53 protein-coding genes, 2 pseudogenes and 1 riboswitch (1 of these 56 cut by a window edge) are annotated in these 56,047 nt (G+C 69.8%); of the genes and pseudogenes, 36 read left to right on the top strand and 19 right to left on the bottom strand.

Annotation, left to right across the window (positions count from 1 at the left end; genetic code table 11):
- The 8 genes from sigR to ACFZBT_RS30900 all read left to right on the top strand — a co-directional run.
- On the top strand, positions 1-504 hold the 3' portion of the coding sequence (gene sigR / locus ACFZBT_RS30935) for an RNA polymerase sigma factor SigR (protein WP_189723136.1). Its footprint begins 183 nt before the window's first position; 504 of the gene's 687 nt are visible here — the last part of the coding sequence; its start codon lies beyond the left edge, outside the window; its stop codon occupies positions 502-504.
- Positions 501-812, top strand: a complete 312-nt coding sequence (gene rsrA, locus ACFZBT_RS30930; RefSeq protein WP_391110425.1) for a mycothiol system anti-sigma-R factor — start codon at positions 501-503, stop codon at positions 810-812. Before sigR ends, rsrA begins: the two co-directional genes overlap by 4 nt.
- A 153-nt stretch (positions 813-965) precedes the next feature.
- Positions 966-2,297 carry an HD domain-containing phosphohydrolase gene (locus ACFZBT_RS30925; RefSeq protein WP_391110422.1) on the top strand — a complete coding sequence of 444 codons (1,332 nt, stop codon included), beginning with the start codon at positions 966-968 and terminating at the stop codon, positions 2,295-2,297.
- Positions 2,294-3,541 carry an HD domain-containing protein gene (locus ACFZBT_RS30920; RefSeq protein WP_391110419.1) on the top strand — a complete coding sequence of 416 codons (1,248 nt, stop codon included), beginning with the start codon at positions 2,294-2,296 and terminating at the stop codon, positions 3,539-3,541. The genes ACFZBT_RS30925 and ACFZBT_RS30920 overlap by 4 nt, the downstream gene beginning before the upstream one ends.
- A 117-nt stretch (positions 3,542-3,658) precedes the next feature.
- Positions 3,659-4,639, top strand: coding sequence for a tetratricopeptide repeat protein (locus ACFZBT_RS30915; protein ID WP_391110417.1), 981 nt, complete (start codon positions 3,659-3,661; stop codon positions 4,637-4,639).
- Between the two features lie 125 nt (positions 4,640-4,764).
- Complete coding sequence (gene def / locus ACFZBT_RS30910) at positions 4,765-5,415, top strand: peptide deformylase (RefSeq protein WP_391110414.1); 651 nt, start codon at positions 4,765-4,767, stop codon at positions 5,413-5,415.
- A 295-nt stretch (positions 5,416-5,710) separates the two neighbouring features.
- Entirely contained in the window at positions 5,711-6,796 is a 1,086-nt protein-coding gene (gene cyc1, locus ACFZBT_RS30905) for an epi-isozizaene synthase (RefSeq protein ID WP_391110411.1), read from the top strand.
- Entirely contained in the window at positions 6,793-8,160 is a 1,368-nt protein-coding gene (locus ACFZBT_RS30900) for a cytochrome P450 (RefSeq protein WP_391110408.1), read from the top strand. Before cyc1 ends, ACFZBT_RS30900 begins: the two co-directional genes overlap by 4 nt.
- A 13-nt stretch (positions 8,161-8,173) precedes the next feature.
- Here ACFZBT_RS30900 and ACFZBT_RS30895 read toward each other — a convergent pair whose 3' ends face one another.
- From ACFZBT_RS30895 to ACFZBT_RS30885, 3 genes are all read right to left on the bottom strand, one after another.
- Entirely contained in the window at positions 8,174-9,136 is a 963-nt protein-coding gene (locus ACFZBT_RS30895; RefSeq protein WP_391110405.1) for a helix-turn-helix domain-containing protein, read from the bottom strand.
- Between the two features lie 248 nt (positions 9,137-9,384).
- Positions 9,385-10,398, bottom strand: a complete 1,014-nt coding sequence (locus tag ACFZBT_RS30890) for a ribonucleotide-diphosphate reductase subunit beta (RefSeq protein WP_391110402.1) — start codon at positions 10,396-10,398, stop codon at positions 9,385-9,387.
- On the bottom strand, positions 10,398-12,773 hold the full coding sequence (locus ACFZBT_RS30885) for a ribonucleoside-diphosphate reductase subunit alpha (RefSeq protein WP_391110398.1): 2,376 nt from the start codon (positions 12,771-12,773) through the stop codon (positions 10,398-10,400). The genes ACFZBT_RS30890 and ACFZBT_RS30885 overlap by 1 nt, the downstream gene beginning before the upstream one ends.
- A 123-nt stretch (positions 12,774-12,896) precedes the next feature.
- Positions 12,897-13,040, bottom strand: a riboswitch (cobalamin riboswitch).
- Positions 13,041-13,230: 190 nt separating this feature from the next.
- On the opposite strand from ACFZBT_RS30885, the gene ACFZBT_RS30880 reads away from it, so the two are divergent.
- The gene (locus ACFZBT_RS30880) at positions 13,231-16,824 is read left to right on the top strand and encodes an ATP-binding protein (RefSeq protein ID WP_391110395.1); all 3,594 of its coding nucleotides are present in this window, start codon (positions 13,231-13,233) and stop codon (positions 16,822-16,824) included.
- Between the two features lie 64 nt (positions 16,825-16,888).
- On the opposite strand, the gene mctP is transcribed toward ACFZBT_RS30880, so the two are convergent.
- The 3 genes from mctP to ACFZBT_RS30865 all read right to left on the bottom strand — a co-directional run bounded on the left by mctP (position 16,889) and on the right by ACFZBT_RS30865 (position 19,669).
- Complete coding sequence (gene mctP, locus ACFZBT_RS30875; protein WP_391110392.1) at positions 16,889-18,517, bottom strand: monocarboxylate uptake permease MctP; 1,629 nt, start codon at positions 18,515-18,517, stop codon at positions 16,889-16,891.
- Complete coding sequence (locus tag ACFZBT_RS30870) at positions 18,514-18,768, bottom strand: DUF3311 domain-containing protein (protein WP_391110389.1); 255 nt, start codon at positions 18,766-18,768, stop codon at positions 18,514-18,516. The genes mctP and ACFZBT_RS30870 overlap by 4 nt, the downstream gene beginning before the upstream one ends.
- Positions 18,769-18,904: 136 nt before the next feature.
- Positions 18,905-19,669 carry a UTRA domain-containing protein gene (locus ACFZBT_RS30865; RefSeq protein WP_391110386.1) on the bottom strand — a complete coding sequence of 255 codons (765 nt, stop codon included), beginning with the start codon at positions 19,667-19,669 and terminating at the stop codon, positions 18,905-18,907.
- Between the two features lie 266 nt (positions 19,670-19,935).
- Between ACFZBT_RS30865 and ACFZBT_RS30860 the strand changes: the two genes are divergently transcribed.
- The 6 genes from ACFZBT_RS30860 (at position 19,936) to ACFZBT_RS30835 (ending at position 25,522) form a co-directional block, all read left to right on the top strand.
- A complete protein-coding gene (locus ACFZBT_RS30860; protein WP_391110383.1) occupies positions 19,936-21,216 on the top strand; it encodes an extracellular solute-binding protein in 1,281 nt (426 codons plus the stop codon).
- Between the two features lie 72 nt (positions 21,217-21,288).
- Complete coding sequence (locus ACFZBT_RS30855; protein ID WP_391110380.1) at positions 21,289-22,275, top strand: ABC transporter permease subunit; 987 nt, start codon at positions 21,289-21,291, stop codon at positions 22,273-22,275.
- Entirely contained in the window at positions 22,272-23,111 is an 840-nt protein-coding gene (locus ACFZBT_RS30850) for an ABC transporter permease subunit (protein WP_391110376.1), read from the top strand. The genes ACFZBT_RS30855 and ACFZBT_RS30850 overlap by 4 nt, the downstream gene beginning before the upstream one ends.
- 9 nt (positions 23,112-23,120) lie before the next feature.
- Positions 23,121-24,695 carry a glycoside hydrolase family 3 N-terminal domain-containing protein gene (locus ACFZBT_RS30845; protein WP_391110373.1) on the top strand — a complete coding sequence of 525 codons (1,575 nt, stop codon included), beginning with the start codon at positions 23,121-23,123 and terminating at the stop codon, positions 24,693-24,695.
- A 30-nt stretch (positions 24,696-24,725) separates the two neighbouring features.
- Positions 24,726-24,974, top strand: a complete 249-nt coding sequence (locus tag ACFZBT_RS30840) for a helix-turn-helix transcriptional regulator (RefSeq protein ID WP_184590604.1) — start codon at positions 24,726-24,728, stop codon at positions 24,972-24,974.
- Complete coding sequence (locus ACFZBT_RS30835) at positions 24,971-25,522, top strand: hypothetical protein (RefSeq protein WP_391110371.1); 552 nt, start codon at positions 24,971-24,973, stop codon at positions 25,520-25,522. The genes ACFZBT_RS30840 and ACFZBT_RS30835 overlap by 4 nt, the downstream gene beginning before the upstream one ends.
- A 31-nt stretch (positions 25,523-25,553) precedes the next feature.
- Here ACFZBT_RS30835 and nagB read toward each other — a convergent pair whose 3' ends face one another.
- Positions 25,554-26,339 carry a glucosamine-6-phosphate deaminase gene (gene nagB / locus ACFZBT_RS30830; protein ID WP_391110368.1) on the bottom strand — a complete coding sequence of 262 codons (786 nt, stop codon included), beginning with the start codon at positions 26,337-26,339 and terminating at the stop codon, positions 25,554-25,556.
- Between the two features lie 247 nt (positions 26,340-26,586).
- Between nagB and ACFZBT_RS30825 the strand changes: the two genes are divergently transcribed.
- The 3 genes and pseudogenes from ACFZBT_RS30825 (at position 26,587) to ACFZBT_RS30815 (ending at position 29,692) form a co-directional block, all read left to right on the top strand.
- Complete coding sequence (locus ACFZBT_RS30825; RefSeq protein WP_391110365.1) at positions 26,587-27,660, top strand: SIS domain-containing protein; 1,074 nt, start codon at positions 26,587-26,589, stop codon at positions 27,658-27,660.
- A 72-nt stretch (positions 27,661-27,732) separates the two neighbouring features.
- Positions 27,733-27,849, top strand: a pseudogene (locus tag ACFZBT_RS30820) (TetR/AcrR family transcriptional regulator); the annotation flags it as partial.
- 376 nt (positions 27,850-28,225) lie between these two features.
- Entirely contained in the window at positions 28,226-29,692 is a 1,467-nt protein-coding gene (locus ACFZBT_RS30815) for a histidine kinase N-terminal domain-containing protein (protein WP_391110567.1), read from the top strand.
- Between the two features lie 185 nt (positions 29,693-29,877).
- Here the strand turns inward: ACFZBT_RS30815 and ACFZBT_RS30810 are convergent, their stop codons facing one another.
- Together ACFZBT_RS30810 and ACFZBT_RS30805 are read right to left on the bottom strand one after the other, a co-directional pair.
- On the bottom strand, positions 29,878-30,135 hold the full coding sequence (locus ACFZBT_RS30810; RefSeq protein WP_016639615.1) for a WhiB family transcriptional regulator: 258 nt from the start codon (positions 30,133-30,135) through the stop codon (positions 29,878-29,880).
- A gap of 322 nt (positions 30,136-30,457) precedes the next feature.
- Positions 30,458-31,426, bottom strand: coding sequence for a diacylglycerol kinase family protein (locus ACFZBT_RS30805; protein ID WP_215118593.1), 969 nt, complete (start codon positions 31,424-31,426; stop codon positions 30,458-30,460).
- A gap of 115 nt (positions 31,427-31,541) precedes the next feature.
- On the opposite strand from ACFZBT_RS30805, the gene ACFZBT_RS30800 reads away from it, so the two are divergent.
- On the top strand, positions 31,542-31,988 hold the full coding sequence (locus ACFZBT_RS30800; protein WP_391110361.1) for a hypothetical protein: 447 nt from the start codon (positions 31,542-31,544) through the stop codon (positions 31,986-31,988).
- Positions 31,989-31,991: 3 nt separating this feature from the next.
- Here the strand turns inward: ACFZBT_RS30800 and ACFZBT_RS30795 are convergent, their stop codons facing one another.
- From ACFZBT_RS30795 to ACFZBT_RS30785, 3 genes are all read right to left on the bottom strand, one after another.
- A complete protein-coding gene (locus tag ACFZBT_RS30795; protein WP_391110358.1) occupies positions 31,992-33,128 on the bottom strand; it encodes a SigB/SigF/SigG family RNA polymerase sigma factor in 1,137 nt (378 codons plus the stop codon).
- A 17-nt stretch (positions 33,129-33,145) separates the two neighbouring features.
- Entirely contained in the window at positions 33,146-33,559 is a 414-nt protein-coding gene (locus tag ACFZBT_RS30790) for a hypothetical protein (protein WP_003992877.1), read from the bottom strand.
- A gap of 260 nt (positions 33,560-33,819) precedes the next feature.
- Positions 33,820-34,080, bottom strand: a complete 261-nt coding sequence (locus ACFZBT_RS30785; protein ID WP_391110355.1) for a UBP-type zinc finger domain-containing protein — start codon at positions 34,078-34,080, stop codon at positions 33,820-33,822.
- Positions 34,081-34,144: 64 nt separating this feature from the next.
- Between ACFZBT_RS30785 and ACFZBT_RS30780 the strand changes: the two genes are divergently transcribed.
- Positions 34,145-35,743, top strand: a complete 1,599-nt coding sequence (locus ACFZBT_RS30780) for a Na+/H+ antiporter (protein ID WP_391110353.1) — start codon at positions 34,145-34,147, stop codon at positions 35,741-35,743.
- Positions 35,744-35,875: 132 nt separating this feature from the next.
- Here ACFZBT_RS30780 and ACFZBT_RS30775 read toward each other — a convergent pair whose 3' ends face one another.
- Positions 35,876-36,793, bottom strand: a complete 918-nt coding sequence (locus ACFZBT_RS30775; RefSeq protein ID WP_391110350.1) for a pyridoxal-phosphate dependent enzyme — start codon at positions 36,791-36,793, stop codon at positions 35,876-35,878.
- Positions 36,794-37,083: 290 nt separating this feature from the next.
- Here ACFZBT_RS30775 and ACFZBT_RS30770 point away from each other — a divergent pair, with 290 nt between their 5' ends.
- The 11 genes from ACFZBT_RS30770 (at position 37,084) to ACFZBT_RS30720 (ending at position 46,539) form a co-directional block, all read left to right on the top strand.
- The gene (locus tag ACFZBT_RS30770) at positions 37,084-38,490 is read left to right on the top strand and encodes a family 2B encapsulin nanocompartment shell protein (RefSeq protein WP_391110348.1); all 1,407 of its coding nucleotides are present in this window, start codon (positions 37,084-37,086) and stop codon (positions 38,488-38,490) included.
- 111 nt (positions 38,491-38,601) lie between these two features.
- Positions 38,602-39,792: a family 2 encapsulin nanocompartment cargo protein polyprenyl transferase gene (locus tag ACFZBT_RS30765; protein ID WP_391110345.1), complete on the top strand. Its 1,191-nt coding sequence runs from the start codon at positions 38,602-38,604 to the stop codon at positions 39,790-39,792.
- 342 nt (positions 39,793-40,134) lie between these two features.
- Entirely contained in the window at positions 40,135-40,752 is a 618-nt protein-coding gene (locus ACFZBT_RS30760) for a GNAT family N-acetyltransferase (protein ID WP_391110342.1), read from the top strand.
- Positions 40,719-41,303, top strand: a complete 585-nt coding sequence (locus ACFZBT_RS30755; RefSeq protein ID WP_391110339.1) for a dihydrofolate reductase family protein — start codon at positions 40,719-40,721, stop codon at positions 41,301-41,303. The genes ACFZBT_RS30760 and ACFZBT_RS30755 overlap by 34 nt, the downstream gene beginning before the upstream one ends.
- 26 nt (positions 41,304-41,329) lie before the next feature.
- Positions 41,330-41,638: a hypothetical protein gene (locus ACFZBT_RS30750; protein WP_391110336.1), complete on the top strand. Its 309-nt coding sequence runs from the start codon at positions 41,330-41,332 to the stop codon at positions 41,636-41,638.
- A gap of 84 nt (positions 41,639-41,722) precedes the next feature.
- Positions 41,723-42,136: a YciI family protein gene (locus ACFZBT_RS30745; protein ID WP_391110334.1), complete on the top strand. Its 414-nt coding sequence runs from the start codon at positions 41,723-41,725 to the stop codon at positions 42,134-42,136.
- A 34-nt stretch (positions 42,137-42,170) separates the two neighbouring features.
- Complete coding sequence (locus ACFZBT_RS30740; RefSeq protein ID WP_391110331.1) at positions 42,171-43,391, top strand: sigma-70 family RNA polymerase sigma factor; 1,221 nt, start codon at positions 42,171-42,173, stop codon at positions 43,389-43,391.
- Between the two features lie 10 nt (positions 43,392-43,401).
- Entirely contained in the window at positions 43,402-43,632 is a 231-nt protein-coding gene (locus ACFZBT_RS30735; RefSeq protein WP_391110328.1) for a hypothetical protein, read from the top strand.
- Positions 43,633-43,832: 200 nt separating this feature from the next.
- Positions 43,833-44,564, top strand: coding sequence for a transposase (locus tag ACFZBT_RS30730; RefSeq protein ID WP_391110325.1), 732 nt, complete (start codon positions 43,833-43,835; stop codon positions 44,562-44,564).
- Positions 44,565-44,689: 125 nt separating this feature from the next.
- Positions 44,690-45,214, top strand: a complete 525-nt coding sequence (locus ACFZBT_RS30725) for a MarR family transcriptional regulator (RefSeq protein ID WP_391110322.1) — start codon at positions 44,690-44,692, stop codon at positions 45,212-45,214.
- A 77-nt stretch (positions 45,215-45,291) separates the two neighbouring features.
- Positions 45,292-46,539: a Bcr/CflA family efflux MFS transporter gene (locus tag ACFZBT_RS30720; protein WP_391110320.1), complete on the top strand. Its 1,248-nt coding sequence runs from the start codon at positions 45,292-45,294 to the stop codon at positions 46,537-46,539.
- Between the two features lie 4 nt (positions 46,540-46,543).
- On the opposite strand, the pseudogene ACFZBT_RS30715 reads toward ACFZBT_RS30720, so the two are convergent.
- A pseudogene (locus tag ACFZBT_RS30715) lies at positions 46,544-47,278 on the bottom strand (VOC family protein).
- 105 nt (positions 47,279-47,383) lie between these two features.
- On the opposite strand from ACFZBT_RS30715, the gene ACFZBT_RS30710 reads away from it, so the two are divergent.
- Positions 47,384-48,538 carry an inorganic phosphate transporter gene (locus ACFZBT_RS30710; RefSeq protein WP_391110317.1) on the top strand — a complete coding sequence of 385 codons (1,155 nt, stop codon included), beginning with the start codon at positions 47,384-47,386 and terminating at the stop codon, positions 48,536-48,538.
- A gap of 16 nt (positions 48,539-48,554) precedes the next feature.
- Positions 48,555-48,788 (top strand): hypothetical protein, encoded by a 234-nt coding sequence (locus tag ACFZBT_RS30705; protein ID WP_391110314.1) that lies wholly within the window; start codon positions 48,555-48,557, stop codon positions 48,786-48,788.
- Positions 48,789-48,890: 102 nt separating this feature from the next.
- Here the strand turns inward: ACFZBT_RS30705 and sodN are convergent, their stop codons facing one another.
- Positions 48,891-49,286, bottom strand: coding sequence for a superoxide dismutase, Ni (gene sodN / locus ACFZBT_RS30700; RefSeq protein WP_030928916.1), 396 nt, complete (start codon positions 49,284-49,286; stop codon positions 48,891-48,893).
- Positions 49,287-49,431: 145 nt separating this feature from the next.
- Here sodN and sodX point away from each other — a divergent pair, with 145 nt between their 5' ends.
- On the top strand, positions 49,432-49,863 hold the full coding sequence (gene sodX / locus ACFZBT_RS30695) for a nickel-type superoxide dismutase maturation protease (protein ID WP_391110311.1): 432 nt from the start codon (positions 49,432-49,434) through the stop codon (positions 49,861-49,863).
- Here sodX and ACFZBT_RS30690 read toward each other — a convergent pair.
- Positions 49,749-50,396 (bottom strand): ABATE domain-containing protein, encoded by a 648-nt coding sequence (locus ACFZBT_RS30690; protein WP_391110308.1) that lies wholly within the window; start codon positions 50,394-50,396, stop codon positions 49,749-49,751. The two genes, sodX and ACFZBT_RS30690, sit on opposite strands and share 115 nt — an antisense overlap.
- Before the next feature lie 89 nt (positions 50,397-50,485).
- Here ACFZBT_RS30690 and ACFZBT_RS30685 point away from each other — a divergent pair, with 89 nt between their 5' ends.
- The gene (locus ACFZBT_RS30685; protein ID WP_391110305.1) at positions 50,486-51,256 is read left to right on the top strand and encodes a methyltransferase domain-containing protein; all 771 of its coding nucleotides are present in this window, start codon (positions 50,486-50,488) and stop codon (positions 51,254-51,256) included.
- 63 nt (positions 51,257-51,319) lie between these two features.
- On the opposite strand, the gene ACFZBT_RS30680 is transcribed toward ACFZBT_RS30685, so the two are convergent.
- From ACFZBT_RS30680 to ACFZBT_RS30670, 3 genes are read right to left on the bottom strand one after another with little or no spacing between them, the layout of a single operon-like run.
- Positions 51,320-52,081 (bottom strand): ATP-binding cassette domain-containing protein, encoded by a 762-nt coding sequence (locus tag ACFZBT_RS30680; RefSeq protein WP_391110302.1) that lies wholly within the window; start codon positions 52,079-52,081, stop codon positions 51,320-51,322.
- Positions 52,078-53,019: an ABC transporter permease subunit gene (locus ACFZBT_RS30675; RefSeq protein ID WP_391110299.1), complete on the bottom strand. Its 942-nt coding sequence runs from the start codon at positions 53,017-53,019 to the stop codon at positions 52,078-52,080. Before ACFZBT_RS30675 ends, ACFZBT_RS30680 begins: the two co-directional genes overlap by 4 nt.
- 32 nt (positions 53,020-53,051) lie before the next feature.
- Positions 53,052-54,005, bottom strand: coding sequence for a transporter substrate-binding domain-containing protein (locus ACFZBT_RS30670; RefSeq protein WP_391110296.1), 954 nt, complete (start codon positions 54,003-54,005; stop codon positions 53,052-53,054).
- A 594-nt stretch (positions 54,006-54,599) separates the two neighbouring features.
- Between ACFZBT_RS30670 and ACFZBT_RS30665 the strand changes: the two genes are divergently transcribed.
- Positions 54,600-55,832, top strand: a complete 1,233-nt coding sequence (locus ACFZBT_RS30665; protein WP_391110293.1) for a malic enzyme-like NAD(P)-binding protein — start codon at positions 54,600-54,602, stop codon at positions 55,830-55,832.
- The last annotated feature ends 215 nt before the right edge of the window (positions 55,833-56,047 follow it).

Below are 56,047 nucleotides of genomic sequence, written 5' to 3'. Positions count from 1 at the left end.
GCCGAGGACCTGGTGCAGGAGACGTACGCCAAGGCGTACGCGTCCTTCCACCAGTTCCGCGAGGGCACCAACCTCAAGGCGTGGCTGTACCGGATCCTCACCAACACCTTCATCAACTCGTACCGCAAGAAGCAGCGCGAACCTCAGCGCTCCGCGGCCGAGGAGATCGAGGACTGGCAGCTCGCCCGCGCCGAGTCGCACATGTCGACGGGCCTGCGCTCCGCGGAGTCGCAGGCGCTCGACCACCTGCCCGACTCGGACGTGAAGGAAGCGCTCCAGGCGATCCCCGAGGAGTTCCGCATCGCCGTGTACCTCGCGGACGTCGAGGGGTTTGCCTACAAGGAGATCGCCGACATCATGGGGACACCCATCGGTACGGTGATGTCCCGGCTGCACCGGGGCCGCCGTCAGCTGCGCGGCATGCTGGAGGACTACGCCCGTGACCGCGGGATGGTCCCGGCCGGCGCCGGAGAGTCGAACGAAGCGAAAGGCTCGGGGTCATGAGCTGCGGAGAGCCGCACGAGACGGATTGCAGCGAAATCCTCGATCATCTCTACGAGTTCCTCGACCGGGAGATGCCGGACTCGGACTGCGTGAAGTTCGAGACCCACTTCGAGGAATGCTCGCCCTGCCTCGAGAAGTACGGGCTCGAACAGGCCGTGAAGAAGCTCGTCAAGCGCTGCTGCGGGCATGACGACGTGCCGGGCGACCTGCGGGCCAAGGTCATGGGACGGATCGACCTGATCCGTTCCGGCCAGGCGGTCCCCGATCAGGACGTGACGGCCTCGCCCGCCTCGCCCCAGGAGTCCTGACACTCCTGCGCTTTTCAACTACCCCGCCTCCTCGGGGGGTAGTCATTTTCGAACGCGTCACTCGAACGTGCTAATCCGCGGGCTATCGGCCCGTGGAGCCCCCCACCGGCGTCCTAGGCTCCGGGCCTGACGGACATGGCCGGGGAGGGGCTCATGGAAGCGGTATCGGCGCGGGCACGGGTGTATGTGGCCTCTGTCGCCGTCGCCGCCCTGTGCTGTCTGCTCCCGCTGCCCGGCGTCCGTACGCCCTGGTGGGCGGTCGCGCTGCTCGCCGCGCTGTACGCCGGGTGCGAGCGCGTCGCCCGGTCCCGGTTCGTCGGCATCTCGCACCCGGCCGGGACCTTCTACCCCGTGCTGCTCGCCGGCGCCTTCCTGCTGCCGGCGCCCGCCGCCGCCCTGGTCGCCGTGCCCGCCTCGCTGCTCTCGCCCGTCGGGCAGCGGCCCGCGGCGCTGCGGCGCGTCTGGCGGGCGGCTCAGCTCGTCCTCGGGGTGTGGGCCGCCGCCAAGGTGCACTGGCTGCTCGGCGGGCGGGACGCGGTCGTCGCGGGCGACGTCCCCTACGCGCTCGGGCCGGCCGGGGCCGCCGTGCTGGCGTTCTGCCTGGTGCTCGCGCTGCTGGACGGCGGGATCCTCGCCGTTGCCGAGCGCGTGCCGGTGCGGCGCGCCTGGCGGGGGCTGGTGGCGCGTTCGCTCGCGCCGATCGCCGTGCACGGGCTCGCCGGGCTGATGATGGCCGTCCTGTGGCGCAGCCCGTACGGTCCCGTGGCCGCGCTGCTCGTGCTGCTGCCGATGTGCGTCTCGTGGTGGGCGTTCGCCCAGTACCACCGGGAACGGGCCGCCCACCAGGCGACCATCCGGGCGCTGGTCCAAGCCGTCGACATCAAGGACGGGTACACGCGCGGGCACAGCGAGCGCGTCGGACAGGCCTCCATGATGATCGCGCGCGAACTGGGCATGGCCGACGAGCGCGTGGAGGTGCTCCGCTTCGCCGGGATCCTGCACGACGTCGGCAAGCTGGGCGTGCCCACCCGGCTGCTCAGGAAGAACGGGCCGCTGACCCCCGAGGAACGGCGCGTGATCGAGCTGCACCCCGAGTACGGGCACGAGATGGTGCGCGGCATCGGCTTCCTCGGCGAGGCCCGCGCCGCCGTACTGCACCACCACGAGCGGCTGGACGGCAGCGGGTACCCGTACGGACTGGTGGGCCGTCAGATCCCGGAGTCCGCACGGGTCGTGGCCGTCGCCGACGCCTTCGACGCCATGACCTCCACCCGGAGCTACAGCAGGGCCCGCCCCGTCCCGGTGGCCCTGGAGGAGCTGGAGCGGTGTGCGGGCAGCCACTTCGACCCCGTGATGGTCACCGCCCTGGTCGAGGCCGTACGGCGGGCGGGCTGGCACCCCGCGGTGACCGCCGACGACGCCCACCCGCCCCTGGTGCCCCCGCCCGCCCCACCGGTCTCCAGCCGGCCCGGAGCACACCGATGAGCGCGTGCGGGGCGCCTCACCTGCGCACCCTCGTCCACGCGTCCGCCGCCCTCCTCGCCACCGGCTCCCTCGCCGTCACGCTCTACAACGGACTCGAGGAACGCCGGGTCGCCCTCGCGTTCGGGGTCCTCGTCACCGTCGGGGAGCTCACCCGGCAGGGCGGCGCGCGGATCCGGGAACCGGCACCGCTCGGGGCCGCGGCGGCACTGTCGTACGCGCTGCTCGGGGAGGCCGGCGGGCAGGCCACGCACCACGGCGTCGCCCAGGTCGTCGCCGTCGTGCTGGCCGCCTCTCTGCTCGGCAGCGTGCCGCACGTCGCCCGCGGACAGGGGCCCACCCTCGACCACCTGGCGCGCCGCATGCTCACCGTCGGATTCGTCGCCGTGTGCTTCCAGCCCCCGTACAACCGGGGGATGTTCGACGACTGGGGCGGACTCGCCTACGCGCTGCTGCTCCTCGCGCTGCTCTCCCTGACCGCGCTGTGCGACGCGGTGCTCGCCGCCGCCCTGGCCCACTCGCGCACCGGCTGGCCCTTCGGCCCGGTACTGCGGGACGAGCTGCGGGCCGTGTGCGGCATCGGGTCCGCCGTCATCGCGACCGGGGCCGTGATGGCGCTCGCGGTCGCCGTCGTCGGGCTGTGGGCGCTGCCCGTCTTCTCCGTGCCGCTGCTGCTCGCCCAGATGTCCTTCCGGCGGTACGCCGCGGTCCGGGCCACCTACGGGCAGACCATCGCCTCCCTCGCACGGGCCACCGAGGTCGCCGGCTACACCCCCTGCGGGCACGCCCGGCGGGTCGCCGCGCTCGGCCAGGCGGTGGGGCGGGACCTGGGCCTGACCGAGCCCGAACTGGCCGTCCTGGAGTACGCCGCGCTCATGCACGACATCGGCCAGCTGAGCCTCGTCGACCCGGTGCCGGCGGGCGCCACCGCCGACCTGCCCGCCGCGGAACAGCGGCGGATCGCGCTGCTCGGCGGTGCCGTCGTACGGCAGACGGGGGTCCACGAGGCGGTCGCCGTGGTCGTGGAACGGCAGGCCGACCCCTACGCCGAGCAGCCGCTCGCCGCGCGAATCGTCCGGGCCGTGAACGCGTACGAGGAGAAGTCCAGGGAAGGCGGGCCCGGCGGGCCGCTGACGGCGCTGGAGGAACTCCGGCTCGCCACCGCCGGGAAGTACGCGCCGGAGGTGGTGGAATCAATGGCCCGGGTACTGGCAAGGGGCAGTCTGACTCCGCCCATGGCTGGGTAACCCATGGGTAATGAGCGCCTCGGAGGCCGTACGTGGTTGGATGCGAAGGAGAAGGTGTCCGGGGGCTCGAAACACAGGTACGGCCAGCCCACCGCACGGAACTGGCAGGCGGGAATCGTGAGGATCTTCGGCAAGGGACGGCACCGGCCCTCCGCCTCCTGGCGGCAGGCCACAGACCGGGCGTTCACACTTATCGGCGACGGTAGGTACGAGGACGCGGGCGCACTGTTGACACGTGCCGCCGACCTCGAGCCCTGGTTGTCCGAGTCGTGGTTCAACCTGGCCCTGCTGCACAAGTTCCGGCACGACTGGGAGCAGGCGCGGGCGGCGGGCCTCAGGGCCGTGGCCCTGCTCGACCGGGACACCGGTGCGCCCGACTGGTGGAACGTCGGCATCGCCGCGACCGCCCTCCAGGACTGGCCACTGGCCCGGCGCGCCTGGCAGGCCTACGGGCTGCGGATGCCGGGTTCCGCCATGGCCGCCGGCGAGCCCGTCGGCATGGATCTCGGCAGCGCGGCCGTACGGCTGTCCCCGGAGGGGGAGGCCGAGGTCGTGTGGGGGCGGCGGCTGGATCCCGCGCGGATCGAGGTGCTGTCCATTCCGCTGCCGTCGTCGGGGCGGCGCTGGGGCGAGGTCGTCCTGCACGACGGAGTGCCGCACGGGGAGCGGACCACGGCCGCCGGGCACACCTACCCGGTGTTCGACGAGATCGAGCTGTGGGCGCCGTCGCCGGTGCCGACGTGGGTGGTGCTGCTGGAGGCGGCGACCGAGTCCGACCGGGACGCGCTGGAGCAGCTGGCGGGTGACGCCGGATTCGCGGCGGAGGACTGGTCTTCCTCGGTGCGGTTGCTGTGCCGGATGTGTTCCGAGTCCCGGATGCCGTCGGACGAGGGTGACGGGGAGCACCTCGATCCGCATGATCACAGTGAGCCGGGGCATCCCGGGCCGCTGGGGCACCGGACGGACGGGCAGCTGTGGGTTCCGGAGCGGGAGTGCGGGTTGGCTGCGCCGGCTTCGCTGGTGAGGGGGTTGCTGGACGGGTGGGTGGCCGACAGTCCGGATTCCCGGGGCTGGCGGGATCTGGAAGAGGTCTGCTAGGCCGTCGGCGAGTGCGGGCGCGTCGTGGCTGGTCGCGCAGTTCCCCGCGCCCCCAAAAGCCGATACCCGCGTAACCTGTATCAGCATCTCAGCCCGGTCAGTTTCAGGAAGGCGTACGTAACGTCATGGCTCAGCAGGACACCGATCAGCAGCACGCGGGCGTGCTCCCCGTCGATGACGAGGGGTACGTGATCGACACGGAGGACTGCGAGGAGCGCGAGGCGGCCTGGCGGGAGCGGGGGAGCTCGCGGCCGATCACGGTGGTCGGTAACCCGGTGCTGCACAAGGAGTGCAAGGACGTCACCGAGTTCGGCGAGGAGTTCCAGCAGCTCGTCGCGGACATGTTCGCCAGCCAGCGCACCGCCGAGGGCGTGGGCCTGGCCGCCAACCAGATCGGTGTCGACCTGAAGGTCTTCATCTACGACTGCCCCGACGACGAGGGCGTCCGGCACACCGGCGTGGTCTGCAACCCGAGGCTCGTCGAACTGCCCGCCGAGAACCGCCGGCTGGACGACAGCAACGAGGGCTGCCTGTCCGTGCCCACCGCGTACGCCCCGCTCGCCCGGCCCGACTACGCCGAGGTGACCGGGCAGGACGAGAAGGGCAACCCGATCAAGGTGCGCGGCACCGGATACTTCGCTCGGTGTTTGCAGCACGAGACCGACCACCTCTACGGCTACCTGTACATCGACCGGCTCTCCAAGCGGGAGCGCAAGGACGCGCTGCGCCAGATGGCCGAGAACGAGCCCCGCTACCCCGTGGTCGCGAACGACTGAGACCTCACGAGCACCAGACGAACGGCGTCTGTCCGGGAATCCCGTCCCGAACGGACGCCGTTCGTCTGTGTCGTTCGCCTGTCCGTCGCACGTTCGATCGCTTCTGCTCTCCTGGCGATCCGTCGCCAGTCACACACCGGGAGGATCCCGGCACTGTGGGGTAGTGAATGAAGCAAATACGTTCCCAGAACGGTCAGTTGTAGTGCTGAATGGGATGAGCGGGGTATGCAACGGCGCACGCCCGGCACGAAGGGAGGGGCGCCCGCGCCAACTGGCGGCTGAGAGGGGTTAGTTCGTGCATGCTTTGCCAGACGGCACCACATCGGCACCGACCACCATCGCAGTTCCACCGTCGCTCTCTCTACCAGTGATCGAGGCGGCGTTTCCCCGGCAACTCCACCCGTATTGGCCGCAGTGCCAGGACAAGACCCGGGCCTGGCTGCTCGAAAAGCGGCTCATGCCCGCGGACAAGGTGGAGGAATATGCCGACGGCCTTTGCTACACCGACCTCATGGCCGGGTACTACATCGGTGCCCCCGACGAGGTCCTCCAGGCGATCGCCGACTACAGCGCCTGGTTCTTCGTCTGGGACGACCGGCACGACCGTGACATCGTGCACGGCCGTCCGGTCGCCTGGCGGCGGCTGCGGGACCGGCTGCACACGGCCCTCGACTTCCCCGGGGCGCATCTGCACCACGAGGACCCACTGGTCGCCGGGTTCGCGGACAGCGTGTCCCGGCTGTACGCGTTCCTGCCGAGGACGTGGAACCTCCGGTTCGCCCGGCACTTCCACGCGGTGGTCGACGCCTACGACCGGGAGTTCCACAACCGCACCCATGGAATCGTGCCCACGGTCGACGAATATCTCCGGTTGCGCCGGCTCACCTTCGCTCACTGGATATGGACGGACCTCCTGGAGCCGGCCGCGGGGTGTGAGATACCCGACCCCGTCCGGAAACACCCGGCATACCGACGTGCGGCGCTGCTGAGCCAGGAATTCGCGGCCTGGTACAACGACCTCTGCTCCCTTCCCAAGGAACTGGCGGGCGACGAGGTGCACAATCTCGGAATCAGTCTCATCGCCCATGAGGGACTGACTCTGGAAGAGGCTGTCGTCGAACTCAGGAACCGTGTCGAGAATTGCATCGAGGAATTCATCGACGTCGAACGGGAAGCATTACGGTTCGCCGACGACCTCGCCGACGGCACCGTGCGGGGAAAGGAACTGAGCGCCGCCGTGCGGGCCTGTCTGAGCAATATGCGCAACTGGTTCAGTTCCGTCTACTGGTTCCACCACGAGTCCGGCCGGTACACGGTCGACAGCTGGGACGACCGGTCCACGCCCCCGTACGTCAACAACGAAGCGGCAGGTGAGAAATGACCGTCGAGTCCGTGCAACCCGAAGCCCTGGCTCCGGATCTGCGTGAGCCGCCCCGGGCGGGCGGCGGTGTCCCCGGCCTGGGCCACGGCTGGAAGCTCGTGCGCGACCCGCTGGCGTTCATGTCCCGGCTGCGCGACCACGGCGACGTGGTCCGCCTGAAGCTCGGGCCGAAGACCGTGTACGCCGTCACCACCCCCGACCTCACCGGCGCACTGGCGCTGAGCAACGACTTCATCATCGCCGGGCCGCTCTGGGAGTCCCTGGAGGGCCTGCTCGGCAAGGAAGGCGTGGCCACGGCGAACGGGCCGCGGCACCGGCGTCAGCGGCGCACCATCCAACCCGCCTTCCGGCTCGACGCCATCCCCGCGTACGGGCCGATCATGGAGGAGGAGGCGCACGCGCTCACCGAGCGCTGGAAGGCCGGCGAGGTCGTCGACTGCACCTCCGAGTCCTTCCGGGTGGCAGTGCGCATCGCGGCCCGCTGTCTGCTGCGCGGCGACTACATGGACGAGCGGGCGGAGCGGCTGTGCGTCGCGCTCGCCACCGTCTTCCGCGGGATGTACCGGCGGATGGTGGTTCCGCTCGGGCCGCTCTACAAGCTGCCGCTCCCCGCCAACCGTGAATTCAACCGGGCATTGGCCGATTTGCATCTCCTGGTCGACGAGATCGTCGCCGAGCGCCGGGCATCCGGTCAAAAGCCGGACGATTTGCTGACGGCATTGCTGGAGGCGAAGGACGAGAATGGCGACCCCATCGGGGAACAGGAGATCCACGATCAGGTCGTCGCGATCCTCACCCCCGGCAGTGAAACCGTCGCCTCCACGATCATGTGGCTGTTGCATATGCTCGCGGAACACCCTGAACAGGCGGACCGGGTGCGTGACGAAGTGGAAGCCGTCACCGGTGGGCGGCCGGTGGCATTCGAGGACGTCCGGGGACTCCGGCACACCAACAATGTCGTCGTCGAGGCTCTGCGTTTGCGGCCCGCCGTCTGGATTCTGACGCGCCGGGCGGTCCGGGACACGGAACTCGGCGGATACCGGATTCCGGCCGGGGCGGACATTGTGTACAGCCCGTACGCGATCCAGCGCGACGCGAAGTCGTACGAGCGGAACCTCGAGTTCGACCCCGACCGGTGGCTGCCGGACCGGGTCAAAAACATCCCGAAGCACGCCATGAGCCCGTTCAGCACGGGCAACCGCAAGTGCCCGAGCGACCACTTCTCGATGGCCCAGCTGACGCTGATCACGGCGGCGCTGGCCGCCAGGTACCGCTTCGAACAGGTAGCCGGTTCGGACGACGCCACGCGGGTCGGCATCACGCTCCGGCCGAACGACCTGCGGGTGCGGCCGGTGCCGAGGTGACAGGCCGTGATCGTCAGGCCGCTTCGGGGCCCCTGAACGTGCGCCGGTAGGCGTTCGGCGTGGTGCCCACCGCCCGGACGAAGTGGTGGCGCAGTGTGGCCGCGTTGCCGAACCCCGTTCGGCCGGCGATCGCGTCCATCGTCTCGTCCGTCGCCTCCAGCAGCCGCTGGGCCAGCAGCACCCGCTGGCGCAGGACCCAGCGGTAGGGAGTCGTCCCCGTCTCCTGCTGGAAGCGGCGGGCGAAGGTGCGCGGGGACATGTGGGCGTGGGCGGCGAGCTGCTCGACGGTGACCTCGTCGTCGAGATGGTGCTCCATCCACGCCAGCACCTCGCCGATCGTGTCACCCTCGGGGTGCGGCAGCGGGCGCTCGATGTACTGGGCCTGTCCGCCGTCGCGGTGCGGCGGCACCACCATCCGCCGGGCGATCTTGTTGGCGACCTCGGAGCCCTGCTCCTTGCGCACCAGGTGGAGGCAGGCGTCGATCCCGGCGGCCGTCCCGGCGGAGGTGATCACCGGGTCCTCGTCGACGTAGAGCACGTCCGGCTCGACGACCACGCGTGGGTACTGCCGGGCGAGGTCCTTCGCGTGCTTCCAGTGTGTGGCGCAGCGGCGGCCGTCCAGCAGACCGGCCGCGGCCAGCACGAAGACGCCGGAACAGACGCTGAGCACCCGGGCGCCGCGGTCGACACCACGTCGCAGGGCGTCCAGCAGTTCCGGCGGGAAGTCCCGGGACGCGTAGGTGTGCCCGGCCGGCACGGCGATCAGGTCGGCCGTCTCCAACCGCTCCAGGCCGTGTTCGACCTGGAGCGAGAAGCCCGAGTTCATGCGCAGGGCCGGACCCTCGGCCGAGGCGACGGCGAAATCGTAGACCGGCAGGCCCTCGTCGCTGCGGTCGGTGCCGAAGACTTCGCACACCACGCCCAGTTCGAAGGGGTTCACGCCGTCGAGCAGGGCGACGGCCACGTTCTGGAGCATGTCTCCAGTGTGCCTCGCCGATGGCAGTAATTCGAGGGTCTACGGCAGTACTGCCACTGACGGTAAGGAGTCATCGGCGCGACAGTGGTGTCCATGGAAACGAACCAGGCACAGACACTCATCGCAATGATCTTCGTACTCGGGACGCTGGTCCTCCTGGTCCTCCCGTCAGTGATCGGCATCGCGCGCGACAGGCGCGTCGACCGTCAGATCCGGGAGGCCCAGGAGGCCAGGGAGAGCGAGCCGGCTCAGAAGTCCTCGTCCAGGTCGACGGTGCCCTCCACCGCCACCTGGTACGCAGAGGGGCGCCGCTCGAAGAAGTTGGTCAGCTCCTGAACGCCCTGCAGCTCCATGAAGGAGAAGGGGTTCTCGGAGCCGTACACCGGAGCGAAGCCGAGCCGGCTGAGCCGCTGGTCGGCGACGCACTCCAGGTACTGCCGCATCGACTCGGTGTTCATGCCCGGGAGGCCGTCACCGCACAGGTCGCGCGCGAACTGCAGCTCGGCCTCGACGGCCTCCCGCAGCATGTCCGTTACCTGCTGCTCCAGCTGGTCGTCGAAGAGCTCCGGCTCCTCCTTGCGGACGGTGTCGACCACGTCGAAGGCGAAGGACATGTGCATCGTCTCGTCCCGGAACACCCAGTTGGTGCCGGTGGCCAGGCCGTGCAGCAGACCGCGGCTGCGGAACCAGTAGACGTAGGCGAAGGCACCGTAGAAGAACAGGCCCTCGATGCACGCGGCGAAGCAGATCAGGTTCAGCAGGAAGCGACGCCGGTCGGCCTGGGTCTGCAGGCTCTCCAGCTTCTCGACCTCGTTGATCCACTTGAAGCAGAACTCGGCCTTCTCACGGATGGACGGGATGTTCTCGACCGCGTCGAAGGCCGCCGCCCGGTCCTCCGGGTCGGGAAGGTAGGTGTCGAGCAGCGTCAGATAGAACTGGACGTGCACGGCCTCCTCGAAGAGCTGGCGCGACAGGTACAGGCGCGCCTCCGGGGAGTTGATGTGCTTGTACAGCGTCAGCACCAGGTTGTTCGCGACGATCGAGTCGCCCGTCGCGAAGAACGCGACCAGCCGGCCGATCATGTGCTGCTCGCCCTCGGACAGCTTCGCGAGGTCGGCGACGTCCGAGTGGAGGTCGACCTCCTCCACGGTCCAGGTGTTCTTGATGGCGTCCCGGTAGCGCTCGTAGAAGTCCGGGTAGCGCATGGGGCGCAGGGTCAGCTCGAAGCCCGGGTCGAGGAGATTGGCGTTACGGGTGGTCATTACTGGCAGGCCTCGCAGGACTCGGGGTTTTCCAGGGAGCAGGCGACCGCGTCGGGGTCGGCGGTCTGCTGGACGGGGATGGTCTTCTCGGGCTGCGCCTGGGCCTGTGCGGCGCGGGCGATGCGGGTCGCCGGGCGCGAGCGCAGGTAGTACGTCGTCTTCAGCCCGGCCTTCCAGGCGTAGGCGTACATCGAGGAGAGCTTGCCGATGGTCGGCGTCTCCATGAAGAGGTTCAGGGACTGGGACTGGTCCAGGAACGGCGTCCTGGCCGCCGCCATGTCGATCAGGCCGCGCTGCGGGACCTCCCACGCCGTGCGGTAGAGCGCCCGTACGTCCGCGGGGATCCAGGCGAAGTCCTGCACCGAGCCGTTCGCCTCGCGCAGCGCCTCCCGGCTGCGGGCGTCCCACACGCCGAGCCGCTTCAGCTCGTCCACCAGGTAGGAGTTGACCTGGAGGAACTCGCCCGACAGCGTCTCGCGCTTGAACAGGTTGGACACCTGCGGCTCGATGCACTCGTACACGCCCGCGATGGAGGCGATCGTGGCCGTGGGCGCGATGGCGAGGAGCAGGGAGTTGCGCATGCCGGTCGCGGCGACGCGCTCGCGCAGGGCCGCCCAGCGCTCGGGCCAGGTCAGCTCCACGTCGTAGTGGTCGGGGTGCAGCACGCCCCTGGCCGTACGGGTCTTCTCCCAGGCCGGCAGCGGGCCGTTGCGCTCGGCCAGGCCGGCGGAGGCCTCGTACGCGGCGAGCATGATCCGCTCGGCGATACGGGTCGAGAGCGCCTTGGCCTCGGGCGAGTCGAAGGGCAGGCGCAGCTTGAAGAAGACGTCCTGCAGACCCATGGCCCCCAGGCCGACCGGACGCCAGCGGGCGTTGGAGCGGCCCGCCTGCTCGGTCGGGTAGAAGTTGATGTCCACGACCCGGTCGAGGAAGGTCACGGCGGTGCGGACGGTCTCGTCCAGCCGCTCCCAGTCGATGTCCCCGCGGGTCTGGTCGACGAAGGCGCCGAGGTTGACCGAGCCCAGGTTGCAGACCGCCGTCTCCCCGTCGCTGGTGACCTCCAGGATCTCCGTGCAGAGGTTGGAGGAGTGGACGACGTGGCCCGGCTCGGCCGTCTGGTTGGCGGTGCGGTTGGCGGCGTCCTTGAACGTCATCCAGCCGTTGCCGGTCTGCGCGAGGGCGCGCATCATGCGGCCGTACAGCTCACGGGCCGGCAGGGTCTTCTTCGCCAGGCCCTTCGCCTCGGCCGCCCGGTACGCGGCGTCGAACTCCTCGCCGAACAGGTCGACCAGCTCGGGCACGTCCGAGGGGGAGAACAGCGACCACTGCCCGTCGGCGTTGACCCGCCGCATGAACTCGTCCGGCACCCAGTGCGCGAGGTTCAGGTTGTGCGTACGGCGGGCGTCCTCGCCGGTGTTGTCGCGCAGCTCCAGGAACTCCTCGATGTCGGAGTGCCAGGTCTCCAGGTAGACCGCGGCCGCGCCCTTGCGGCGGCCGCCCTGGTTCACGGCGGCGACCGAGGCGTCGAGGGTCTTCAGGAACGGGACGATGCCGTTGGAGTGGCCGTTGGTGCCCCGGATCAGCGAACCGCGGGAACGGATACGGGAGTACGAGAGACCGATGCCGCCCGCGTGCTTCGACAGCCGCGCCACCTGGTGGTACCGGTCGTAGATCGAGTCCAGCTCGTCCTGGGGGGAGTCCAGGAGGTAGCAGGACGACATCTGGGGGTGCCGGGTGCCGGAGTTGAAGAGGGTGGGGGAGGAGGGGAGGTAGTCGAGGCGGCTCATGAGCCCGTAGAGCGCGGCGACCTCGTCGACGGACTGCGCCGTGTCGTTTTCGGCGAGACCGGCGGCGACGCGCAGCATGAAGTGCTGGGGCGTCTCGACGACCTTGCGGGTGATCGGGTGGCGGAGCAGGTAGCGGCTGTGCAGGGTCCGCAGGCCGAAGTAGCCGAAGCGGTCGTCGGCGGCCCGGTCGATCAGCGCGTCCAGCCGGGCGGCGTGCAGGCGCACGAACTCGGCGGTCCGGTCGGCGATCAGGCCCTCCCGGTGGCCGACCGCGACGGACTCGGTGAAGGACGTGACACCCTGCGAGGCGGCCTCTTCACGGATGCCGATCGTCAGCAGCCGTGCGGCCAGCCGGGAGTAGGCGGGGTCCTCGGAGATGAGGCCGGCGGCCGACTCCGTCGCGAGCTCGCGCAATTCCGTCTCGTCCGCCCGCGCGGACCGGCCGCGCAGCGCGGCGGCGGCGACCCGGCCGGGGTCGGCGTCGGGGAGATCGGCGGTCAGCTCGGTCAGGGTCCGCAGCAGCGCGGCACCGGGGCCGTCGTGCTCTTCTTCGGAAGCTGAGACCGGTTCGGCTGGCGCGATGGTCACGTGGGGCTCTCCCTCGCTCGGCAAGGGGCCTCGCGCAGGGCGGGGGGGCAGCACACGAGCGCACACGGCGTCGCGTCCACCGGCCCATTCCACGAGGCCCGGACGTCAGGGCACCCCGGCCGGACGGCCGGGTGCGCTGTCGGCAGGTCCTCGGACTGACGCTTGTGCATGAAACATGCACAAGTACACCGTTGCGGGACAGTTCCGGATTCGCACCGGATTCCCCTGCGACGACAGCGAGCACGAGCATACATCTTGTGCCGGGTACGGGTGGCACCCCCAGATGTTGTGTCGCGCTGGTGTCGGAGCGTCAGCTGACAGGTGAGAAGAGTGATGCCCTGTCGGCGTTTCCCCATCGGGTTGCGCGGCGTGCGGGGAGTGCTTCCATGGAAGTAGGTGCCGACGTCCGCGGGTCCTCCGTACTGGGAAGCAGATCGCCCTCGGAGGGAGTACTCACATGACGAGGGTCGTCCGTCGCACACCGGGCAAGGAGCGGCCGCGCAACGCGCCGATGGCCACGCTGGATCTGCGACGGGCGGCGAGACGGACCAGTCGCGTCGTCGTCGGCCACTGGCACAGCCTGACCATCCGTCTCGAGGCCCGCCGCGGCACCACCCGGCCCAGGAAGTGGCGCAGGTGGTTCTCCTACACCAACGTGCTCCGGATGGTCTGGGCGGTCGGCGCCCTCGTGGTCTTCGGCTGGATCGGGGCCGGCGTACACATGCTGGTCACCGACCAGCAGACCACGGTCGAGAGATGGCAGAAGGAGCCGGGGCTCGACGCCCTGCTCCGTTTCATCGGTCCGGTCCTCACCGCTTCGGTCGCCGCCGCGCTCTTCATGTTCTGGTGGTACAGCTGGAACAAACGGCGATACCTCGTGAAGGCGCGCAGGGACCCGCACAAGCTCGTGCTCACGGCCGGGCAGGACTCCACCGAGATCGTGGGTCGCGAGGAGCTCGCGCAGGTCATCGCCCAACGGCTGAGGGAGCGCGGCACTCGTCGGCCCTATCTGCTCGTGGGCGGTGTCGGCACGGGGAAGACCGCCGTCCTTGTGCGGCTCACCGAACTACTGGCCCAGGAGCGTGCCGTGCCCGTGCCGATCCGGCTGCGGGACGCCGACGGCGGGACCGATCTGAACTTCGAGCGCATGGCCAAGCAGCGTTTCGCCGAGGTGGCGCCGCAGGGCATTCTGGCCCGCACCAAGACCGATCGGGTCTGGCAGCAACTGCTTGCCGACGACAAGCTGGTCGTCATCGCCGACGGACTCGAAGAGGCTCTTCTCGACGGCGGTGTTCAGCAGAACCGGGACAACATCATCCGCTGTGCCATCGAACGCGCCTATGAGGAGCGGCTGCCGGTGGTCATCGCCTCCCGGCCGCACAGTCCTCTGGACACCACGCCCGCGGCGATCGTGGAGCTGGAACCGCTGAGCGAGGAGGAGGCGCTGCAATTCGTCAAAGACTCCGTACCGGAGACGGACGAGCGCCGCGTGGACTGGATCGTGGAGACGGCCGAGGTGACCGAATCGCCCGTCTATCTGCAGATCGCCCGTGAACTGCACCGGCACGGCGCCCTGGAACGGGACCGTCCGACCGACGACCCGAAGCGTCTGAACACACGCAGCCGGGACCGGAGCACGCTTCGGTTGTGGCTGTTGGACACCTGGGGCCGTGCCTTGCACGAGGGCCGGCTGCGTGAGGACGTCGCGCTGACCCCGCAGGAGCGCCGGGACACCCTTGCGGTGGTCTCCGCTCTGGCCTGCGTGGGACTGCTTCAAGACAAGCTGGAAGTGGACTTCGCGGAGTTGCTCGGCCCGGACGTCCAGCCCGGTGGGCCTCTGTGGGTCAGGGTGCCTGGCACCGACCGGTACGGCGACAACGGGGAGGCCTTCTCCGAGTGGCACCGGGAACGGATCTGGGCAGCGCTCCGCGCCAGGCTCGGCGACGAGGAGGCGAGGCGGCTGCAGATGGGGAACATGGCGCAGTGCCACGCCGTGCTCGCCCGTCTGGTGGGCAACGCGGACAAGCTCGGGCTGTTGGAGAGCTCCGAGACGAAGGCGCGCTTCCCGCACAGCATCCTGCAGGCCTACTTCGGTTTCCGTCTGCTGAGCCACCTGGAGGAGGCCGACGCCGGCGAGCTGATCGAGCAGGCGCTGCGACCGCCCGGCCCCGGACGTGAGCTGCTGGTCGCGGTCGTGTTCATGTCCCGCGGGCGGGTGGGGAGACGTCCTCCCCGAGCCGGCGGCGTCGGGGCCGGGTTCCAGGAGGGGAAGAACGAGCCGTCGCGGAGCAGCCCCGTGCGTGGGCGCGCCCTGTCCGAGCGGCTCTGCGCGGCCGCGCAGCATCGGCCGGACGACCCCAAGACCCTCGACCTCTACGCGGCCGCCCTCGAAGTCGAGAGTGTGGAAGCCGACCCGGGACGACTGGGCGACATCGTCGAGAGGGTGGCGGCCGACTGGTCGGGCATCCAGGGCGATCAGCGCACTCTCGAGGACGCGAAACTGCGGCTGCTCAAGCAGCTGGGCGCGGCGTCGCGGCAGGCCTCCAAGAAGATCGACACCACGGCGATGTACGAGAAGATCTTCGAGCTGGGCATCGCCGAGCCCTCGTACTCCATCCGCCTGGCCGTCGCCCAGGAGTTCGGCAGCGGCGGCAACGAGGCGTTCGCCGTGATCCGTGAGCGGGTCGGTCTCAACAGTGACCCCATAGGGGAGTACAACGCCAAGATCCTCGAAATGAAAGCCGAGAACACGAGGGAATTCGAAGCGTGGACCTCGAGAATGGGGCAGGCCAGATCCGCCCGTGCGTCCTCGCCTGCCGCGTCCGTCGAGGCCATCGACCGGCTGCAGATCGAGCGCGAGGAACTCAACCAGCGGTACGAGAACCAACGGGTCGAACTGCTGCGTGAGTTCGTGATGCGGGCCTGGATGCTGCCCATGCTGCTGGGGTCGGTCGACGACTCCCACCGCGGCGAGGCCCGGGAGCGCCTCACCAAATGGCTCCTCCACCTCGACCCGGCCCATACGGACGGCGCCCCCGATATGCCGCTCGCCCTGGAGGCGGCGCTGGCCCAGGGCTTCAAGTACGCGGCCAACCGGCGCCAACGCCATCCGAACACGGACCCCGGCAGAAGCGTCGACCTGATCCGGCAGGCGGAGACCGTACTGCAGCAGACCCGGTGCTGGTACTCGCAGCTCAGCCTGCTCCAAGCGCTGTGCCTGTGGGAACTTCCCGACCGGCTCGGCCACCATGACCGGAACGGCGACACCACGGCAGGGCCGAGCGACGATCACCACGGGTCGCGCGAGCCGCTCCTGGCGATCGGTGGTTCCACCGCCGTGCAGACCGTGCGGCGCTGGCTGGCGATGGCCGGCACGGTGAACGCACCGCCCGGCCCGCCCGGTGCGAACGGCGACTCGCCGCGGCGGCTGCTGCACCCGTTCGTCGCCGAGGCGGGCGATCTGGTGGCCCTCGCCCTGGAGACCGGCCAGCCCGAACGCTTCCTCTGGATCGACGAGAAGGGCGTCGCCGACAACATCGGTTCCCGTACGGACCACTCCGGCGCCTACCGCAAGCACAACCTGTGGATCCCGCCCTCGGTCGGCTGGAGCACCCTCGACGGGAGGGCCCAACGTCTCGTCGCCGACGTGCTGGTGATGCTGAACCTCATCGAACGGGACGGAAACCCCGACGAGGTCGAGGAGCGCATGGCCCGCGCGGAGCAGTCCGGGATGCCTCTCCCACCGTGCCTGCGCACGAACCGCGAGCCGCTGCGGCCCGGCGCCCGGGTCGGTACCGCGAACCCGCCCGCACCCGGCACCACATGCCTGCCCGACTGCAAGTTCCAGCTCTGCCCGTACCCTCCCCACGACTCCGTGCCCCGGGGAGAGATCCGAGAGCCGTTCTGCCGCCAGCAGCAGGCCCTGCTGCCCGGACGGCTGCGCCGCTGGTTCCCCAGGCTGTTGCGCCGGAAGACGCCGCCCTGGGTGAGCATGCGCGTCCGTGAGCTGGACCGCTTCTGGCATGCGATGGCCGCGCGCACCCGCGACTAGGACGGCGGGCGGACACGCCGACGGGCCGCCGGGTGCTCTCCCGACGGCCCGTGCTGCGCTGGGATCAGTGCGAGGTACCCGCCGTGGCCGGCGGCAGTTCCACCTGCACCCCGGGGTCGCCGGCGTCCGCCGTGTAGTCCTCCGGCTTGGTCTCGTCGATGCCGTCGGGGGCCTTGAGGGCCTTCAGGGCGAAGGTGAGGACCACCGTCACCACCACGTTCAGGACGAACGCCGTGAGGCCGATGTAGCCGATCTCACCGATGCCGGGGATCTCCTTCGAGGAGCCGCCGAAGTGCTTCTGCGTCGGCGAGGCGACCCCGTACGCGGCGGCCGTGCCGTAGATCATGCCGACCGCCCAGCCCGCGAGCAGCGCCCAGCGGTGGAACCAGCGGGTGAACAGGCCGCCGACCAGGGCCGGGAAGGTCTGCAGGATCCAGATGCCGCCGAGCAGCTGGAAGTTGATGGCGACGGTCTTGTCCATAGTGAGGACGAAGGCCAGCGCGCCCACCTTCACCAGCAGGGAGACCAGCTTGGAGACCTTGGTCTCCTGCGCGGGCGTGGCGTCCGGCTTGAGGAAGTCCTTGTAGATGTTGCGGGTGAAGAGGTTCGCGGCCGCGATGGACATGATGGCCGCCGGCACGAGCGCTCCGATGCCGATCGCCGCGAAGGCCACACCCGCGAACCAGTCCGGGAACATCGTCTCGAACAGCTGCGGGATCGCCAGCTGCCCGTTCTGCACCTTGATCCCGGCCGCGATCGCCATGAAGCCGAGCAGCGCGAGCAGGCCCAGCATCAGCGAGTACAGCGGCAGGATCGTGGTGTTGCGGCGGATCACCTCACGGCTGCGCGAGGACAGGGTCGCCGTGATCGAGTGCGGGTACATGAACAGCGCGAGCGCCGAGCCGAGCGCCAGCGTGGCGTACGTCCACTGGCCCGCCTCCGCCGGCACCAGCGCACCGCGCGCCGCGCCCGTCGCCGGGTTGGTCTGGCTGTAAGCGTCGCCCGCCTTGGCGAAGATCTCGTCGAAGCCGCCCAGCTTGATCGGGATGTAGATGATCGCCACCGCGATGACGATGTAGATCAGGGTGTCCTTGACGAAGGCGATCAGGGCGGGGGCCCGGAGGCCGGAGGAGTAGGTGTAGGCCGCCAGCACGCCGAAGGCGATGAGCAGCGGCAGGTCCTTGATGAACCAGTTGGTGTCCTCGCCGCCGCCGACGCCCATCACGTCCAGCACGGCCTGGATGCCGACGAGCTGGAGCGCGATGTACGGCATGGTCGCGAGGATGCCGGTGACGGCCACGGCCAGGGACAGGCCCTTGGAGCCGAAGCGGCCGCGCACGAAGTCGGACGTCGTCACGTACCCGTGCTTGTGGGACACCGACCACAGGCGGGGGAGGAAGGTGAAGATCAGCGGGTACACCAGGATCGTGTACGGCACCGCGAAGAAGCCGGCCGCGCCCGCCGCGTAGATCGCCGCCGGTACGGCCACGAAGGTGTACGCCGTGTAGAGGTCTCCGCCGAGCAGGAACCAGGTGACCCAGGTGCCGAACGACCGGCCGCCCAGGCCCCACTCGTCGAGGCTGTTCTCGTTCTCGGCCTTGCGCCACCGCGAGGCCAGGAAGCCCATGACCGTGACGAGCAGGAAGAAGAAGATGAAGACGGCGAGCGCGACGCCGTTCACGCCGTCCTTCACCGCGCACCTTCCTTACGGGCGCGCTGGTCACGCTGCCACAGCTTGTACGCGGTCATCGTCAGCGCGGTGGAGATGAGCACCCACGCCATCTGGTACCAGTAGAAGAACGGGATGCCGATGAAGGCCGGGTCGGTCTTGGCGTACGAGCCGACCCACAGCATGGCCACGAAGGGCGCTATGAGGCAGACGGCGATGACGACGCGCGTCGGCGTCACCACCGGCCCTCCGCTGGCTTCTGGGGCTTGCGACATCAAGCGACTCCGTCCCCTCAGTGATCACCTGTGTAATGCGCAGGCAATCTAGGTCAGGGTGCGGCGGGAACGGAACCCCCCGTCTGCAATGCGGTACCTAATAGAAACCGGCCTTCACCAGCGGTCCACGCGTGCGCTACTCGACAGGCCGCTTCAGCCGGGCCACGAACTTGTACCGGTCCCCCCGGTACACCGACCGCACCCACTCGACCGGCTGCCCCTCCCGGTCCAGAGAGTGCCGGGACAGCATCAGCATCGGCAGGCCGACGTCCGTGCCGAGCAGGCCGGCCTCGCGCGGGGTGGCCAGCGAGGTCTCGATGGTCTCCTCGGCCTCCGCGAGACGGACGTCGTAGACCTCGGCCAGCGCGGTGTACAGGGACGTGTACTTCACCAGCGACCGGCGCAGCGCGGGGAAGCGCTTGGCGGACAGATGGGTGGTCTCGATGGCCATCGGCTCGCCGTTGGCCATGCGCAGCCGCTCGATGCGCAGCACGCGTCCGCCGGGCGTGATGTCGAGCAGGCCGGCGAGGCGGTCGTCGGCGGTGATGTAGCCGATGTCCAGCAGCTGCGAGGTGGGTTCCAGGCCCTGCGCGCGCATGTCCTCGGTGTACGAGGTCAGTTGCAGCGCCTGGGAGACCTTCGGCTTGGCGACGAAGGTGCCCTTGCCCTGGATGCGCTCCAGCCGGCCCTCGACGACCAGCTCCTGCAGCGCCTGGCGCACGGTGGTGCGCGAGGTGTCGAACTCCGCCGCCAGCGTGCGCTCGGGCGGGACCGGCGTGCCGGGCGCCTGAGTGTCCGTCATGTCGAGCAGGTGCTTCTTCAGGCGGTAGTACTTGGGCACGCGTGCGGTACGGACGGGCGCCCCGTTCTCGTTCTCCGCACTGCTGACGTCGGTGCTCATGCTCCGCCTTCCCGGCTCGGTCCGCCGACACGATCTCACTTGTATACCGTCGGCGCCGCTTTTGGTCTAGTCCACCACATCCAGTGGTCTACCCGAAGTATGGCGTGTGCAGTCGGCTTTTCGCTGGCTTATTACTTAAAGGACCCTGCATATGTAGGTCGCATAACGGCTGGTCAGAGCCTTATCGGGCCTCTTGACAGGTCTCGTGGGCCAGGCCAAGCTCCTCCCTACTGGTCTACACCAATGGTCCAGCTGAGGAGGGTGGCGTGAAGCGCAAGCTGATATCCGCGATCGGTATCGCGGGCATGATGGTCTCCATCGCGGCGTGCGGGGGCGAGGGCGGTGGTTCGGACAAGGGCGGCGCGGACGCCAAGGAGCTGACCGTCTGGCTCACCGTCGACGCCCAGAACAACTGGCCGCAGCTGGTGAAGGCCGCCGACGCCGCGGTCAAGAAGAAGCACCCCGGCCTCAAGATCAACCACGAGTACTACGGCTGGCCCGACAAGAACGCCAAGCTCGACGCCGTCCTCGCCACCGACAAGGCGCCCGACGTGGTCGAGATGGGCAACACCGAGATGCTCGGCTACATGGTCAAGGGCGCCTTCGCCCCCCTCGACCCGGCGAAGTTCGACAACTCCGACGCCTGGCTGGACGGCCTCAAGGCCTCGGTCACCTACGAGGACAAGACCTACGGCGTCCCGTACTACGCCGGCGGGCGCGTCGCCAACTGGCGCAAGGACCTCGCGGCTTCGGCCGGCGTGAAGACGCCCCCGAAGACCTACAAGGAGCTGACCGCCGCCCTGGACAAGATCCAGAAGAAGGAGGGCGGCAAGTTCAACGCCTGGTACCAGCCCACCCGCGACTGGTACGCGGCCATGTCCTTCGTCTACGACGCCGGCGGCGCCATCGCCACCGAGTCGGGCGGCCAGTGGAAGGCCTCTCTCTCCTCGCCCGAGTCCCTCAAGGGCCTGACGGAGTTCAAGAACGTCGTCGACTCCTACATGCACGGCGACAAGACCAAGGACGAGTCCGACCGCTACATCGTCTACGGCCAGGGCAAGTCCGCCATGATCTTCGCCGCCGCCTGGGAGGGCGCGACCGCCGAGGACCCGAAGAACGACAAGACCGGCAAGCTCAAGGGCAACCTCGAGAACTTCGTGATGCCCGGCCCGTCCGGCAAGAACATGCCCGTCTTCCTGGGCGGCTCCGACCTCGCCGTGCCGGTGAAGTCCGACGCGCAGGACCTGGCCGCCGAGTGGATCAACGCCTACACCGGTTCCTCCGGGCAGAAGGGCCTGATGGCCAAGGGCAATCTGCCCAACAACAAGACCGACCTCGCGACGCTGAAGAACGACCCGGCGACGGCGGTCCCCGCCACCGCGGCCGAGTCCAACTGGTTCGTCCCGATGGCCCCCGGCTGGGGCCAGGTCGAGAAGGCGCAGATCCTGCAGACCATGCTGCAGTCCATCGGCACCGGCAAGAAGTCGGTCGAGGCCGCCGCCAAGGACGCGGACGCCGCGATCGACAAGGTCATCAACACGAAGTGACCTACGGGCGGGGCTCCTCACCGGGCGGAGCCCCGCCGTCGCCAGACCTGAGGGAGCGCCGAGGAGCACGCGATGAGTGCCGCAGACACCACTACCCCCGCCAAGGTGCCGCCACCGCGACAGGCACCACCACCCCCTGCCGACGATCTGCCACGGGTGAAGCGGCCGTCGGGCGGGGCCACGGCCCCCTGGCTGCTGCTCGCGCCCTGCCTGCTGATCCTCGCCCTGGTCATGGGCTATCCGCTGGCCCGTCTTGTCACCCTGTCCTTCCAGAAGTTCGGGCAGTCCCAGCTGTGGGGCTTCCAGCCGGCCGAGTCGGTCGGGTTCGACAACTTCGCCAAGGTGCTGGGCGACGGCGAGTTCTGGGCCGTCGTCGTGCGCACGATCGTCTTCGCGGCCGGGGCCGTCGTCTTCACGATGGTGATCGGCATGGCGCTCGCCCTGCTGCTCCAGCGGGTCTCCGGCTGGCTGAAGGTGCTCATCAACATCGTGCTGGTGGCGAGCTGGGGCATGCCCGTGATCGTGGCGACCACGGTCTTCAAGTGGCTCTTCGACTCCGACTACGGCGTCTTCAACGCGCTGCTCAGCAAGCTGCCCGGCGTCGACATGATCGGCCACAACTGGTTCGCCAGCGGACCTGAGGGCCTGGCCGTGATCATGCTGCTGGTGGTGTGGGGAGCCGTGCCGTTCGTGGTGATCACGCTCAGCGCGGGTCTCACCCAGGTCCCGAGGGAACTGGAGGAGGCGGCCCGCCTGGACGGCGCCGGCTCCTGGGGTGTCTTCCGCTACGTCACCCTGCCCGTCCTCAAGCCGATCATCGTGATGCTCACGACCCTGTCGGTCATCTGGGACATGGGCGTCTTCCCGCAGGTGTTCGTCATGCGGGGCGGCCACCCCGAGCCGGAGTTCCAGGTCCTCAACACCTACTCCTACGACCGGGCGTTCGTGGTCAACGACTACGCGCAGGGCTCGGCCATCGCGCTGATCACCGTCCTGCTGCTGCTCGGCGTGGTCGCCGTCTACATGCGGCAGATGCTGAAGATCGGAGAGGTCGAATGAGCAGCACCCTGGCCCCCCGCCGGGCACCGAAGCTCTGGTGGAACCTCCTCGGCCTCCTGGTCTTCGTCACCGCCGGCTTCCCGCTCTACTGGATGCTCAACACGGCGTTCAAGCCCGCCAAGGACGCCATCGACCCGGACCCGAGCCTGCTGCCCACCGGCCTCACCTTCGCCAACTTCGGCCGGGCGCTGGACATCGCCGACTTCTGGGGCCCGGTGGGCCGCAGCATGGTGGTGTCGCTGGCGGTCGTCGTCATCGGCATGGCTGTCGGGCTGCTGGCCGCGCTCGCCATCTCCCGGTTCGCCTTCCGCGGCCGGAAGATCGTGATCGTGGGCATCCTGGCAGTCCAGATGGTGCCGCTGGTCGCCATGATCATCCCGGTGTTCCTGCTGCTCAACGACCTGGGACAGTACGACCGGCTGACCGGGCTCATCATCACGTACCTGACCTTCGTCCTCCCGTTCACGGTGTGGACGCTGCGCGGCTTCATCGTCAACATCCCGAAGGAACTGGAGGAGGCGGCCATGGTCGACGGCTGCTCCCGCACGGGCGCCTTCCTCCGGGTCGTCTTCCCGCTCCTGGCCCCCGGCATGGTCGCCACCTCGGTCTACGGCTTCATCCAGGCCTGGAACGAGTACCTCTACGCCCTGATGCTGCTCAGCCAGAAGAACCAGACCGCGACCGTCTGGCTCGGCAACTTCACCACCAAGCACGGCACCGAATACGCCCCGATGATGGCCGGCGCCACGATGATGGCCGTGCCCATCGTCGCACTCTTCCTCCTCGTCCAGCGCAAGATGGCCGCGGGCCTGACCGCGGGCGCCGTGAAGGGATGAACCCACCCCATGACGACACTCGCCAGCGGCACCGACAAGCTCACGCGCGACGCCCTGACGGTCCTCCAGCCCGGCTTCACCGGCACCACCGCCCCCGACTGGCTGCTGCGCCGGCTCGGCGAGGGCCTCGCCTCCGTCGGCCTGTTCGGCCGCAACATCGCCTCGCCCGGCCAACTGTCCGCGCTCACCGCGCAGCTGCGGGCCGAGCGTGACGACGTGCTGGTCGCGATCGACGAGGAAGGCGGTGACGTGACCCGCCTGGAGGTGCGGTCCGGCTCCTCCTTCCCGGGCAACCACGCGCTCGGCGCGGTCGACGACGTCGAACTGACGCGAGCCGTCGCCCACGAACTGGGCCGCCGCCTCGCGGCCTGCGGCGTGAACCTCAACTGGGCCCCCTCGGCCGATGTGAACTCCAACCCGTCCAACCCGGTGATCGGTGTCCGCTCCTTCGGCGCCGACACCGAGCTGGCCGCCCGGCACACCGCTGCCTACGTCGACGGTCTCCAGTCCGCCGGGGTCGCCGCCTGCACCAAGCACTTCCCCGGCCACGGCGACACCGCCGTCGACTCCCATCACTCCCTGCCGCGCATCGACGTCCCCGCGGACGTGCTCACCGACCGCGAACTCACCCCGTTCCGCGCGGCCATCGCCGCCGGCAGCCGGGCCGTGATGAGCGCCCACATCCTGGTCCCGGCGCTGGACCCCGACCACCCGGCCACGCTCTCCCGGCGCATCCTGACCGGCCTGCTGCGCGGCGAACTCGGCTATGACGGCCTCATCGTCACCGACGGCATGGAGATGCGGGCCATCGCGGGCACCTACGGCATCGAACGCGGCAGTGTCCTCGCCGTCGCCGCCGGAGCCGACGCCATCTGCGTGGGCGGCGGCCTGGCCGACGACGCGACCGTACTGCGGCTGCGCGACGCCCTGGTCGCCGCGGTACGCGCGGGCGAACTCCCGGAGGAACGCCTCGCCGACGCCGCCGACCGGGTCAGGGCTCTGGCCCGCTGGGCGGGCCCGGCCGGCGGCTCACCCGGGATCACACCCCGCGACGAGGTCGGCCTGCGGGCCGCCCGCCGCGCCCTCACGGTGACCGTCGCCCCGGGTCTGGAGCGCCCGGAGAGCTTCAAGCCCCTCACCGAACCCCCCTACGTCGCCGCCCTCACCCCCGTCGCCAACATCGCGGTCGGCGACGAGACACCGTGGGGCGTCGCGGCGGAACTCATCCACCTCCTGCCGGGCACCGTGACCGGCAGCTTCTCCGCCGAGGCCGACAGGACCGGCAAGGACGGCAAGGGTGGCCAAGCCGACAAGGGCGGGGAGAGCGCCGGCCGGGCGGCCCTTGAGGCGGCCGGCGCGCGACGCGTCGTCGCCGTCGTCCGCGACGAACACCGCCACCCCTGGATGGCCTCGGCTCTCGACACCCTGCTGGCGGCCCGCCCCGACACCATCGTGGTCGAGATGGGCGTCCCCCAGGCCGCCCCGCGCGGTGCCCTGCACATCGCCACCCATGGCGCGGCCCGCGTCTGCGGCCGGGCGGCAGCCGAGGTGATCACCGGACTGACCGGAATCACAAGGTTGTAAGGCTGCATCCGAATGTAGTACTTCTTATACATGAGTGAGCAGGTGCACAACAGGTTGGCCATGGTGCGCGCCGAACGGAAGGTGTCGCGCCAGAGCCTGGCCGAGGCAGTGGGAGCCCACTACCAGACCATCGGCTACATCGAGCGGGGGCAGTACAACCCGAGCCTCGACCTGGCGCTGAAGATCTCGAAGTTCTTCGGTCTGCCGGTCGAGGCGGTGTTCTCCCTCGAACCGTTCCGCCCGCTCACGGACGAGGTCTACGGGAGGAACCAGCCATGACGACGACACGCCTGACCCGCTACGACCGGAGCATGCTGCGGCTGATGAACGACCGCCGGGGCCAGGCCTGGTACGCCACGACGGCACGCCGGCGTCTGGCCGTCGCGGCGCACATCAGCCTCACCGTGGCCATCGGCGGACTGATGACCCACTTCTTCCTCACCGAGGGCGAGCCGCTGTGGCCCGCGGCCGTCATGGCCGTACTGCTGCTTCCCTGGATGGTCGCGACCGGAGTGATCAACGGCGCCACCCGGGGCCTGCTGGAGCTGCGCGAACACGTCCTGGACGAGCGGCAGTCGGCGGAACGCAGCCGCGTCCTGGCCCGCGCCCACCGCCTGACGACCCTGCTGCTGGCCGCGGTGGCGACTGCCCTGCTGACCACGGGCGGCGTCACCGGCGACGCCCCGAAGGCCTACGCCGCGCCCCTGCTCATCGCCGTCCTCGTCGTCCACTGGGTGATGCCGCTGTGGGTGGCCGGCCTGCGCGCCCAGGACGAGCCGGCCGAGGACGACGTTCCGGAGGCCGGGGCCCCCGCGTCTGCGGCGTGATCCGAACGGAAAGGGACTCGGGGAACAGTCCCTAGATCCCCTGCCACTCCGGCTTGTTGACGTACGTGTGCCGGAAGTAGTCCGCGAGCTTCAGCTTCGACGCCGCGGCCTCGTCCACGACGACGGTCGCGTGCGGGTGGAGCTGGAGCGCGGACGCGGGACACACCGCGGCCACCGGCCCCTCAACCGTCGCCGCCACCGCGTCCGCCTTGCCCTCGCCGGTGGCGAGCAGCACCAGGTGCCGGGCCTCCAGGATGGTGCCGATGCCCTGCGTGATCACGTGATGCGGCACCTGGTCGAGGTCGCCGTCGAAGAAACGCGCGTTGTCGATCCGGGTCTGCTCGGTCAGTGTCTTGATTCGGGTCCGCGACGCCAGCGACGAGCACGGCTCGTTGAACCCTATGTGCCCGTCGGTCCCGATCCCGAGCAGCTGAAGGTCCACACCCCCGGCGTCCGACAGCGCCTTGTCGTACGCCTCGCACGCGCCCTGCACGTCCTCGGCGGTGCCGTCCGGGCCCGTGAACCGGCCCATCCCGATCCCGAGCGGCTCCAGCACCTCACGCCGCAGCACCGAGCGGTACGACTCCGGGTGGTCGGCGGGCAGCCCCACGTACTCGTCGAGCTGAGCGATCCGTGCCCTCGTGACGTCCACGGCACCGGAGAGCGTCTTGGCCGCCAGCGCCTCGTAGACGGGCAGCGGCGTCGAGCCCGTCGCCACGCCGAGCAGCGCGTCGGGCTTGCGCCGGAGCAGCTGGGCCATGGCCTCGGCGATGAGCTCGCCGCCCGCCTTGGCGTCCGGAACGATGACAACTTCCACGCTGGGCCTGCCGATCTGAGAGGAGTGCTCGACTGGGACTGGACCCTTGAGGGGCCATGTGGTTTAGACCAATCTAACAGAGCGGGGCCGTCGCTCCCAGGGTGTACGCCCTTGCTCCCGAGCGGGCGGCACGACTGTGCCGACCAGGCCTCGACCAGGTGAACAGCGCCGGTCCCGCGGGGGCGTTCTCCGGCCCAGGGGAGTGGAATGGGAGTTGCAGCCGCCCGCGCCACGGAAGGACCCCGCCATGACCGCTGCCGCCACACCGGACCCCCTCGGCGAACTCCCGGGCCGGATCATGGCCCGCGAGATGGCGGAGCAGCCCGCCGTCCTGCGCCGCATCCTGGACGACGGCGCCCCCGCGGTCCGGGACGTGGCGCGGCGGATCGCCGCCCGCGCACCCCGCTTCGTCCTGCTGACCGCCCGTGGCACGTCCGACAACGCCGCCCTCTACGCCAAGTACCTTCTGGAGATCCGCCTCGGCCTGCCCTGCGGACTCACCTCGATGTCCACCACCACGGCCTACGGCGCCCGACCCGACCTCACGGACGTCCTCGTCGTCACCGTCAGCCAGTCCGGCGGCTCCCCGGACCTGGTGGCCTCGACCCGGGCCGCCCGCGAGGCCGGGGCGATCACCCTGGCCGTCACCAACAACCCCGACTCACCGCTCGCCGGCGTCTCCGAATACCACATCGACATCATGGCCGGACCGGAGAAGGCGCTCCCCGCGACCAAGACCTACACCGCCTCCCTCCTCGCGCTCTACCTGTTCGTCGAGGGCCTGCGCGGCGGCGACGGCGCGCCCGCGCACGCCTTGCCGGACCTCGCCGGGCAACTGCTCGCCCGGCAGGACGAGGTGCGCAGCCTCGCCGCCCGCTACCGCTTCGCCGAGCGCATGGTGATCACCTCACGCGGCTACGGCTACCCCACGGCCAAGGAGGCCGCCCTCAAGCTGATGGAGACCAGCTACATCCCCGCCCTCTCCTACTCGGGCGCCGATCTGCTGCACGGGCCGCTCGCGATGGTCGACAACGTCTCCCCGGTCATCGCCGTGGTCACCGACGGCAAGGGCGGCGAAGCGCTCCAGCCCGTCCTCGACCGGCTGCGCGGCCGCGGCGCCGACCTGGTCGTCATCGGCCCCAGGCATCAGGTCGAGCAGGCGACGGCCGGCTTCGTCCTGCCGACGGACGGTGTGGCCGAAGAGGTTCAGCCCGTCCTGGAGATCATCCCCCTCCAACTCCTCGCCTACGAGGTCACCATCGCCCGGGGCCAGGACCCGGACGCGCCTCGCGCCCTGGCGAAGGTGACGGAGACCCGCTGAACCACGGGCTCGCGGGCGCCCGCGCTGGAGAAGGCCCTCCTGACCCTCTGGGAGAACGGTTACGAGGCCACATCAATGATCCAGGGCATGGCACAACAGGCGCGGGACAGGGCGAGCCGGGAGGAACCGGAGGCGGTCGCGAAAGTTGCCATGACCATCTGGCCCCGCACAGGAACCCACACGGGTTAGGCTGCGTGGTGGACGTCACTGCGTCCGATTCGCGGGAGACAGAACAACAACGAACAGCCTCCAACGCATGGACACCCCCTAGTGGTCTAGTCCACAATGCGTACGAGGGCGCTTGCGAAGCGCGTACAAGCCCCCGTCCTCCCCGCACAGGAGGACGGACCGAGGAACCGAGGCTCTCTGCCCTGACTGCCCCGGGTCCTCATCCTTCGGCCGACCGGGACCGCACACCCCACGGCCGATGCTGCTCCGGGCTGCGGTGCCGGGAGGGTTGAGGGTCCCTCTCAGGCGCCGCGGCCCGCGGGTGTTTCCGGGCCCACGCGGGATCCGAGCATTTCAGAGGTGCAAACCCCCGGGTACGCTCGCACACGTGCCCTCCATGAACGAACTCGTACGCCAGCACACCGCCCTCGACGACACCGACCTCGAGTGGCTGCACCTGCTGGTCTCGGAGTGGCAGTTGCTCTCCGACCTCTCCTTCGCCGACCTGGTCCTGTGGGTCCCCACCAGCGACGGCACCCGGTACGTCTCGGTCGCCCAGATGCGGCCCAACACCGGCCCGACCTCGTACCAGGACGACATGGTGGGCCATCTCGTCCCGCGAGGCCGCCGCCCCATGCTGGACGCCGCCCTCGACGAGGGCCGCATCGTGCGCGAGGGCGACCCCGAGTGGCGCGAAGAGGTCCCCGTCCGGGTCGAGTCGATCCCCGTGCGGCGGGAGGGACGCGTCCTCGGCGTCATCGCGCGCAACACCAACCTCCTCACCGTGCGCACCCCGAGCCGCCTGGAGCTCACCTACCTGCAGAGCGCCTCCGACCTCGCACAGATGATCGCGGCCGGCTCCTTCCCGTTCGCGAACCAGCAGCTCGACATGGACGCCTCGCCCCGGGTGGGTGACGGACTGATCCGGCTCGACGCCGATGCCCTCGTCCAGTACGCCTCGCCGAACGCCCTCTCCGCCTACCACCGTCTCGGTCTCGCCTCCGACCTCGTCGGCCAGCACCTGGGCAGGACCACCGCCGAACTCGCTCCGACCCGGGGCCCGGTGGACGAGGCGCTCGCCAAGGTCGCCAGCGGCTGGGCGCCGCGCGAGTTCGAGATCGAGGCCAGCGACGGGGTCATCCAGTTCCGCGCGATCCCCCTCAGCCCCAAGGGCACCCGCATCGGCTCGCTGGTCCTGCTCCGCGACGTCACCGAACTCCGTCGCCGCGAGCGCGAGCTGATCACCAAGGACGCGACGATCCGGGAGATCCACCACCGGGTCAAGAACAATCTCCAGACAGTGGCGGCCCTGCTCCGTCTCCAGGCCCGGCGCATCGAGTCCGACCGCGGCCGCGAGGCCCTCGAAGAAGCGGTGCGACGCGTCGGATCGATTGCGATCGTGCACGAGACGCTCTCTCAGAACCTGGACGAGCGCGTCGAGTTCGACGACATCGCCGACCGTGTGCTGGCCATGGTCGCGGAAATCTCCCCAGGGAAGGTCACCGGCCGGCGGACCGGTCGCTTCGGCATCCTCGACGCCGAGGTCGCCACGCCGTTGTCGATGGTGCTGACCGAGGTTCTGCAGAACGCCCTGGAACACGGCTTCCGCGAGGGCGACACCGGCACGGTCGAGGTGTCGGCGATCCGCGGCGGCACGAGCAAGGAGGCCCGGCTGCTGGTCACCGTCCAGGACGACGGCGTGGGTCTGCCGGAGGGCTTCGATCCGCATACCGCGGGCAACCTCGGCCTGCAGATCGTACGGACCCTGGTGGAGGGCGAGTTGGGCGGCACCTTCGACATGGTCCCGGCCCCGGTGCGCGGGACCCGCGTGATCCTCGACATCCCGGTGCGCTCACAGAAGTAGGAAACGGCCGACGTGCCGAAGCCCCCTGAACAGCATTGAGCCCCGGGCCACTTGGTGGCCCGGGGCTTAAGCTCGTTGCTGCTTTGCTAAGCGCATCGGGGGAACTGCGCGCTGCGGCTCGGGGGCGGGAGATGCGTACTCGCTGTACGCGCCGCCAAGCTCAGGCTGTCAGCAGGGGTGGGTTGTCAGGCGGAGGCCTGACGAGCCCGGTTGCGGGCGGCGCGGCGCTTCATGGCACGGCGCTCGTCCTCGCTGAGACCACCCCAGACGCCGGAGTCCTGGCCGGACTCGAGCGCCCACTGCAGACACTGCTCCATTACCGGGCAGCGACGGCAGACGGCCTTGGCTTCCTCGATCTGCAGCAGCGCAGGACCGGTGTTGCCGATGGGGAAGAAGAGCTCGGGGTCTTCCTCGCGGCAAACGGCGTTGTGACGCCAGTCCATGGCTGCTACCTCTCCTTGGTATTACGTGCAGGGCTTGCTTGTGAATGTGAACGCTTTCACGAATCCCTCAACAAGTGAAGGGCCGACCGCCAGGTTCCCTGGCGTGGGTCCTGTGTTTTGAAGGGGGATTCTGGTGATCAGTGGAGGCCGGTGTTGCGGGCCGTCCCGATCGCCACGTAGAGACTCGCAAACCTCAGCGGCGGATACAACCCCTTCTGGAAAGTTTTTTTTGATTCTTCGGTGTCGACTAGGTCACAGCCGTACTTCCATGGGGTGGATCCTGGCCTAAACGTTCGAGTGAAAGGACTTTAGCCAGTTCTGCTCACACAATCACACGCAGTGCACGGCGTACGCCTGTGAACGTCACGCTCGTTCGCAGGCCCAGGTGGTCACCGTCCATCTGGAGGGGGAGTGGCACCTTGGAATGCAAGGTGAACTCGGTCAAATCGTGCAGGGAAGTGGCGTGTTTGCCATGGGGTCCACGCTCGGGGGACGAAGTGAGCAACTGGGTCCCATACCGGGCAACAGCGGCGGTGGACAGGCGGCTGAGACCGAAGAGATCGAGCCCGGTATCGAACGAGGCCTTAGGTGCCGCGTAGATCGGGCGATTCCCCAGAAACGTCCACGGTGAGGTGTTCGAGACTATGGACAGCACCAGATCGGTGACCGGATCCTCGCCGGCCCGCTCCAGCGTGATCATGCCGTGCCGGCGGTTGGTCTCACCGAGGAGCTGGCGCACGACCTGGCGTACGTAGAGAGCGTGTGTGGATTTCCGGCCGCGCTCGCGATGCTGCTCCACCCGTCCGACCACACCCGCGTCGAAGCCGAGCCCCGCGTTGAAGGTGAACCAGCGGGCCGGCACCGTCTCGTCCTCCGTGCCGGGCGTACCCGAGGCCAGGCCCAGGCCGACGGTGCGTTCGCTGCCGTCGCGCAGGGCGTCCAGCAGCGCGCCGGTGGCCTCCACGGCGTCATTGGGCAGGCCGAGGGCGCGGGCGAAGACGTTGGTGGAGCCGCCCGGGACCACGGCGAGGCCGGGGAGGTGTCCCGGCGCGGGGCCGGCGTGCAGGAGACCGTTGACCACTTCGTTGACCGTGCCGTCGCCACCGAGGGCCACGACCAGGTCGATGTCCTCGCTGTCCGCCGCCTGCCGGCCCAGGTCGCGCGCGTGGCCGCGGTACTCGGTGGTGACCGCCTCCAGCTTCATCTCGCTGGCGAGCGCGTGGATCAGTACGTCGCGCGTGCGCGCACTGGTGGTGGTTGCCGCCGGATTGACCACGAGAAGTGCACGCATGACTGGCAGCGTACCTACTGGGGGGTACCGGGCCCAGACCGAGGTAGGGATCAGGTAAGAGACGAGGGCGAACCTCGCCACGGGAGGCGCCTGCGACGAGGGCTACTCTGCAGGGGTGAGCAGTGAGCAGACCCCCACACCCCAGACCACCGGCCCCCGCCCGCGGCGTCTGACGTACGCGGCGCTGCTGGCCGCACTGGAAGGGCTTGCCCTGGTCGTCGGCGGGGTCTGGATTCTGGTCCTCGGCCTCACGGGCGAGCCGGACGACAGGCAGCAGGCTGTGACCGGGGGGATCACGCTGGTCGTGCTCGCGCTGCTGCCGCTGCTCGCGGCGCGCGGGCTGCTCGGCCGTCGCAGCTGGAGCCGCGGCCCGGCCGTCATCACCCAGCTCATGGCGCTGCCGGTGGCCTACAACCTGCTGCAGGCCGACAGCATGGCCATTCCGGCCGGGATCGCCCTCGCCGTCGTGGCCGTGGCGGCGCTCGTCCTGCTGGTGAATCCCGAGACGACCCGGGCCCTGGGGATCCGCGGGCCCGGCAACCCCGGCGACGTGGGGAAGTAGCCGTCACTCCTCGACGAGGAGCTTCTCCCGCAGCTGCGCGAGCGTGCGCGCGAGCAGCCGGGAGACGTGCATCTGCGAGATGCCGACCTCCTGCGCGATCTGCGACTGGGTCATGTTGCCGAAGAACCGCAGCAGCAGGATCCGCTTCTCCCGCGGCGGCAGGTCCTCCAGCAGCGGCTTGAGGGACTCCCGGTACTCCACGCCCTCCAGCGCCTCATCCTCCGCGCCGAGGGTGTCAGCGACCGCCGGGGACTCGTCGTCGGTGTCGGGGACGTCCAGGGACAGCGTGGAGTACGCGTTGGCCGACTCCAGGCCCTCCAGGACCTCCTCCTCCGAGATCGCCAGCTTCTCGGCGAGCTCGTGGACCGTGGGGGAGCGGCCGTGCAGCTGCGAGAGCTCGGCCGTCGCCGTGGTCAGCGCCAGGCGCAGCTCCTGCAGCCGGCGCGGGACGCGCACCGCCCAGCCCTTGTCGCGGAAGTGCCGCTTGATCTCGCCGACGACCGTCGGGGTCGCGTACGTCGAGAACTCCACGCCGCGATCCGGGTCGAAGCGGTCGACCGACTTGATCAGCCCGATCGTGGCGACCTGGGTGAGGTCGTCCAGCGGCTCACCGCGGTTGCGGAAGCGGCGCGCGAGATGCTCGACGAGCGGCAGGTGCATGCGGACCAGCTGGTTGCGCAGTTCCGCGTACTCCGGACTGCCGTCCCCCAGCGTGCGCAGCTTGAGGAACATCTCGCGCGCCCCGCTGCGGTCCGTGGAGCCGTGGTGCGCACCCTGTGCGTGGTGCGCGCTCGGCGCCTGGTGCTCGGAGTCTCGCTCGTGCTCGCTCATCGTCCCGCCCGTCGCCCTTCCCCGAGCCCTCGCCTCCTCCGCCACTCTCGACTTCGCGCGAGTGGGAGGACCCCCTGGGACGGGGGATGCGGTGATCCCCCCGCCCGGAGGCGCGCTCCGTACGGCACCGCCTTGGTCCAGCGGCCCGCCGCCCGGGAGGACGGCCCCCGCGGAGTCGTCCTCAGGGTGCGGGCGGGCCTGCTCGGGGATGCCGTCGATGCCGTCCGCCATGCGCCGGGCCCCGCTCGGACCGCTCGTGCCCGTGCCCTCGGCCGGCAGCTCTCGTGTGCTGCGCTCTTCGTCCCGCACCGGCCCGTCCTCGCTCCTCACGCCGGCCCGGGTCCCGCGCCGCGCTGTTTGTAGAGGCTGATCGAAACGGTTTTGTCCTTGTCCACGGCAGAGGAGACCTTGCCCGCGAGGGCGGACAGGACGGTCCAGGCGAAGGTGTCCCGCGAGGGGGCATGGCCGTCCGTGGTCGGAGCCGAGACAGTGACCTCGAGTGAGTCGTCGACGAGGCGGAACACACAGCTGAGCACCGAGCCGGGCACGGCCTGCTGAAGCAGGATCGCGCAGGCCTCGTCCACCGCGATGCGCAGGTCCTCGATCTCGTCGAGGGTGAAGTCCAAACGGGCCGCGAGACCGGCCGTGGCCGTACGCAGCACCGACAGGTAGGCACCCGCGGCCGGCAGCCGGACTTCCACGAAGTCCTGGGTCGCGGGCTCGCCTGCGATCTGGGACACCCTCACCTCCATGGTGGTACAAGCGTTTCAGGGCCGAGGGTCGCCCCCCGGGGTAACGCGATACGTGGTTCAGCGGTGACGCTACCGCGCTCTCGACGGTCCTGTCCCCGGGACCCCATCCCCTTGTCGTCACTCACAGTAAACCTGTGGATACGCTCCGTGTCTAGGGGTTGGGCGGGCCCAAATGGGAAGAGCGCGCGCCGGGTTGACGTACCCAGACGTCAGACGGTCGAACCGTCCGCCGCCGGGGTGTTGCCGAGTCACACCAGGACATGGTCGACGAAGCACCATCGCCAGGTCTCCCCGGGCTCGTGCGTCCGCATCACGGGATGGCCGGACTCCGTGTGGTGCCCCGCCGCGTGCCGCCCCGGCGAGGAGTCGCAGCAGCCGACGTGACCGCAGCTGAGGCACAGCCGTAGTTGCACCGGATCCATGCCTTCCGCCAGGCACTCCGGACACGTCTCGCTGAGCGGGCCGGGTTCGGGGTGCGGCAGCGCGTCGGCGTGCGTGCACTGTTTCATGATTGCCAGGTTACGACGGTCGGGCGGAAGACCGCGCGGAAAAAAAGAGGGGCGGGCGAGAACGATGGACGTGATGCCACTGCTGTTGCTGGTGGCGGGCAGTGCCGCGATCGCCGCGGCCGCGCGGCGCACCCCGGTGCCGGCGCCGCTGCTGCTGGTGGCGATCGGGCTGGCGGTCAGCTACGTCCCCGGGGTGCCCGACTACACGCTCGACCCGCACATCGTCCTGCCGCTCATCCTGCCCCCGCTGCTGCACACGGCCGCCACCGACAGCTCCTACCTCGACCTGCGGGCCCAGCTCAGGCCGGTCGCGATGCTGTCCGTCGGGTACGTGCTGTTCGCGACCTTCGTGGTCGGCTGGGCCCTGTACCTGATCGTGCCCGACCTGCCGCTGACCGCGGCCCTGGTCTTCGGCGCGGTGGTCGCGCCGCCGGACGCCGTCGCGGCGACGGCGGTGGCACGCCGGGTCGGGCTGCCGTCCCGGATCACCACGATCCTCCAGGGCGAGTCCCTGCTGAACGACGCCACCGCGATCACCGCCTACCGGGTGGCCCTCGCCGCCGCCGTCGGCGAGGGCGCCACCTGGGCCGGGGGCATCGGCGAGTTCCTGCTCGCAGCGGTCGGGGGCGTCGTGGTCGGCCTGGTGCTGATGGCGCCGATCCACTGGCTGCGCACGCACGTGAAGGAAGCGCTGCTGCAGAACACGCTCTCCCTGCTGATCCCGTTCTTCGCCTACGCCGTCGCCGAGCAGGTGCACGCCTCCGGTGTCCTCGCGGTCGTGGTCGTCGCGCTCTACCTGGGCCACCGCGCGTGGGAGGTCGACTTCGCCACGCGACTCCAGGAGGAGGCGGTGTGGAAGATGGTGGCCTTCGTCCTGGAGTCGGCCGTGTTCGCCCTGATCGGACTGCAGCTGCCGGTGGTCCTGAGGGGCCTCGGACAGTACGAGGGCGCCGACGCCGCCTGGTACGCGCTCGCCGTCTTCCTGGTGGTCGTCGCGGCCCGGTTCGTCTGGGTCTATCCGGCGACCTTCCTGCCCCGGCTGCTCTCGGCGCGGATCAGGGAGCGGGAGGAGAGCCTGACCTGGAAGGGGCCGTTCATCATCGCGTGGGCCGGCATGCGAGGCGTGGTCTCGCTGGCCATCGCCTTCTCCATCCCGCTCACCATGCACGACAGCGATGAGCCCTTCCCGCACCGCAACCTCATTCTCTTCCTGACCTTCACGACGGTCATCGGCACCCTGGTCGTGCAGGGACTGACGCTGCCCCCGCTGATCCGGCTGCTGAAGGTCCCCGGGCGGGACGTCCAGGCGGAGACGCTCGCCGAGGCGAACGCCCAGGCGCAGGCCTCCCGGGCCGCCGAGCGGCGCCTGGACGAACTCCTCGCAGACGAGCGCAACGCCCTGCCCGCCCCGCTCGCCGACCGGCTGCGCATCGTCCTGGAGCGCCGCCGCAACGCCGTATGGGAACGGCTGGGGCAGGCCAACCCGATCACCGGGGAGTCCGTCGACGACACCTACCGACGGCTGTCGCGGGAGATGATCAGCGCCGAGCGCGAGGTGTTCGTCAGGCTCAGGGACGGCCGGTACATCGACGACGAGATGCTGAGGACCCTGCTGCGCAGGCTTGACCTGGAGGAGGCGGCGGCCTTCCGGGAGGCGGCGTAGCGGCGATACGGCGCGGGGGGCGCTGCCGGGCTTCAAGAGACGCTGTGGGGCGTCACAAGAGGCTCCGGGGTGTCACCAGACGTTGCCGGGCTCCACGGAACGTTGCCGGGCTCCACGGAACGTTGCCGGATGTCACGGGAAGGGACGGCCGGTGATGACGGCCGCCACCGTCGTCCCTCGCGGGAAGGCGCCTTCGCCGGCCAGTGTGACCAGGCCGTACAGCAGTTTGGCCACATACAGACGTTCGACGGGCAGGCCGTGACGGCGTTCGAAGTCCCTGGCGAAGGTGTCGAGCTCGTCGGGCACGCGCGCGTAGCCCCCGAAGTGGAAGCGCTCGTCGAGGCTCCAGGAGCCGCGCGGGCCGCCGAACGCCTGCCGTTGCAGGGCCTCTGTCTCGGCGGTCAGGAAGCCGCCCTTGAGGACCGGCACGCCCAGGGCGCGCTGCCGGGGAGCGAGCCCGGCGGCCAGTCCGGCCAGCGTGCCTCCGGTGCCGCAGGCCACGGCCACGACATCGGCCCGGTCGCGCAGCTCGGCGCCGAGTTCCTGGCAGCCGCGTACGGCCGCGGCGTTGCTGCCGCCCTCGGGGACGACGTAGGCACCCTCGGCGTCAGCCTCGCGGAGGATCCCGGCAAGGGCCCGCGGCTGCGACTTGCGGCGATACGTCGCCCTGTCGGCGAAGTGCAGCCGCATGCCGTCGGCCGCGCAGCGCGCGAGGGAGGGGTTGAGGGGGCGGCCTGCCAGCTCGTCGCCGCGTACGACACCTACCGTGGGGATGCCGAGCAGCCGGCCGGCCGCGGCCGTGGCGCGCAGGTGGTTGGAGTAGGCGCCGCCGAAGGTGACGACGGCGCGGCCGTCCGCCGCCGCGAGATTCGGCGCCAGCTTGCGCCACTTGTTGCCGGTCAGCTCCGGGTGGATCAGATCGTCCCGCTTCAGCAGCAGCCGGACTCCCCGGCGCTCGAACCGGTCGTCGGCGGCTTCCACCACCGGCGAGGGCAACCGGGGGCGCAGGGCCGCGAGGCGAGGCGCGTCGGGGGCGTCGGGGCTGGTCACCCGGTAATTGTCGCCCGGGTGGGAGAGACCTGGCCCTCGATGTGGTGGACGATGTCCACGCGTGTGCAGCAGCCGGCCGATACCAGCGCGGTGAAAGGGCGAACCGCACCGGCGGCGGGTTTCCACGGATGTCGCCACGCCCGGAAAGACCGTCCCCTGCCCAGTGATACGAAGATCCATTCCCGCTCTTTCGGGTAATAGCACCGCGACGCTGAGTGGGGAAGGCTTGCCCGTGGACATCGATGCCCGAGGCGTATGGGCGTTGGGCATAACCGGGAGGGCAGTTCTCTATGTCGGTAGGCGAAGAGGTCCGCACGGAGGAGACCAAGCCGCAGCAGAGTCTTGGCACGGCGGCCGCGCGGAACCTGGCCACCACGACCAAGTCCGTGCCGCAGATGCAGGAGATCAGCTCCCGCTGGCTGCTGCGAATGCTGCCCTGGGTGGACATCCAGGGTGGTACGTACCGGGTGAACCGGCGGCTGACCTTCGCCGTGGGCGACGGCCGGATGACGTTCGTGAAGACCGGCGACCGCGTCGAGATCATCCCCGCGGAGCTGGGCGAACTGCCGGCGCTGCGGTCGTACGAGGACCAGGAGGTGCTCTCCGAGATCGCCCGGCGCTGCGAGCAGCGGGAGATCCAGGCGGGTGAGGTGATCGCGTCGTTCGGCAGCCAGTCCGACGAGGTGTACCTGCTGGCACACGGCAGGGTGGAGAAGATCGGCACGGGCCCGTACGGGGACGACGAGTCCCTCGGAGTCCTCGCCGACGGCGCCTACTTCGGCGACGCGGCCCTGCTGGACGAGGACGCGATCTGGGAGTACACGGCCCGCGCGCTCACCGCTTGCACCGTGCTCGTGCTGCCCCGCCAGGAGTTCGAGCAGATCGCGGAGCGCTCGGACTCGCTGCGCGAACACCTGCAGCAGTGCCGGACGATCCCCGAGCAGCGCTCCAACAAGTACGGCGAGAAGGAGATCGACCTCTCCTCCGGCCACTCCGGCGAGCCGGACATCCCGCACACCTTCGTCGACTACGAGGCCAGGCCCCGTGAGTACGAACTGAGCGTCGCGCAGACCGTGCTGCGTATGCACACGCGCGTGGCCGACCTCTACAACCAGCCCATGAACCAGACCGAGCAGCAGATCCGGCTGACGGTCGAGGCGCTGAAGGAGCGCCAGGAGCACGAGCTCGTCAACAACCGCGACTTCGGACTCCTGCACAACTGCGAGTACGAGCAGCGGATCCAGCCGCATGACGGTGTGCCCGGTCCGGACGACATGGACGAGTTGCTCAGCAGGCGCCGCGGCACCAAACTGCTCCTGGCCCACCCGCGTGCGATCGCCGCGTTCGGCCGTGAGCTCAACAAGCGCGGGCTGGTGCCCGAGACCATCGATGTCGGCGGGAACCGCATCCCCACCTGGCGCGGTGTGCCGATCTACCCGTGCAACAAGATCCCGGTGACCGAGGCCCGTACGACGTCGATCATCGCGATGCGTACCGGCGAGGCCGACCAGGGTGTCATCGGCCTGCGGGCCTCCGGCATCCCGGACGAGATCGAGCCGAGTCTGTCCGTGCGCTTCATGGGCATCAACGAACAGGCCATCATCAAGTACCTGGTCACGGCCTACTACTCGGCCGCGGTCCTGGTACCGGACGCGCTCGGGGTCCTGGAGAACGTCGAGATCGGCCGCTGGCGGTGACGCTCCCGGTACATCGGCCGTGTCCCCGCCCGCCCGGGCGGGTACACCCTGGGGGTACGCGCCCAGCGGCAGCGGAAGCGCCACCGTCCGCTCATACTCCGAGGCGGTCCCATGGGTGAGTCCCTTACGGAGTTCAGGACGGAGGCGACGCTGCCCACCTCTGGTGAGCAGCGATCCGCCCTCGGTGAGCAGCGAGGTGCCGAATCCCGGCGTGCGGACGGGGTGCCGGAAGTGCGGGGGGCCATCGGGACGCAGCGGGACGGCCGGCCCGGACCGGCCGAGGGGCACGAGGCGCTCATGCTCCTGGAGCGGGCCCGGACGGAGGTCGACCCGGTGCTGCGGGCCGCGCTCGAATCGCTGCCCGGGCCGATGCGCCGGATCGCGCTCTACCACTTCGGCTGGGAGGAGGCGGACGGCACCGCGGCCGAGGGCGGTTCGGGCAAGGCGATCCGCCCCGCGCTCGTCCTCGCCGCGGCGTCCGCCCTCGGAGGGCCCGAGGCACGGGCGGGGGCGGTCCGGGCGGCCGCGGCGGTGGAGCTGGTCCACAACTTCACGTTGCTGCACGACGACGTGATGGACCGGGACACCACACGCCGTCACAGGCCCACCGCGTGGACGGTGTTCGGAGACGCCGACGCGATCCTCGGCGGGGACGCCCTGCAGGCGCTGGCACTGCGACTGCTCGCGACGGATCCGCACCCGGCGGCCCGGGCCGCCGCGGTCCGGCTCGCGGACTGCGTGGTCGAACTGTGCGCGGGTCAGCACGCGGACACGGCCATGGAGAGGCGCGACCCCGGCGAGGTCACGCTCGAGGAGGTGCTCGCCATGGCGGAGGCCAAGACGGGCGCGCTGCTGGGGAGCGCCTGCGCGATCGGCGGCCTGTACGCGGGCGCCGGGGATGGGGACGTGGCGGCGCTGGACGCGTTCGGCCGGGAGGCCGGGCTCGCCTTCCAGCTCATCGACGACGTCATCGGCATATGGGGCGACCCGCACCGCACCGGCAAGCCCGTCGGCGCGGATCTGGCCGCCCGCAAGAAGTCCCTGCCGGTTGTCGCGGCCTTCACATCCGGCACGCCGGCGGCCGCCGAGCTCGCCGAACTGTACGCACGACCTCGCGAGAAGGAGGACCTGGAACACATCGCCCTGACCGTGGAGCGCGCGGGCGGCCGTGACTGGGCGCAGGGCCAGGCGGCCGACCGGATGGCGCGGGCGATGCGGCAGCTGGCGCGCGTGGTGCCGGATCCGGAGGCGGCGGGCGGTCTGCTGGCCCTTGCCGAGTTCGTGACACGGCGCAGCAGTTGACGTACGGCTGACGGCTGACTTCGGCAGCGGTTGACGGCCGGTATCGGCCAAGCCGGATGCGGGGGCTGATGGCCGGAAGCACAGCATGATCCTTCGGGCGACCGAAGGCAGGACCCCGGGGCGTCGGGGCCGTGCGGCTCCTGACTCCGCACGGCTTCCGGGCTCCGGTCGGCGGGTCCCGCACTGCCCCACGGTGTGCGGGGCCCGCCCCTTCTCAACCGTCTCGCGATCGAGTTTGGGCAAATGCTCGACTGAATTTCGCCAGGCTGCCGCCCTGCCCGCCCCGCATGGCCCTCACCCCCCTACGATCAACGCCCGTCGGGACGAGCGAAGGGGCGGGGCATGGGCGTGGCGATCCGGACGGCGGGCGAGGCGGACCGGGAGGCGGTCGTCCGGCTGCTGGACGAGGCGTTCCAGGACGACCCCGTGAGCGGCTGGGTCTTCCCCCGGGCGGAGGACCGCCGTGAACATCACCCCGGCCTCATGGCCGCCTTCACCGACATCGTGCTCGCGGCCGGGCGTATCGACATCACCGAGGACGGCTCGGCCTGTGCGCTGTGGCTGTCCATGCCGGCCGACGACCACGACGGTGACCCCGAGGACGACGACGGTCCGGCCCAGGTGCGGGCGGCCGTCGACCCGGACAACGAGCGCATCGAGCTGATCGGCCGGCTCACGGCCGCCATCCACCCCTCGGGGCGGGCCCACGAGTACCTGTGGATGATCGGCGTCACCCCCGGCCGCCAGGGCGAGGGACTCGGCACCGCGCTCATCGGTTCCGTCCTCGACCGCTGCGACCGCGAGGGCGTGTCCGCCTATCTGGAGGCCAGCAGCGCCCGCAGCCGCAAGCTGTACGAGCGTCTCGGCTTCGAGGTCACCGGTCCGGTCCTCGACCTCCCGGACAGCGGCCCGGCCATGTGGCCGATGTGGCGCGAACCCCGTACGCGCACGGGCTCCTAGATCCCGCAGCCCGCAGCCCCGACCCCGGCTCCGGCTCCGGGACCGGCCCCGGCCCTCTCCTAGCCCTGGCTCTCGTCCGGCGGCACCGCCGCCACGATCCGTTGCTGCCCCTGGGCCGTCGGGCCCTCGGCCTCGAGGAACTGCCGAACAAGCGGTTCGACACGTTCATCCAGGGCCGCGCCAGCTACGACCTCGCTCTGAAGGAAGGCATCACCTGCCCGTACCCGCACCTGCGCGAGTACGTCGCCTCCTGCTCGCTGCAGGAGCCCCCCGACCCGAACGTCGAGATCATCGCGGACGACCTGGTCGGCAGGGTCCGCGAACTGAAGTCCGAGGAGGGCGAGTTCGGCATCTACCTGTGCGGCGGCTCGAAGATCGCGGGCGAACTGCTCGACGAGATCGATGAGCTCGTCATCAAGACCTATCCGCTGGTGTACGGCTCGGGCATGCCCATGTTCGGGGCCGGGTTCGCGATCTCGGAGTTCACCCTGGAGTCCGTGCGTGCGTTCGACAATGGCGTGCTGGTGCGCTCGTACAGCAGGAAGCGCTGAGCCCCTGACCGTCCTACTCTGAGGACATGGGCAGAGACGAACACGTCTGTCCGAGCTGCGGACAGCCAGTGGAAACAGTCGTCCGGCGCCACAAGACGCTGGGCACATGGGTCCCCCTGTGGGTGGCGGGCCCCTGCCGCAACCCCGAGTGCGGGGCCTACGACGCGGAGGGCGCCGGCGGCGGCCCCACCGTCGAGGACACGCGGCCTGCCGGGGAAACCCGGTCCGAAGCGGCCCCTCGGCGGGGCGATGACACAGCCTCACCCGCTACGACCCCACCCGCTACGACCCCCGCCGAAACGGCCCCCGGAGAAACCGTCTCGGAAAACTCCTGAGCTCGTGTCGAGAATCCCGGCCCGGCTCCGACGTCCCCTGTGAGAGCCGCCCGGCAGGGTGGTGAGAGCCGAAGGAGCGGACTGATGAAGTACCTGGTCATGGTGCAGGGCACGCAGGCGGACTACGAGGCCATGCGCGGCAAGGCGTCAGCGGACTCGCCCGCCTGGAACGAGGACGAGCTGCAGGCGATGTTCGCCTACATGGGAGCCATCAACGACGATCTCTCCGAGACCGGCGAGTTCGTCGACGGGCAGGGCCTGGCCGAGCCGGCGCAGACCCGGCATGTCACCCTCGGTGACGACGGCAAGGCCGTGATCACCGACGGCCCGTACAGCGAGACCAAGGAGCTGCTGGCCGGCTACTGGGTCCTGGAGTGCGAGAGCCTGGAGCGGGTCACGGAGATCGCCGACTGGATCTCCCGCTGCCCCCAGCCGGCCGGTGCCCCCGACTACCCGGTCGTGATCCGCCCGATCATGGACGGCAGCGGGGACATCTGACGAGCCGGCCCGTGCTACGCCGACGGACCCGCCGGTGAGGAACACACCCGAGGTCGAGGACCTGCTGCGCCGGAACGCGCCGCAGGTCCTCGGCGCGCTGGTCAGACGGTACGGGCACTTCGACGCAGCCGAGGACGCCGTACAGGAGGCGCTGCTCGCGGCGGCCGGGCAGTGGCCCTCGGCGGGCGTGCCCGGCAATCCGCGCGGCTGGCTGATCAAGGTGGCCTCGCGGCGGCTGACCGACGCCCTGCGCAGCGAGGAGGCCCGGCGGCAGCGCGAGGAGCGGGCGGCTGCGCTCACGCCCCGCGACGCCTTCACCGCCCCGCCGCCCGGCGAGCGGGCTCCCCGTGAGGACGACACCCTCTCGCTGCTCTTCCTGTGCTGCCACCCGGACCTCACCCCGCCCGCCCAGATCGCGCTCACGCTGCGTGCCGTCGGCGGTCTGACCACGGCGGAGATCGCCCGCGCGTATCTCGTCCCGGAGGCGACGATGGCGCAGCGCATCAGCCGCGCCAAGCAGAAGGTGCGGAACGTGCGCTTCGGCCGTCCGGACAGCTGGGAGCGACGGCTGCCGTCCGTACTTCAGACCCTGTACCTGATCTTCAACGAGGGCTACACCGCCACCTCCGGTAGCGCCCTCCAGCGACCCGACCTGGCGGGCGAGGCCATCCGGCTGACCCGTACGGTCCACCGGCTGCTGCCCGAGGACGGCGAGGTGGCCGGGCTGCTCGCGCTGCTGCTGCTCACCGACGCCCGCCGTGACGCGCGCGGCGGACCGGGCGGGGAGCTGATCCCCCTCGACGAGCAGGACCGCGACCGCTGGGACAAGGCCGCCATCGAGGAGGGCGTCGCGCTGGTGACCCGGGCCCTGTCCCGGGGCCGGGCCGGGCCGTACTCCCTGCGGGCCGCGATCGCCGCCGTACACGACGAGGCGCCTTCGCCCGAGGCTACGGACTGGGCCGAGATCCTGGGCCTGTACGACGTACTCGTCGGCCTGGTCCCCGGGCCGGTCGAACGCCTCAACCGCGCGGTCGCCGTCGCCATGGTCCACGGCCCGCGTGCCGGCCTGACCGAACTGGACGCCCTGTCGGGCACGTTGACAGGCCACCGCCTGGACGCCGTACGAGGCCACCTCCTGGAACGCGCGGGCGAGCCCGAAGCCGCCCGGGCCGCCTACGAGTCGGCGGCCGCCCAGACCCTCAGCCTGCCCGAGCAGCGCTATCTCCAGGCGCGGGCGGCGCGCTTGAAGGACTAGCGTGTGAGGCATGGGCATGACGGGGGAGGGGCGTCGCGGGATGTGGCGCTGGGCGGTCATCGTGTGGGCGCTCGCCGTGGTCGTCGCGGGCGGGCTGACGTTGTGGATGCAGGACTCGACGGAGCCTCAGGGGCCGTACGTCTGGGAACAGACGAAACCCGACCGGACACCGAGTCCGCCGCCCTGCCCGACGCCGGAGGGCATCATCGATGTGGCGTGCGCGTATGTGAAGGCCGACTAGAGATCTTTAACGGTTCGGGTTACGCCGGGTCGTGACGGTTGTCGTGTGCCGCGCTATGCCGGAGGGGTGAGGTATCCCGATGGTGGTGGATTGACGGCCGAGGAACGGTCTCGGTGTGAGCGAGTCCGGCTCGCAGCTGCTGATCTGATCGAGGCGGGGGCCGGCGACCGGGAATGGCCCGACGGCTCAGGGTGACCCGGATGTCGGCGAACCGCTGGCGGCGGGCGTTGGCTTCAGGCGGTCGGCAGACGCTGGCCTCGAAGGGCCCTGGCGGCGCCCGCAGCAAGCTCGACCCGGGACAATTGCGCGTGCTGGAGACGGTGTTGGATGCCGGCCCGGCCGCCTCCGGCTGGAGTGACCAGTGCTGGACGCTGGCCAGGATCGCCGAGATCGTGCGCCGACAGTTCGGCGTCGAATACACCCTGGCCGGGCTGGACCTGCTGCCGCACCGCACCAAGCGTGTCTCGATGGCGGCGCTGATCTGCGCCAAAGCCGGCCACCGGCCACGGCTGATCTACCGCATCCACCTCGACCGTGGTCCCGCCAAGGGCCGTCGCAAGGGCTTCACCGAGACCGACTATGCCCGCCTGCTGGATGATGCCGCGCACCAGCAGCTCGGCGGCCCCATCGTTCTGGTCTGGGACAACTTGAACACCCACGTCAGCCGCACCATGCGCGAGCTGATCGCCGCCCGATTATGGCTGACCGTCTACCAGCTGCCGCCGTACGCTCCTGAGCTCAACCCCGTCGAGGGTGTGTGGTCGCTCCTGAAGAGGTCGCTAACCAACCTCACCAAACAGAGCCTCGACCAGCTCACCAGGCTGGTGAAGACCAGGCTCAAACGCATGCAATACCGCCCCTGTCTCATCGACGGTCTCGTAGCCAAGACCGGGCTCGACCTCCAATGCTCTGTGCCGCCCAGCAGTGACTGACGTCACGATGATGCATCTGGTGCAGCACGTGTCGACAGACTACCCAGGTGAAAAGCTAAAACTTGCTAATTTGACGTCATGTGCATGCTTTGAAGAGCGGCATGGCAAGCGTTAGCTTGGTATGCATGATTGATGTTCCAGAAGAGGCATCGAAGGATCTGGTCTTGGCCGAGGCGTTGCGGTGGGGCGTGTCCCGCCTGGCCTCCCGGCTACGCGCCGAGCAGCCGGGGAACAGCCGCTCCTTGACGCGGCTGGCCGCATCCGTGCTCGCCAACCTTCGGCACAGCGGCCCACTGACCCCGTCGGAACTGGCCGCCATCGAAGGGCTGCAGACCCAGTCACTGACCCGGGTGCTCAACGAGTTGGAGGAACACGGGCGAATTCGCCGGTCGAAGAGCGAGGTGGATGCCCGTCGCCAGAACATCGAGGTCACGGAAGCGGGGCGGGAGGCGCTGCGGGAGCACGTGCGCGATGGCAACGCCTGGCTGGCGGCGGTACTGCGTCAGACGCTGTCACCTGCCGAGCGCGGTGTCCTGCAGATCGCCGCCGGACTGCTGGAACAGGTGGCGGAGGCCGAGGTGGCCGTCGATGAGTGGTGGGGGCCGGCGCAGGCGTCAGGGCAAGGCGAGGGGGCGGCCCCGGCGCTATGACTACTCACTCAACCGGTAAGGCATCAGCCGGTCATCAGCGCCCGTCCCCCGAACTTCCGAAACGGCTCCCGCTGTTGATGGTTCTGGCCGGACTGAGCGGCGCAAGCCCGCTGGCCACAGACATGTACGTCCCCGCCCTCCCAGACCTGGCCCGCTCCTTGGCAACCGATGCTTCCGGCGCGCAAATGTCACTGACCGGGTTCCTGGCCGGAATCATCGTCGGGCAACTCGTTCTGGGCCCCCTCAGTGATGCGGTCGGCCGCCGGCCCGTCCTCATCGGCGGATCCGTGCTGTTCACTGTCTTCTCCGCCGTGTGTGCTCTGGCGCCCACGGTTGAGGTGCTCAACACGGCACGAGTCGGGCAGGGCATCGCGGGAGCGGCCGGGATCGTCGTCTCCCGCGCTGTCGTGGCCGACCTCTACGACGACCGTGAACTTCCTTTGGTCTTCTCCCGCCTGGGAGCGATCACCGCCACGGCCCCGGTCCTGGCACCCTTAGCCGGAGGCGCCCTGTTGCTCGCGGTGTCCTGGCGCTACGTCTTCGCCGTCCTCGCCCTCATGGGCTTACTACTGTCGCTGGGCATATGGCGCTGGATCCCCGATTCCCACCCGCCCCACGCCCGCCTCACCGGCGGGATGACCGCCAGCCTGCGCGCCATCGGAGAGGTCGCCGCACAGCGCGCCATCCTCGCACCGGTGCTGGCCCTCGCCTGCGGCGGGGCCGCCGTCTTCGCCTATATCGCCGGAACCACCTTCGTCTTCCAGGACATCTACCGTCTCTCCCCGGCTCTTTCCAGCCTCGTCTACGGCGTCAACGCGGTCGGCAACATGGCAGGGAGCCTGGCCTACGGCCACCTGGCCAAACGCCGAGCCCCTGAAACCCTCCTCATCACCAGCGGGGCGCTGGCGACGACGGGGGCGGCAGCACTACTCCTCATCCAGGCGACCACCGGCAGCACCACGCAGCTGACCTGGCTATGCCTGTTGATCACTATCAGCGCATTCGGCGTCTTCTTCCCAGCCGTGATCACCGTCGCTCAGAGCCGCGGACGCGCTGCCCCGGGAGCTACCTCCGCTCTCCTGGGCGGAAGCCAGTTCCTCTTCGGCGCGGCCGCATCCCCCCCTGGTCGGGCTATTCGGTACGCAGAGCCCGACGCCCATGGCAGCCGTGATGAGCAGTTGTCTCGCCCTGGGAACCCTGGCCGCCATCGCCACCAAACGTGCACACACCTCTTAAGGGTTGATGCCCCAAGGGTGCTGATCACGGCCCGGACAACAGCGAGTCCTGCGCCAGAGACCTTCAGCCGCTGTAACGCCAGCCCTTGAAGGTCTAGCGGCGCGGCCCGCCCGTCTCCGGGTCCCGGGCCGTCAGGCAGTACGTACCGCCCGCCGGGTCGCGCATCACCGTCCAGCCGGAGTGGTCGGCCACACGTACGGCCCCGAGTCCCTCGTGCCACGCCCGGGTCGCGGCGACGTCCGCGCAAGCGAGGTCGAGGTGGGCGGAGGCAGGGCGTTCCTCGCCGAGGCGTTGCAGCAGCAGCCGGACCGGCAGGCCGGGGGGCGGCTCGACCACATGGAACTCCGGGAGCGCGCCGGGACGCGACACCCAGCCGTCCAGCAAGCCGCTCCAGAAGGCGACTTCGGCGTCGTACGACGACGGAGGGACGTCCACGCACACCTGGTCGAGCCGGCTGCCCCGCACCACACCCGGGCGCGACGACTGGCCGCGCCACGGATCCGCGCAGAACAACTGCCCGCCGGGCGAACGCAGCACGACGAGCGACCCGAGGTCCGCCACCACGCCCGCGCCGAGCCGCACCGCCGAGTCCGCGAACGCCGCCACGTCGTCCACGCAGAAGTCGAGATGAGCCCCGCCATCTCCCGACCGCACCGCTTGGGCCTTCACGCAGGCGTCGGCGCCGTCGGGCAGCAGGGTCACGAACTCGGAGTGCTACCCCCGGAGTTCGGAGAGTCGTGTGTCCGTGACGGCCGTCCAGAAGTCGCATGCGGCACCGAAGACCTCGCGTGGCCGGTCGGCGAAGGCGTATGTCCAGTGGATCCTCATGGGCGCGATCGTAGAGGGGCCCCGTCACGGCCACCTGCGTGAACCTTGACCAGCCTTTGCCTCGCCGTTCCCCGCGTATTGGTCCGCGCTTGTTTGCATTCAGGAATGGACCACATCACGTTCCTCGTGGCGGTCGTCATCGTCACGGCGCTCGCCTTCGACTTCACCAACGGATTCCACGACACGGCGAACGCGATGGCCACGTCCATCGCCACCGGCGCGCTGGCTCCCCGTACGGCGGTCCTGATCAGCGGTGTCCTCAATGTCGCCGGTGCCTTTCTCTCCACCGAGGTGGCCAAGACCATCTCGGGCGGCATCGTGGACGACACCCTCGTCAGCCCGGGGATGATCTTCGCCGGGCTGGTCGGGGCGATCCTGTGGAACCTGCTGACCTGGCTCCTCGGGCTGCCGTCGAGTTCCTCGCACGCCCTGTTCGGCGGGCTGATCGGGGCCGTGTGGGTCGGGGCGGGCAGCCACGGCGTCAACTTCGACAAGGTCGTCGAGAAGGTGCTCGTCCCGGCGGTGGCCTCGCCGCTCGTGGCCGGTGTCGCCGCCCTGATCGCCACCTACCTCGCCTACCGGCTCACCGACCGCGCCCGCAAGGACTCCGTCACCAAGGGCTTCCGGATCGGCCAGATCGCCTCCGCCTCGCTGGTCTCCCTCGCCCACGGCACGAACGACGCGCAGAAGACCATGGGCGTGATCACCCTCACCCTGATCTCGGCCGGCGCGCTCGGCCACGACGCCGGCCCGCCCCTGTGGGTCATCGCCTCCGCGGGCCTCGCCATCGGCCTCGGCACGTACCTCGGCGGCTGGCGGATCATCCGCACGATGGGCAAGGGCCTCACCGAGATCCAGTCGCCGCAGGGCTTCGCCGCCGAGACCGCGTCCACCACCGTCATCCTCACCTCCGCCCACCTCGGCTTCGCCCTCTCCACCACCCAGGTCGCCTCGGGCAGCATCCTCGGCGCGGGGCTCGGCCGCCGGCTCGCGGAGGTCCGCTGGGGCGTCGCGGGCCGGATGGCGATCGCCTGGATGGTCACCCTGCCCGCCGCCGGTCTGGTCGGCGGCCTGGCCGCGAGCGTCGTCCAGAACGGCGGCGATCTCGGTACGGCGGTCGTCGCCCTGGTCGGCGCCGCCCTCGCCGGGGGCATCGTGCTCATCTCGCGCCGCAACCCGGTGCACGCGAACAACGTCAACGACGCGCACGAGGTCGGCATCCGCACCGAGCCGCCCGCCAAGGTCGGCGCGGCGGCCTGAACGACGGGGAGTCGACATGCATCTGGACTGGACCGCACTCGGCCAGGTCGCCGCGGTGAGCGTCGGCGCCACCGTCGCGGTGGTCGTCGTGTTCGCCTTCGGCGTCCTCGGCCTCGCCCGACTGGAGGGCGCCCGCGAACAGCCGGGCGGCACCTCCGCCCTCGGCCTCACCCAGGCCGCCCTGTGCTTCCTCGCCTGCGCGGCCGTGGTGGCGTACGGGATCTACCTGATCCGGCCTCAGTTCCACTGACCGTCAGTCACGACAGACCGACTGACCCGTAGGTACGACTACGCACGACGAAGGGGCCCGGCCGGTACTCCCGGCCGGGCCCCTTCGGGTGGCCCATGGGCTTCAGGCCTTCTTGGTCTCCCAGAAGATCTTGTCGATCTGGGCGATGTAGTCCAGAGCCTTCTGGCCCGTGGCCGGGTCGGTCGAGCCCTTGGCGGCCGAGAGGGCCTTGAGGGCGTCGTTGACCAGCTGGTGCAGCTCCGGGTACTTCTCGAAGTGCGGAGGCTTGAAGTAGTCGCTCCAGAGCACCGAGACGTGGTGCTTCGCGAGCTCGGCGCGCTGCTCCTTGATGACGGTGGCGCGCGCCTGGAAGTGCGGGTCGTCGTTGCCGGCCATCTTCTCCTGGACAGCCTTGACCGACTCCGCCTCGATGCGGGCCTGGGCAGGGTCGTACACACCGCAGGGCAGGTCGCAGTGGGCGCTGACCTTGACCTTGGGGGCAAACAGGCGGGAAAGCATGGAGCATTCCTTCCTCGTGATCGTCTTCTCACAGGGGACATTACTCCGTGGGGGACTGGTTTTCGCGGGTGCCCCCATGGGCTTAGGACAAAAGTCCGGGGTGAGACTGAGACTGGTGGAGGAAGAACCGGGGAGGTGCCGGGTGATGCCGGAGCTGTCGCAGGAGTCCGAGCGGGGGAGGCCGGGCGCGCCCTTCGGCGTCGCCGAGGTGACCGGGCCGTCCATGGTGCCCACGCTGCACCACGGGGACCGGCTCCTCGTGCACTACGGGACCCGGGTCAAGCCCGGTGACGTCGTCGTACTGAGGCATCCCTTCCAGCAGGACCTGCTCGTCGTGAAGCGGGTCGCCCAGCGGCGCGAGAGCGGCTGGTGGGTGCTCGGGGACAACGCGTACGCCGGTGGTGACAGCACGGACTACGGCGTCGTGCCGGAGGACCTGGTGCTGGGGCGCGTCCGGTTCCGTTACCGGCCGCGCGGGGCCGGGCGTTCGCCGTGGGCGCTGCTGGGCTGGGTGCTGTCGGCCGCCAGGCCGGTGTTCTCCGACAGATCGGCCTCACGGCGCTTGCGGGCGCGGTAGGCCGCCACGTTGGCGCGGGTCGCGCAGCGGTCGGAGCAGTAGCGCCGGGAGCGGTTCGTGGAGGTGTCCAGGTAGGCGTTGCGGCAGGGCGCGGCCTCGCACAGGCCGAGCCGGTCCACGCCGTACTCGGTCAGGTGGAACGCCAGGCCCATCGCCGCGATGGCCGCGTAGCCCGCGGTGGCGTTGGACGGGTGGTCCGCCAGGTGCATGTGCCACAGGGGGCGGCCGTCGTCGTCGCGGAAGTCGTGCCCTGAGATCTGCGGGCTCACCGGGAACTCCAGGAGGAGGGAGTTCAGCAGGTCGACGGCCAGGGTCTCGTCGCCGGTGTCGGCCGCCTCGAAGACCGCGCGCAGCCGCGCCCGGATCGAGCGGAACCGTGTGACGTCCGAGTCGGTGGCGCGGCGGGCCGCCGACTGGCTGGCACCGAACAGGTCGCGCACGGCCTCGACCGACGTCAGCGTGTCCTTGCCCCGGGCCGGTTCCTCGGTGTTGACGAGGCGCACGGCATAGTCCGAGTAATAGGCCAGTTCCACTTGTAGTCCTTACGGAGGGGCTTTATTGTCGTGAACGCGGACTTGTAACGGCTGATAGTGCTTCCAGGGTATTACGAGGGAGGGGCTCGATGACGGACGCCGACACCACTGCGGCCACCACCGACTGGCGTGCCTGGCAGGAGAGCTGGGACCGGCAGCAGGAGTGGTACCTGCCCGACCGCGAGGAGCGGTTCGGGATCATGCTCGACATGGTCGAGGCCCTGGTGGGCACCGCCCCGCGCGTCCTCGACCTCGCCTGCGGCACGGGCAGCATCACCGCCCGGCTGCTCGCCCGGTTCCCGGATGCCACCAGCACCGGCGTCGACCTCGACCCGGCGCTCCTCGCCATCGCCGAGGGCACCTTCGCGGGCGACGACCGGGTCGGCCTCGTCACCGCCGACCTCAAGGACCCCGACTGGCCGGCGAAGCTGCCGTACGACACGTACGACGCCGTCCTGACCGCGACGGCCCTGCACTGGCTGCACCGGGAACCCCTCGCGGACCTCTACGGCCAGGTCGCGGGAGTCGTCCGCGACGGTGGTGTCTTCATGAACGCGGATCACATGATCGACGAGTCGACGCCCCGGATCAACGCGGCGGAGAGCGCTTCGCGGCACGCACGTATGGATCAGGCCAAGCGGGACGGCATCCTCGACTGGTCCGAATGGTGGCAGCTCGCCGCCAAGGACCCGGTCCTCGCGGAGCCCACCGCCCGGCGCTACGAGATCTACGGCGAACACGCCGACGGCGACATGCCCTCGGCGGCCTGGCACGCGCGCGTACTGCGCGAGAAGGGGTTCGGCGAGGCCAGGCCCGTGTGGTGCTCGCCCTCGGACACCCTGCTGCTCGCCCTGAAGTAACCGGCCGCGGACGAGCGAAGGGGGCGGTACGGAGATCCGTACCGCCCCTCGGTGTTCGTACCGTCAGAGCACCTTGGACAGGAACGACTTCGTCCGCTCGTGCTGCGGGTTCGTCAGCACCTCGCGCGGGTGACCGGATTCGACCACCACTCCGCCGTCCATGAAGACCAGGCTGTCGCCCACCTCGCGGGCGAAGCCCATCTCGTGGGTGACGACGATCATCGTCATGCCGGACTCGGCGAGGTCGCGCATGACGTCCAGGACGTCACCGACCAGCTCCGGGTCGAGCGCCGAGGTCGGCTCGTCGAACAGCATCAGCTTCGGGTCCATGGCGAGGGCCCGGGCGATGGCGACGCGCTGCTGCTGGCCGCCGGAGAGCTGGGAGGGGTAGCTGCCCGCCTTGTCGGCGAGGCCCACCCGGTCCAGGAGCTCCTGGGCGCGTGTGCGGGCCTGGCTCTTGCTGACGCCCTTGACCTGGACGGGCGCCTCCATGACGTTCTCGACGGCCGTCATGTGCGGGAACAGGTTGAAGCGCTGGAAGACCATGCCGATGTCCCGGCGCTTGACCGCGACCTCGCTGTCTTTGAGCTCGTAGAGCTTGTCGCCCTTCTGGCGGTAGCCGACCAGCTCGCCGTCCACGTACAGACGGCCGGCGTTGATCTTCTCCAGGTGGTTGATGCACCTCAGGAAGGTCGACTTGCCGGAGCCGGAGGGGCCGATGAGGCAGAACACCTCGCCGGACTTCACCTCCAGGTCGATGCCCTTGAGGACCTCTACGGGGCCGAAGGACTTGTGGACGCCCTCGGCCTTGACCATGGCGTTCATGCGGTGCCTCCCGTCGACGCCGAGCGGTTGGACAGGGACAGCAGGTTCGCCTTGATCTTCTGGAACGGGGTGGCCGGGAGGGACCGGCTCGAACCACGCGCGTAGTACCGCTCAAGGTAGTACTGGCCCACGCTGAAGACCGAGGTCAGCAGCAGGTACCAGGCCGCCGCCAGGAACAGCATCTCGGCGGGGGCGCCGGAGGTCTGGCCGATGTCCTGGGCCGCGCGCAGCAGCTCCGGATACTGGACGACCGAGACCAGCGAGGTCGTCTTCAGCATGTTGATGACCTCGTTGCCCGTCGGCGGCACGATCACGCGCATCGCCTGCGGGATGACGATCCGGCGCAGGGTCTTCGTGTGGCTCATGCCCAGCGCGTGCGACGCCTCCGTCTGGCCCTCGTCGACCGAGAGCAGACCGGCACGGCAGATCTCCGCCATGTAGGCCGCCTCGTTGAGGCCGAGGCCCAGCAGTGCCGTCAGGAACGGGGTCATGAAGTCCGACCACTCGTCCTTGTAGAACGGCCCGAGGTTGATGTACTCGAAGACCAGGCCCAGGTTGAACCAGACGATCAGCTGGACCAGGACCGGGGTGCCGCGGAAGAACCAGATGTAGAACCACGCGATCGACGAGGTCACCGGGTTCTTCGACAGGCGCATCACGGCAAGCAGGACGCCGCCGATGATGCCGATCGCCATGGACAGCACGGTCAGCAGCAGCGTCTTGCCGACGCCGTCCAGGATGCGGTCGTCGAAGAAGTAGTCCGGGATCGCGTCCCAGTTGATCTTGCCCTGGGAGAACGCGTAGACGATGCCGCCCAGCAGGGCGAGTGCGACGACGGCGGTGACGTACCGCCCGTAGTGCCGGACCGGGATGGCCTTGATGGCCTCCGGTCCGGCCGGGGGCGTGTCGGCCGGCGTCTTGTCGATGTCAACAGTCACGGGTGTTGCCTTTCAGTGCCGCTGCGTCGCGGTCACTTGCCGCCGTTGATCGTGGCTTCGTCGATGGCGCCGTCCGTGACGCCCCACTTCTTCATGATCTTCTCGTATTCGCCGTTCTTGATGACGGCGTCCAGCGCGGCCTTGAGGGCGTCGCGCAGCTCCGTCTGGTTCTTGGCGACCGCGATGCCGTACGGAGCGGCCTCGACCTGCTCGCCGACCAGCTCGAAGTCCTTGCCGCCGCCCGAGGTCTTCACCGCGTACGCCGCCACCGGGAAGTCGGACGAGCCGGCGTCCGCGCCGCCCGCGCGCAGGCGGGTCTGGGCCTGCTGGTCGTTGTCGAAGGGCTCGATGGCGATCTTCTTGCCGGCCGGGCACTTCTTCGACTCCGCCTTGGCGAGGTCTTCGGAGACCGTGCCGCGCTGCAGCACGATCTTCTTGCCGCACAGGTCTGACCAGGTCTTGATGCCCTGGTCATCGCCCTTCTTGGTGTAGATCGAGACACCGGCGGTGAAGTAGTCGACGAAGTCGACGCCCTCACCGACCTTCTTGCCGGTGTCGGAGTCGATGCCCTCCTGGCGGTCCTTGGTGTCGGTCATCGCGGACATGGCGATGTCGTACCGCTTGGAGCGCAGACCCGTGATCAGCGTGTCGAAGGTGCCGTTCTCGAACTGGAAGTCGACCCCGAGCTGCTTGCCCATGGCGGCGGCGAGGTCCGGGTCGATACCGACCGTCTTGCCGGCGTTGTCCTTGAACTCGACCGGGGCGTAGGCGATGTCGGAACCGACCTTGATGACGCCCTTGTCGCGGATGGACTTCGGCAGCTTGTCGGCGAGCGGGGCGGAGGCCGCCGTGTCGCTCTCCGAGCCGTTGTCCTTGGTCTGGTCACCGCATCCGGTGAGCATCAGCGCGCCTGCGACCGCGATCGCACCGACCGCTGCTAGCCGGGAGTGCGCGGCGGTCCTACGACGGGTGGAGCTTGCGGTCATGGTGGGTTCCTCCGGCGGATGGGTGGAGTTGCCGATGGGGCCGGCGACTGCCGGTACGGCAGCGCCATGGGGTCGACGAGTGCACGCACCTTCGAGTGTCGCGACCTCGTGTGATTACGGCATCTTGCCATTCGGACTGCGCGATTCTGGCGGCCAGCCATGTCAAAATCGGATAACGGGCGATCCCCGAACCGCATCACCCAGGTACATCACGGCTGGACCTTCTACAGGAATCAGTGCTTCCGGCCGGAAGATCTTCGGCGTAACCAGGGAATTCAGCATGGGGCCCGCGAACTTCGCGGATGCTTGAGTGGTTGTCGACGCTTTGTCCAGAGGTTGTCCCGAAAATGTACGAAGCGTCGGGGCGCCGTCATGTGACCTTCGCGTTATGGACTCGTCGTCGGCGCCTTCCGTCCGGTAAGAAGGGTCTTTACACCCCTCATCCGGGGCTCAGGGCGCGTGTGCGGCGCGCCCGTCGCGTACGCGCCCGTACGTATCACGTACAGAGCACGACCACGGCGGTACGCGGTCCCGCCCACCCCTCACCAGGAGTGGCCACCCTCAGACCAATGAAGATTTAAGGGGTAGAACGAAGTGGCAGCGGAGATCGTCAATCCTCGCAGCGAGAGCAAGACCGGCGATACGGGTCACGAGGGCGGTGCGGAGCCCCTCGACTCCTTCGACCCGGCGTTCGCATTGCACCGCGGCGGCAAGATGGCCGTGCAGGCCACCGTGCCGGTCCGTGACAAGGACGACCTGTCCCTGGCGTACACGCCCGGCGTCGCGAAGGTGTGCAGCGCGATCGCGGAGCAGCCGGACCTCGTCCACGATTACACGTGGAAGTCGTCGGTCGTCGCCGTCGTGACGGACGGTACGGCCGTGCTGGGGCTCGGTGACATCGGGCCGGAGGCCTCCCTCCCGGTGATGGAGGGCAAGGCGATCCTCTTCAAGCAGTTCGGGGGCGTGGACGCGGTTCCGATCGCGCTGAACTGCACGGACGTCGACGAGATCGTCGAGACCGTGGTGCGGCTCGCGCCCTCGTTCGGCGGGGTCAACCTGGAGGACATCTCGGCGCCCCGGTGCTTCGAGATCGAGCGGAAGCTGCAGGAGCGGCTGGACATCCCGGTCTTCCACGACGACCAGCACGGTACGGCTGTGGTGACGCTGGCGGCCCTGCGGAACGCCGCGCGGCTGAGCGGGCGGTCGCTGGGCGAGCTGCGGGCCGTCATCTCCGGGGCGGGGGCGGCCGGTGTCGCCATCGCGCGGATGCTGGTCGAGGCCGGGATCGGGGATGTCGCGGTCGCCGACCGCAAGGGTGTCGTGTCGGCGGACCGGGACGACCTCACCGCGGTGAAGCAGGAGCTGGCCGGGTTCACGAACAAGGCGGGGATCAGCGGGTCGCTGGAGGCGGCGCTGGCCGGGGCCGATGTGTTCATCGGCGTGTCCGGTGGGACGGTGCCGGAGGCTGCGGTTTCCTCCATGGCGGAGGGTGCTTTTGTCTTCGCCATGGCGAATCCGAACCCTGAGGTGCATCCCGAGGTCGCGCACAAGTACGCGTCCGTGGTGGCTACCGGGCGGTCGGACTTCCCGAACCAGATCAACAACGTGCTGGCGTTCCCGGGGATCTTCGCGGGGGCGCTGCAGGTGCGGGCCTCCCGGATCACCGAGGGGATGAAGCTGGCGGCGGCCGAGGCGCTGGCGTCCGTGGTCGGGGACGATCTCGCCGCCGACTACGTCATCCCGTCGCCGTTCGACGAGCGGGTCGCGCCGGCGGTGACGGCGGCTGTGGCCGCGGCCGCGCGGGCTGAGGGTGTGGCTCGGCGCTGACGTGCTGGTGCTGTGATGTGGCCCCGTCCGGGTTGGGCGGGGTCATTTCTTTTGGCTGGGGTGGGTGCGGCTGTTCGGGTGGCCGGATGCCTGGCGCCGGCCGGTGGGGGGTCGGGGCCGTGTCGGGGGGTGTCCGTCCTCGGAACGTCGCGATGGGGTTGCGTACCGACTCGCTGTTCGTTGACGCGACAACCGCTGCGGGCGGACACCCCCCG

Origin of the sequence: Streptomyces sp. NPDC008137, assembly GCF_042957035.1 — a bacterium.
In the GTDB taxonomy this organism is placed as follows: domain Bacteria; phylum Actinomycetota; class Actinomycetes; order Streptomycetales; family Streptomycetaceae; genus Streptomyces.
This window is presented reverse-complemented; position numbering and strand designations above follow the sequence as displayed.

Excerpts from the sequence above, each read along its gene's own strand:
- ACFZBT_RS30685 (WP_391110305.1), top strand. The coding sequence starts at position 50,486 with ATGACGGACGCCGACACCACTGCGGCCACCACCGACTGGCGTGCCTGG.
- ACFZBT_RS30735 (WP_391110328.1), top strand. The coding sequence starts at position 43,402 with ATGGGCATGACGGGGGAGGGGCGTCGCGGGATGTGGCGCTGGGCGGTC.
- ACFZBT_RS30850 (WP_391110376.1), top strand. The coding sequence starts at position 22,272 with ATGAGCAGCACCCTGGCCCCCCGCCGGGCACCGAAGCTCTGGTGGAAC.
- ACFZBT_RS30680 (WP_391110302.1), bottom strand. The coding sequence starts at position 52,081 with ATGAACGCCATGGTCAAGGCCGAGGGCGTCCACAAGTCCTTCGGCCCC.
- rsrA (WP_391110425.1), top strand. The coding sequence starts at position 501 with ATGAGCTGCGGAGAGCCGCACGAGACGGATTGCAGCGAAATCCTCGAT.
- ACFZBT_RS30670 (WP_391110296.1), bottom strand. The coding sequence starts at position 54,005 with ATGACCGCAAGCTCCACCCGTCGTAGGACCGCCGCGCACTCCCGGCTA.
- ACFZBT_RS30710 (WP_391110317.1), top strand. The coding sequence starts at position 47,384 with ATGGACCACATCACGTTCCTCGTGGCGGTCGTCATCGTCACGGCGCTC.
- ACFZBT_RS30815 (WP_391110567.1), top strand. The coding sequence starts at position 28,226 with ATGAACGAACTCGTACGCCAGCACACCGCCCTCGACGACACCGACCTC.
- ACFZBT_RS30845 (WP_391110373.1), top strand. The coding sequence starts at position 23,121 with ATGACGACACTCGCCAGCGGCACCGACAAGCTCACGCGCGACGCCCTG.
- ACFZBT_RS30835 (WP_391110371.1), top strand. The coding sequence starts at position 24,971 with ATGACGACGACACGCCTGACCCGCTACGACCGGAGCATGCTGCGGCTG.
- ACFZBT_RS30920 (WP_391110419.1), top strand. The coding sequence starts at position 2,294 with ATGAGCGCGTGCGGGGCGCCTCACCTGCGCACCCTCGTCCACGCGTCC.
- ACFZBT_RS30730 (WP_391110325.1), top strand. The coding sequence starts at position 43,833 with ATGTCGGCGAACCGCTGGCGGCGGGCGTTGGCTTCAGGCGGTCGGCAG.
- ACFZBT_RS30805 (WP_215118593.1), bottom strand. The coding sequence starts at position 31,426 with ATGCGTGCACTTCTCGTGGTCAATCCGGCGGCAACCACCACCAGTGCG.
- ACFZBT_RS30770 (WP_391110348.1), top strand. The coding sequence starts at position 37,084 with ATGTCGGTAGGCGAAGAGGTCCGCACGGAGGAGACCAAGCCGCAGCAG.
- def (WP_391110414.1), top strand. The coding sequence starts at position 4,765 with ATGGCTCAGCAGGACACCGATCAGCAGCACGCGGGCGTGCTCCCCGTC.
- ACFZBT_RS30725 (WP_391110322.1), top strand. The coding sequence starts at position 44,690 with ATGATTGATGTTCCAGAAGAGGCATCGAAGGATCTGGTCTTGGCCGAG.
- ACFZBT_RS30925 (WP_391110422.1), top strand. The coding sequence starts at position 966 with ATGGAAGCGGTATCGGCGCGGGCACGGGTGTATGTGGCCTCTGTCGCC.
- ACFZBT_RS30745 (WP_391110334.1), top strand. The coding sequence starts at position 41,723 with ATGAAGTACCTGGTCATGGTGCAGGGCACGCAGGCGGACTACGAGGCC.
- ACFZBT_RS30890 (WP_391110402.1), bottom strand. The coding sequence starts at position 10,398 with ATGACCACCCGTAACGCCAATCTCCTCGACCCGGGCTTCGAGCTGACC.
- sodN (WP_030928916.1), bottom strand. The coding sequence starts at position 49,286 with ATGCTTTCCCGCCTGTTTGCCCCCAAGGTCAAGGTCAGCGCCCACTGC.
- ACFZBT_RS30870 (WP_391110389.1), bottom strand. The coding sequence starts at position 18,768 with ATGTCGCAAGCCCCAGAAGCCAGCGGAGGGCCGGTGGTGACGCCGACG.
- sodX (WP_391110311.1), top strand. The coding sequence starts at position 49,432 with ATGCCGGAGCTGTCGCAGGAGTCCGAGCGGGGGAGGCCGGGCGCGCCC.
- ACFZBT_RS30865 (WP_391110386.1), bottom strand. The coding sequence starts at position 19,669 with ATGAGCACCGACGTCAGCAGTGCGGAGAACGAGAACGGGGCGCCCGTC.
- ACFZBT_RS30855 (WP_391110380.1), top strand. The coding sequence starts at position 21,289 with ATGAGTGCCGCAGACACCACTACCCCCGCCAAGGTGCCGCCACCGCGA.
- ACFZBT_RS30780 (WP_391110353.1), top strand. The coding sequence starts at position 34,145 with ATGGACGTGATGCCACTGCTGTTGCTGGTGGCGGGCAGTGCCGCGATC.
- ACFZBT_RS30810 (WP_016639615.1), bottom strand. The coding sequence starts at position 30,135 with ATGGACTGGCGTCACAACGCCGTTTGCCGCGAGGAAGACCCCGAGCTC.
- ACFZBT_RS30880 (WP_391110395.1), top strand. The coding sequence starts at position 13,231 with ATGACGAGGGTCGTCCGTCGCACACCGGGCAAGGAGCGGCCGCGCAAC.
- ACFZBT_RS30785 (WP_391110355.1), bottom strand. The coding sequence starts at position 34,080 with ATGAAACAGTGCACGCACGCCGACGCGCTGCCGCACCCCGAACCCGGC.
- ACFZBT_RS30720 (WP_391110320.1), top strand. The coding sequence starts at position 45,292 with ATGGTTCTGGCCGGACTGAGCGGCGCAAGCCCGCTGGCCACAGACATG.
- ACFZBT_RS30705 (WP_391110314.1), top strand. The coding sequence starts at position 48,555 with ATGCATCTGGACTGGACCGCACTCGGCCAGGTCGCCGCGGTGAGCGTC.
- ACFZBT_RS30840 (WP_184590604.1), top strand. The coding sequence starts at position 24,726 with ATGAGTGAGCAGGTGCACAACAGGTTGGCCATGGTGCGCGCCGAACGG.
- ACFZBT_RS30825 (WP_391110365.1), top strand. The coding sequence starts at position 26,587 with ATGACCGCTGCCGCCACACCGGACCCCCTCGGCGAACTCCCGGGCCGG.
- ACFZBT_RS30760 (WP_391110342.1), top strand. The coding sequence starts at position 40,135 with ATGGGCGTGGCGATCCGGACGGCGGGCGAGGCGGACCGGGAGGCGGTC.
- ACFZBT_RS30895 (WP_391110405.1), bottom strand. The coding sequence starts at position 9,136 with ATGCTCCAGAACGTGGCCGTCGCCCTGCTCGACGGCGTGAACCCCTTC.
- ACFZBT_RS30750 (WP_391110336.1), top strand. The coding sequence starts at position 41,330 with ATGGGCAGAGACGAACACGTCTGTCCGAGCTGCGGACAGCCAGTGGAA.
- ACFZBT_RS30765 (WP_391110345.1), top strand. The coding sequence starts at position 38,602 with ATGGGTGAGTCCCTTACGGAGTTCAGGACGGAGGCGACGCTGCCCACC.
- ACFZBT_RS30900 (WP_391110408.1), top strand. The coding sequence starts at position 6,793 with ATGACCGTCGAGTCCGTGCAACCCGAAGCCCTGGCTCCGGATCTGCGT.